The 40,885-nt window shown below is 38.7% G+C and carries 33 protein-coding genes, 3 pseudogenes and 1 CRISPR repeat array; of the genes and pseudogenes, 8 read left to right on the top strand and 28 right to left on the bottom strand.

Going from position 1 to position 40,885, the window contains the following annotated elements; all coding sequences use genetic code 11:
- The coding region (locus tag HMPREF3249_RS05930) for a purine-nucleoside phosphorylase (RefSeq protein WP_070867522.1) at positions 1 to 767 on the bottom strand (767 nt) is incomplete at its 3' end.
- Positions 768 to 949: 182 nt separating this feature from the next.
- On the bottom strand, positions 950 to 1,639 hold the full coding sequence (gene rpiA, locus HMPREF3249_RS05925) for a ribose-5-phosphate isomerase RpiA (RefSeq protein WP_059220878.1): 690 nt from the start codon (positions 1,637 to 1,639) through the stop codon (positions 950 to 952).
- A 355-nt stretch (positions 1,640 to 1,994) separates the two neighbouring features.
- On the opposite strand from rpiA, the gene mnmE reads away from it, so the two are divergent.
- On the top strand, positions 1,995 to 3,368 hold the full coding sequence (gene mnmE, locus HMPREF3249_RS05920; protein WP_049534332.1) for a tRNA uridine-5-carboxymethylaminomethyl(34) synthesis GTPase MnmE: 1,374 nt from the start codon (positions 1,995 to 1,997) through the stop codon (positions 3,366 to 3,368).
- Positions 3,369 to 3,569: 201 nt separating this feature from the next.
- On the opposite strand, the gene HMPREF3249_RS05915 is transcribed toward mnmE, so the two are convergent.
- From HMPREF3249_RS05915 to ftsW, 7 genes are all read right to left on the bottom strand, one after another.
- On the bottom strand, positions 3,570 to 7,016 hold the full coding sequence (locus HMPREF3249_RS05915; RefSeq protein ID WP_059220880.1) for a GBS Bsp-like repeat-containing protein: 3,447 nt from the start codon (positions 7,014 to 7,016) through the stop codon (positions 3,570 to 3,572).
- A 65-nt stretch (positions 7,017 to 7,081) separates the two neighbouring features.
- On the bottom strand, positions 7,082 to 7,840 hold the full coding sequence (tpiA, locus tag HMPREF3249_RS05910; protein ID WP_059220882.1) for a triose-phosphate isomerase: 759 nt from the start codon (positions 7,838 to 7,840) through the stop codon (positions 7,082 to 7,084).
- Positions 7,841 to 7,996: 156 nt separating this feature from the next.
- Complete coding sequence (gene tuf, locus HMPREF3249_RS05905) at positions 7,997 to 9,193, bottom strand: elongation factor Tu (RefSeq protein ID WP_003023932.1); 1,197 nt, start codon at positions 9,191 to 9,193, stop codon at positions 7,997 to 7,999.
- 123 nt (positions 9,194 to 9,316) lie between these two features.
- On the bottom strand, positions 9,317 to 10,381 hold the full coding sequence (locus HMPREF3249_RS05900; protein ID WP_059220921.1) for an anti sigma factor C-terminal domain-containing protein: 1,065 nt from the start codon (positions 10,379 to 10,381) through the stop codon (positions 9,317 to 9,319).
- Positions 10,368 to 10,838: an RNA polymerase sigma factor gene (locus HMPREF3249_RS05895; protein WP_059220923.1), complete on the bottom strand. Its 471-nt coding sequence runs from the start codon at positions 10,836 to 10,838 to the stop codon at positions 10,368 to 10,370. Before HMPREF3249_RS05895 ends, HMPREF3249_RS05900 begins: the two co-directional genes overlap by 14 nt.
- A 125-nt stretch (positions 10,839 to 10,963) precedes the next feature.
- Positions 10,964 to 13,663, bottom strand: coding sequence for a phosphoenolpyruvate carboxylase (gene ppc, locus HMPREF3249_RS05890; protein WP_059220925.1), 2,700 nt, complete (start codon positions 13,661 to 13,663; stop codon positions 10,964 to 10,966).
- Between the two features lie 38 nt (positions 13,664 to 13,701).
- Entirely contained in the window at positions 13,702 to 14,934 is a 1,233-nt protein-coding gene (ftsW, locus tag HMPREF3249_RS05885) for a cell division peptidoglycan polymerase FtsW (RefSeq protein WP_070867521.1), read from the bottom strand.
- 279 nt (positions 14,935 to 15,213) lie between these two features.
- On the opposite strand from ftsW, the gene HMPREF3249_RS05880 reads away from it, so the two are divergent.
- The 5 genes from HMPREF3249_RS05880 to lysS all read left to right on the top strand — a co-directional run bounded on the left by HMPREF3249_RS05880 (position 15,214) and on the right by lysS (position 19,726).
- The gene (locus HMPREF3249_RS05880; protein ID WP_003023924.1) at positions 15,214 to 16,050 is read left to right on the top strand and encodes a glycoside hydrolase family 25 protein; all 837 of its coding nucleotides are present in this window, start codon (positions 15,214 to 15,216) and stop codon (positions 16,048 to 16,050) included.
- Positions 16,051 to 16,176: 126 nt separating this feature from the next.
- Positions 16,177 to 17,019, top strand: a complete 843-nt coding sequence (locus tag HMPREF3249_RS05875) for a DUF368 domain-containing protein (protein ID WP_070867520.1) — start codon at positions 16,177 to 16,179, stop codon at positions 17,017 to 17,019.
- Positions 17,019 to 17,501, top strand: coding sequence for an aminoacyl-tRNA deacylase (locus HMPREF3249_RS05870; RefSeq protein ID WP_059220932.1), 483 nt, complete (start codon positions 17,019 to 17,021; stop codon positions 17,499 to 17,501). The genes HMPREF3249_RS05875 and HMPREF3249_RS05870 overlap by 1 nt, the downstream gene beginning before the upstream one ends.
- A 12-nt stretch (positions 17,502 to 17,513) precedes the next feature.
- A complete protein-coding gene (locus HMPREF3249_RS05865; RefSeq protein WP_059220934.1) occupies positions 17,514 to 18,155 on the top strand; it encodes a histidine phosphatase family protein in 642 nt (213 codons plus the stop codon).
- Positions 18,156 to 18,238: 83 nt separating this feature from the next.
- Positions 18,239 to 19,726, top strand: a complete 1,488-nt coding sequence (lysS, locus tag HMPREF3249_RS05860) for a lysine--tRNA ligase (protein ID WP_049533098.1) — start codon at positions 18,239 to 18,241, stop codon at positions 19,724 to 19,726.
- A gap of 124 nt (positions 19,727 to 19,850) precedes the next feature.
- Here the strand turns inward: lysS and HMPREF3249_RS05855 are convergent.
- The 13 genes and pseudogenes from HMPREF3249_RS05855 to HMPREF3249_RS05800 all read right to left on the bottom strand — a co-directional run.
- A pseudogene (locus HMPREF3249_RS05855) lies at positions 19,851 to 20,065 on the bottom strand (TfoX/Sxy family protein); the annotation flags it as partial.
- 21 nt (positions 20,066 to 20,086) lie between these two features.
- Positions 20,087 to 20,515 (bottom strand): VOC family protein, encoded by a 429-nt coding sequence (locus HMPREF3249_RS05850; RefSeq protein ID WP_049533099.1) that lies wholly within the window; start codon positions 20,513 to 20,515, stop codon positions 20,087 to 20,089.
- A gap of 56 nt (positions 20,516 to 20,571) precedes the next feature.
- A complete protein-coding gene (locus tag HMPREF3249_RS05845) occupies positions 20,572 to 20,886 on the bottom strand; it encodes a TfoX/Sxy family protein (protein WP_003028998.1) in 315 nt (104 codons plus the stop codon).
- Positions 20,887 to 20,917: 31 nt separating this feature from the next.
- Positions 20,918 to 21,197, bottom strand: a pseudogene (locus HMPREF3249_RS09245) (CD1845 family protein).
- Positions 21,198 to 21,332: 135 nt separating this feature from the next.
- Positions 21,333 to 21,899, bottom strand: a complete 567-nt coding sequence (locus HMPREF3249_RS05840; protein WP_049493335.1) for a GrpB family protein — start codon at positions 21,897 to 21,899, stop codon at positions 21,333 to 21,335.
- Positions 21,900 to 22,053: 154 nt separating this feature from the next.
- Complete coding sequence (locus HMPREF3249_RS05835) at positions 22,054 to 23,142, bottom strand: glycerol dehydrogenase (protein ID WP_070867519.1); 1,089 nt, start codon at positions 23,140 to 23,142, stop codon at positions 22,054 to 22,056.
- Positions 23,143 to 23,172: 30 nt separating this feature from the next.
- Positions 23,173 to 23,841 carry a fructose-6-phosphate aldolase gene (locus HMPREF3249_RS05830; RefSeq protein ID WP_070867518.1) on the bottom strand — a complete coding sequence of 223 codons (669 nt, stop codon included), beginning with the start codon at positions 23,839 to 23,841 and terminating at the stop codon, positions 23,173 to 23,175.
- 14 nt (positions 23,842 to 23,855) lie between these two features.
- Positions 23,856 to 26,297: a glycyl radical protein gene (locus HMPREF3249_RS05825; RefSeq protein WP_070867517.1), complete on the bottom strand. Its 2,442-nt coding sequence runs from the start codon at positions 26,295 to 26,297 to the stop codon at positions 23,856 to 23,858.
- Positions 26,298 to 26,464: 167 nt separating this feature from the next.
- The gene (locus HMPREF3249_RS05820; RefSeq protein ID WP_022526286.1) at positions 26,465 to 27,766 is read right to left on the bottom strand and encodes a PTS sugar transporter subunit IIC; all 1,302 of its coding nucleotides are present in this window, start codon (positions 27,764 to 27,766) and stop codon (positions 26,465 to 26,467) included.
- Positions 27,767 to 27,768: 2 nt separating this feature from the next.
- Positions 27,769 to 28,089 (bottom strand): PTS sugar transporter subunit IIB, encoded by a 321-nt coding sequence (locus HMPREF3249_RS05815; RefSeq protein ID WP_003023895.1) that lies wholly within the window; start codon positions 28,087 to 28,089, stop codon positions 27,769 to 27,771.
- A 20-nt stretch (positions 28,090 to 28,109) separates the two neighbouring features.
- Positions 28,110 to 28,433, bottom strand: coding sequence for a PTS lactose/cellobiose transporter subunit IIA (locus HMPREF3249_RS05810; protein ID WP_003023891.1), 324 nt, complete (start codon positions 28,431 to 28,433; stop codon positions 28,110 to 28,112).
- 245 nt (positions 28,434 to 28,678) lie between these two features.
- The gene (locus HMPREF3249_RS05805; RefSeq protein ID WP_003041417.1) at positions 28,679 to 29,641 is read right to left on the bottom strand and encodes a sugar-binding transcriptional regulator; all 963 of its coding nucleotides are present in this window, start codon (positions 29,639 to 29,641) and stop codon (positions 28,679 to 28,681) included.
- An 18-nt stretch (positions 29,642 to 29,659) separates the two neighbouring features.
- Entirely contained in the window at positions 29,660 to 30,403 is a 744-nt protein-coding gene (locus HMPREF3249_RS05800; protein WP_003028982.1) for a DeoR/GlpR family DNA-binding transcription regulator, read from the bottom strand.
- A 132-nt stretch (positions 30,404 to 30,535) separates the two neighbouring features.
- Between HMPREF3249_RS05800 and HMPREF3249_RS05795 the strand changes: the two genes are divergently transcribed.
- On the top strand, positions 30,536 to 31,312 hold the full coding sequence (locus tag HMPREF3249_RS05795) for a glycyl-radical enzyme activating protein (protein ID WP_003023885.1): 777 nt from the start codon (positions 30,536 to 30,538) through the stop codon (positions 31,310 to 31,312).
- 32 nt (positions 31,313 to 31,344) lie between these two features.
- On the opposite strand, the pseudogene HMPREF3249_RS05790 reads toward HMPREF3249_RS05795, so the two are convergent.
- From HMPREF3249_RS05790 to HMPREF3249_RS05775, 4 genes and pseudogenes are all read right to left on the bottom strand, one after another.
- Positions 31,345 to 31,721, bottom strand: a pseudogene (locus tag HMPREF3249_RS05790) (Rrf2 family transcriptional regulator).
- 58 nt (positions 31,722 to 31,779) lie between these two features.
- Positions 31,780 to 32,622, bottom strand: coding sequence for a metallophosphoesterase family protein (locus HMPREF3249_RS05785; protein ID WP_049533106.1), 843 nt, complete (start codon positions 32,620 to 32,622; stop codon positions 31,780 to 31,782).
- A 91-nt stretch (positions 32,623 to 32,713) separates the two neighbouring features.
- The gene (locus tag HMPREF3249_RS05780) at positions 32,714 to 36,079 is read right to left on the bottom strand and encodes an ABC transporter permease (RefSeq protein WP_059220940.1); all 3,366 of its coding nucleotides are present in this window, start codon (positions 36,077 to 36,079) and stop codon (positions 32,714 to 32,716) included.
- A gap of 14 nt (positions 36,080 to 36,093) precedes the next feature.
- Positions 36,094 to 36,795: an ABC transporter ATP-binding protein gene (locus HMPREF3249_RS05775; protein ID WP_049507924.1), complete on the bottom strand. Its 702-nt coding sequence runs from the start codon at positions 36,793 to 36,795 to the stop codon at positions 36,094 to 36,096.
- Between the two features lie 133 nt (positions 36,796 to 36,928).
- Between HMPREF3249_RS05775 and HMPREF3249_RS05770 the strand changes: the two genes are divergently transcribed.
- Entirely contained in the window at positions 36,929 to 37,480 is a 552-nt protein-coding gene (locus tag HMPREF3249_RS05770; protein WP_083327760.1) for a TetR/AcrR family transcriptional regulator, read from the top strand.
- Positions 37,481 to 37,644: 164 nt separating this feature from the next.
- Here HMPREF3249_RS05770 and thrS read toward each other — a convergent pair whose 3' ends face one another.
- Positions 37,645 to 39,597 (bottom strand): threonine--tRNA ligase, encoded by a 1,953-nt coding sequence (gene thrS, locus HMPREF3249_RS05765; RefSeq protein ID WP_070867515.1) that lies wholly within the window; start codon positions 39,595 to 39,597, stop codon positions 37,645 to 37,647.
- A complete protein-coding gene (locus HMPREF3249_RS05760) occupies positions 39,590 to 40,231 on the bottom strand; it encodes a cytidylate kinase family protein (protein ID WP_049533135.1) in 642 nt (213 codons plus the stop codon). Before HMPREF3249_RS05760 ends, thrS begins: the two co-directional genes overlap by 8 nt.
- Before the next feature lie 291 nt (positions 40,232 to 40,522).
- A CRISPR array of direct repeats spans positions 40,523 to 40,885; the repeat unit is 32 nt; unit sequence GTTTTGGAACCATTCGAAACAGCACAGCTCTA.

Genomic DNA, 40,885 nt, shown 5'->3' with positions numbered 1-40,885 from the left:
TCCTTGATACGTTCTGTCACTTCTACGACTTCTTCGTGGTTTAGCTCGCTTTGAAAACCAGCTGCAAAGTTTGTAATAGCTGAAATTCCCAATACCTTCAAGCCTGAGTGAGCTGCCACAATTGCTTCCGGAACAGTTGACATACCAACAGCACTTGCGCCTAATGTTTGGAAAGCACGGATTTCTGCTGGTGTTTCATACGTTGGTCCCGTCACACCCAGATAAACTCCTTCTTTCAATTCAATGCCTAATTTTTCTGCTACGGTGTGGGCTTTTTCACGGTAAGCTTTTGTATAAGCATCAGACATATCTGGGAAGCGTGGACCAAATTCATCCAAATTCGCTCCAATCAAAGGATTTTGCCCCGTCAGATTGATATGGTCTGAAATAGCCATTAACGTCCCTGGACCATATCCAATCCCTCCAGCGGCATTGGTAACAATGACACCTTCACAGCCTAGCGCTTTCATTACACGGACTGGGAAAGTCACTACTTCCATTGGATTTCCTTCGTAAAAATGAAAACGTCCTTGCAAAGCCAGTACTTTCCGACCTGCTAAGTCGCCATAAACCAATTTTCCAGCATGCCCAACCACCGTTGAGCGACCCCAATTTGGAATGCCTGCATAGTCAATGCTGACAGCATTTTCAATCTCACCAGCTAATTCTCCCAAACCAGAACCGAGAATCAAACCAAATTCTGGTGCAGTAATTCCTTTATCTTTTAAAAACTGTGCTGTTTCGTTAATTTTATCCATTAAATTCATATCTTTATCCTTTTATATCTTTTTTAATTTTCACTCGAAAAATGCTGAATGACACAATTACATCCCACTCTCAAGAGCATATTCTAATCTTTCTTGTTCTTTTTGAACAGCATTTAGTGCAATACTAATTCGGACCGAATCCATGACAATGACATAAATATAATAACATGTGACATAAAATTCTATTCTCCTTTTGATTTGGTTGATTTTAAAATTTGCACGCCGTTTCTTCCAGCAACAATGACCATATCCACCATTTGATTAAAGAGTCCATGTTCTACCACACCGACTACATGATCTAGCTTTTGCCCAAATTCGACTGGATTTTCAATCACGCCTAAGTCAAGATCGATAATGAAATTCTGCATATCCGTGACATAGCGCTTCCCATTTTTTTCACGAAATGACGGTTTATAGCCTGCATGTTCAAAACGACGGAAAAGCTGTTCTGCTCCGTATTGTACGACTTCTACCGGTAATTTGAAAGCACCTAGTTTACCAACCATTTTACTTTCATCAACTACCCAAATGTAGGTTTTGGTTGGAGTTGCGACAACTTTTTCCATAAGCAGAGCGCCGCCACCGCCTTTGATACCGTTGAAGTCAGTATCCACCTCATCAGCTCCGTCAACGGTCACGTCTACTTCATCTACTTCATCAATTGATTTCAAAGGAATATCTAAACGCCGAGCTTGTTCACTCGTCGTGCTTGAAGTTGTAACTGCTGTTATTTTCAGTCCTTCTTCCTTGATACGCCGTCCAACTTCTTCCACAAAATAATAGGCAGTCGAACCCGTTCCTAAACCAACTACCATACCGTCTTTCACATATTCTGCAGCTTTGATTCCTGCCATTTTTTTGAGGTTTTCCATTTTTGCTCCTTTATTCAATCTGCTTCTAGTATACCATGATTTGCCAACTTTAGCACCCCAAAAATGAAACCACTTTCTTTTTAAATGATCCCTTTTTTACAAACATTCTAAAATCCGAATATTCTATTTTTCTTGATTATAAGACACCAAAAATTCCAAATTTTCTCCGTTATAATTTGATATATCAAACGAATAAGCGAATGATGATTGAACCTTTCTTAAAATTTATTTTATTGTATTAAAGAGAGATGATGAACTTATTTGAACAAAAATAGCATGTAAAAACCTTGCGACTAACCTTGTTTTGCGTTACAATGAATATAGATTGCATAAACACATTATAAGGATTAAATTGATGATAACCAAAGAATTTGATACGATTGCTGCCATTTCCACTCCTCTTGGTGAAGGAGCTATCGGCATTGTTAGACTGAGCGGGACGAACAGCTTTGCCATTGCTCAAAAAATCTTCAAAGGAAAAGATCTGAGTACCGTTGCCAGTCACACACTAAATTATGGGCACATTATTGACCCAGAAAAAAACGAAATCTTAGATGAAGTTATGATTGGAGCTATGCGTTCTCCTAAAACCTTCACGCGCGAAGACGTGATTGAGATTAACACCCACGGTGGAATCGCTGTGACCAACGAAATTCTCCAATTAGCTATTCGCGAAGGTGCCAGAATGGCAGAACCTGGTGAATTTACCAAGCGCGCCTTTCTCAATGGACGTGTGGATTTGACGCAAGCAGAGGCTATCATGGACATTATTCGGGCAAAAACGGACAAAGCCATGAATATCGCCGTCAAGCAACTGGACGGTTCTCTGTCCGACCTCATCAACAACACACGTCAGGAAATTCTTAACACACTAGCTCAAGTCGAGGTCAATATTGACTATCCAGAATATGATGACGTTGAGGAAATGACTACCAAACTGTTGCGTGAAAAAACTGCTGAATTTGAAAAACTGCTGACTCAACTTTTAAAAACAGCTCGCCGCGGTAAGATTCTACGCGAAGGAATTTCGACTGCTATTATTGGTCGCCCTAATGTCGGAAAATCTAGTCTCCTTAACAACTTGCTCCGTGAAGATAAGGCTATTGTAACGGACATTGCTGGAACCACTCGCGATGTCATTGAAGAATATGTCAACATCAACGGAGTGCCACTCAAGTTGATTGATACTGCGGGTATTCGTGATACAGATGATATTGTCGAACAAATCGGAGTAGAGCGTTCCAAAAAAGCGCTCCAAGACGCTGACCTTGTACTTCTTGTGTTAAATGCTAGTGAGCCATTGACAGAACAAGATCGCAAACTGTTAGAAATCAGTCAAGACACCAATCGTATCTTGCTGCTCAATAAAACTGACTTAGAGGAGAAGATCGAAGTTGACCAGCTTCCCGATGACTTTATCAAGATTTCTGTTCTTCAAAATCAAAATATTGATAAAATCGAAGAACGAATCAACCAACTTTTCTTTGAAAATGCAGGCATTGTAGAACAAGACGCTACTTATCTCTCTAACGCTCGCCATATTTCTCTGATTGAAAAAGCTGTCGAAAGTCTCCAAGCTGTCAATGAGGGACTGGATTTAGGAATGCCTGTTGACTTAGTGCAAGTAGATCTGACTCGGACCTGGGAAATCCTTGGTGAAATAACAGGTGACGCCGCTCCTGATGAACTCATTAGCCAACTTTTCAGCCAATTTTGTTTGGGAAAATAATAGTAAACAAATTCGAACAAAAACAAGTAAGCTCTATGATTTCTATAGGAATAACCTTAGAAATCATAGAGCTTCTTACTTTTCATCAAAAAGAGAATAAGACAGAACTAAACATTTAAAATTTTTAGTTCGTAGTTTCAGCCTTTCATTACTAAACCGATAAAATGGCAGAAACTTCGTTCTCACAGAGCAGACACAACATTACGATCTAATTGTCATGAACGGAGAACCTTCTGTATTATCAGTTGGATCCAAACTCCGTACTCTAAATAAATAATCTACTGAATAATAGCCATTATTATTAGCATTATACGGATCCATTACGTAAGTCATTCCGTTGTTATAGCCCCTCATGACTAGCTCATGCGTAACAGGATAATTTGCAAATATACTGGTTCCTACTGCACCAAGCACATGGTGTCCCATAGCAAGTGCTTCTCGCACAGCTGCAGTTGACCCTAAAGTCTCTGTTTTTAGGCCCCAATGCCGTGCTGCTAATACAATTCCGTGGCTCGTTGTTCCGTAACTTCTCTTATTAAATTCGTTCGTAGAATGATAGAGATAATCTGCCACAGTCGTTGGTAAAACAGTCTGTCCTGTAATACCAGAAATTGCCATAGCGACTGTCGTTGGAACGCAGCCTGTTGCAGCAAACGTATAGCCACCATAAGTTCGTCTTGCCCAACGACTATCACGTTGAGAATAATATGGTGTCGGATAAGACGTTTTAGAAACTTGTACTGTGGTGCCCGCCACTCCAACGAGTTTACCATTGTTTTGAATGTAATACAAATGAATATTGTATTCTCCGGTTGAGTTCTTATGGTCACTCACTTTCACAGTTATCTTATAGGTACCGTCTGATCGTTTCGCAGCAGTGTACCAAATGATGTCATCTTGACCATTCACACTAGACCAAGTTGGCAATTTCACTTCACGAACACCATAAGGACTGGAAACATTAGACACTACCACGTCAAATGTTCCTGTTTTAGGATTATTATTTTGAATCGTGATTTTTCCAGTTGGTTTAAGGTTTTCCGCAGAAATTGTCACATTGGTTGATGTACCGCCTACTCCAATTAATGTTCCATTGTTTTGAACATAGTACAAATGAATATAGTACAAACCGGTTGAATTCTTATGATCACTTGCTTTAATGAATGCCTTATAAGTTCCATTGGTCTGTCTAGTGGCAGTGTACCAGATAATATCGTCCTGACCATTGACATTAGACCAGGTCGGTAATTTCACTTCACGAACACCATCTGGATTAGAAACGTTGGAAACAATTACTTCAAAAGTCCCTTTATTGGCATCTTTATTTTGAATTGTTAATGTACCTTTTGGACGTGCAATTGAAACTTCTGTCGTTGTGCCACCAATCCCAACGATTTTACCATTTCCTTGGATGTAGTAAAGATGAATATGGTACAAACCTGTGCTTCTTTTATGGTCACTCGCTTTGACAGTTGTTTTGTAAGTTCCATTGGCCTGTCTAGTGGCAGTGTACCAGATAATATCGTCCTGACCATTGACATTAGACCAGGTCGGTAATTTCACTTCACGAACGCCGTAAGGGCTAGAAACACCTGAAACAATCACATCAAAGGTTCCTGTGTTAGGATTATTATTCGCAATTGTAATATTGCCTTTTGCTCTTGCTAAAGATACAATTACTTGCGTTCCTGCTACTCCAACGATTTTGCCATTGTCTTGGATATAATACAGATGAACATTATATAGACCTGTTGAATATTTGTGATCACTTACCTTGACAGTTGTCTTATACGTTCCATCAGCTTGTTTTTTAGCGGTATACCAGATAATATCATCTTGACCATCTACATTAGACCAGGTCGGTAATTTCACTTCACGAACACCATCTGGACTGGAAACGCCTGAGACAATCACATCAAAAGTTCCTGCGTCTGGATTGTTATTTGTGATAGTCAAAGTACCTTTAGGATGCGCAATCGAAACTGTTGTCGTTGTCCCTGTTACTCCTACCAACTGATTATTTTCTTGGATATAATATACATGAATATTATACTCTCCAGTTGATTTTTTATGATCAGTCGCTTTAACTGTTACTTTGTAAGTTCCATTGGCTTGTTTCTTAGCAGTATACCAGATAATATCATCTTGACCACCGATGCTGGACCAAGTTGGAACTTTCACTTCACGAACGCCATAAGGACTGGAAACATTGGAAATAAGGACATCAAAAGTTCCTGTGTCTGGATTATTATTAGCAATGGTCACTTTTCCTTGAGGTCGTCCAAATGAAAGCTCGGTAGTTGTTCCACCTACGCCAACCAACTTCCCATTATTTTGGATGTAATAAAGGTGAATGTGATAGAGTCCTGTAGAAAATTTGTGATCTACTGCCCTTACTGTTACTTTATAAGTTCCATCAGCCTGTTTAGCAGCTGTATACCAAATAATGTCATCTTGACCATTGACATTAGACCAGGTCGGTACTTTCACTTCACGAACGCCGTAAGGAGCAGAAACGTCCGACACAATCACATCAAAGGTTCCCGTGTTAGGATTCTTGTTTTGAACCGTGATTTTTCCCTTTATTGGCTGATTTACAGCACGATTGCTTGGAGTTGCCTTATTCGTAAATCGTCCAGTATAATCCACGCTTTGGTCAAAAACATGACGACCAAGTAGTAGTTCAGCTTGCGAAGTAAACTGCCAAGCACCTGCTTCACTATTATATTTCAGTGTTTTCGCATCATCTGCACTTAATTTTGAAGTTGGATATTGTGCTACCCAGAAATTCTCCAAGCCAAATTGCTCTGTTTGGATTGGTCCTTTCGTTCTGAGATTATTTCGATCAAGCCAACTTGCACTTGTATAGTACATCAAATTTGAAAAACCCATACGCCGCATTTCATCTGCCCAAGCTTGAGTAGTTGCATTGATATTCGGACGCATATCAGAATCTTCAATATCATTTACCATAACAGTTGAGGAAGGAAGGTTCAATCGCCTTGCTTCCTCTGCAAAATAGCGCGCTTCTGCTCTTGCTTCTGCTTCATTAGTATAATGAGAAAAAGCATAAGCCGACACTTGCATACCTGCCGCTTGTGCATTCTGTGTTTGAGAAGCCGCATAAGGATTTTTATAACTCGTTCCTTCTGTTAATTTGACAACAACCCCATTTACCCCTTTTTCAGCTAAATGTTGATAATCCTCTTTGCTGATATGTCCATTATGACTGCTGACATCCACAAAAGTTGATTTTTTCACTTGTGCATCAGGATTACTTCTAGCTGTTGCTTGATTATTCTGTGCAGCAAAAAAAGTTGACTTGTTGTCTTTTTTAGTCTCAGTTGTAGTTGTCGAATTTTCTTTTACAACATTTTGTTCTTCTGAAACTTTAGCTTCAGTTGAAGCGGTTGATGAAGCAGTTGCTTCATTTTTAGATGAAGAAGATGAAGTTGTTTGATTTATTGGAGCAGTTTGAGTTACTTCTTTTGTTTGGAGTTCAACTGAAGAATGAGCTTCTTGTTTATTGACTTCTACTGTCGGCTGTGGCGTAGAAGTTTTTACAGGTTCATCAGCAAAAACCTGATGTGAACTAGCTGCAATTAAAATAGCTGTGCTTGCTAAATAAAATAAACTTTTCTTTTTCATTTTATTTCTCCATTTTAAAATAAGCCTGCCATAAAATATGGCAAGCTAACTATTTCTTTTAAGAATTATTTTACAAAGTCCAACAATGCAAGGAAGCTTTCTGCTTCAAGTGATGCTCCACCAACAAGGGCACCGTCAACATCCGGACATGCCATGTATTCAGCTACATTGTTCGGTTTTACTGAGCCGCCGTATTGTACACGTACTTTGTCAGCCACTTCTTGACCAAAGTCAGCTGCTACAACATCACGAACTGCTTTACACATTTTTTGAGCATCGTCTTGAGTAGCTGATTTACCAGTACCGATAGCCCAGATTGGTTCGTAAGCAATGACAAGAGAAGACACTTGTTCTGCTGTCAATCCTGTAAGGGCTGCAGATACTTGAGCACCTACAAATTCCACTGCTTTACCAGCTTCGTAAGTTTCAAGAGATTCACCACAGCAGATGATTGGAAGAAGACCGTTGCGGAAGATAGCATGAGCTTTCTTGTTGATATCTTCGTCTGTTTCATGGAAATAGTCACGACGTTCAGAGTGACCAATTACAACATAATCAAGACCCATTTCAGAAAGAACTTTGGGACTATTTTCACCAGTAAATGCACCAGCATCTTCAAAATAAGTATTTTGTGCAGCAACTTTAAGATTTGAACCTTTTGCTGCAGCAAGAACTGTCGTCAAATCAAGTGCAGGAGCTGCGATACCTGCTTCAACAAGATCAGATGAAGGAAGTTTACTTGCAACTGCTTCTACAAAAGCTTTAGCTTCTTCTGGATTTTTGTTCATTTTCCAGTTACCAGCAATAAATGGTTTACGTGACATTTCACATACCTCTTCTTTTTTTATTTACATCTATTATTTTACCATAATTTAATAGAGAAATAAAGACTGAGTCGAATGAAATCATAAAAAAGAAAGCCCCGCAACAGCGGAGCTCATTTGTCTGACTTTAATTGTTCATCTGGGAACTTAATTGAATTAAGCTTCGATTTCTGTAACCATACCTGAACCTACAGTACGTCCACCTTCACGGATAGAGAATGTAGTTCCTTGTTCTACGGCAATTGGGTGGATCAATTCAACGTCGATTGTTACGTTATCACCAGGCATTACCATTTCAGTACCTGCAGGAAGTTCGATTGAACCTGTAACGTCTGTAGTACGGAAGTAGAATTGAGGACGGTAGTTGTTGAAGAATGGAGTATGACGTCCACCTTCTTCTTTAGTAAGGATGTAAACTTCACCTTTGAATTTAGTGTGTGGATGAATTGAACCTGGTTTAGCAAGAACTTGTCCACGTTCGATTTCGTCACGTTGGATACCACGAAGAAGAACCCCTACGTTATCTCCAGCAAGACCTTCGTCCAATTGTTTACGGAACATTTCAACACCAGTAACAACTGCTTTTTGGATTTCGTCACGGATACCAACGATTTCAACTTCGTCGTTGACTTTAACAGTACCACGGTCGATACGTCCTGAAGCAACAGTACCACGTCCAGTAATTGAGAATACATCTTCGACTGGAAGAAGCAATGGTTTGTCAGTGTCACGTTCTGGTTCTGGAATGTATTCATCAACAGTATCCATCAATTCCATGATGATGTCTTCATATTTTTCATCACCTTCAAGAGCTTTAAGAGCTGAACCTTGGATAACTGGGATTTCATCACCTGGGAAATCGTATTCTGAAAGAAGGTCACGGATTTCCATTTCAACCAATTCAAGCAATTCTTCATCGTCAACCAAGTCAACTTTGTTCATGAAGACGATAAGGTATTTAACACCTACTTGGCGTGAAAGAAGGATGTGTTCACGAGTTTGAGGCATTGGTCCGTCAGTTGAAGCTACTACAAGGATAGCTCCGTCCATTTGAGCAGCACCAGTGATCATGTTTTTAACGTAGTCCGCGTGCCCTGGAGCGTCGATGTGAGCATAGTGACGTTTAGCAGTTTCGTATTCAACGTGTGCAGTGTTGATAGTGATTCCGCGTTCGCGTTCTTCTGGAGCAGCATCAATAGATGAATAATCTTTTGGTTGGTTAACTGAACTTGGAAGACGACGTGCAAGTACAGTCGTGATAGCTGCAGTTAGGGTAGTTTTACCATGGTCAACGTGTCCGATTGTACCGATGTTAACGTGTGGTTTACTACGATCGTATTTTTCTTTTGCCATTTGAGTAAAAGCCTCCAATAAAATATATTTTATAGATAGACAGTAGGCAATACAGTCTAACTTTCCTTACTATTTTATCAAATTTTCTTCAAATTGCAAGCATTTTACGCCTTTTTTATCAATTTATTCTTTGTCCAACTTGTAGTATGGTTGATTTGGTATAGAAGCTCCAATGCTTGATGCATAAATCCACTCCTTACCTTCCAGCTGTGCAAAATTTTCAGATTTTCCTGTTAGGATAACGCCTGAGAACTCTAATTTTTCTAAGTCTTCTTTTTTAGACAAGTCTAGCTTACCAAATTTTTTCAAGTAGGTTTTAATATCATCTGACGGAGTTACATTATTGTAGGTACTTTTTCCAAATCCACTTTTAATATATTTCTTCAGATTAACCAAGAATCCATCTACATCTTTCATTTGGGCAAGTCTGTTACTCAGTCTCTCTCCTTCTTTGAGATTTTTAATAGCTTCTTCTGCTTCCTTTTTGTGAACATATTCTTTTTTCGTTAGATAATCTGGACTTGTGCCGTATAGATTACTTGGTTGCCACCAACTTGGATCGCTTGTTGAATTTGTACCAATCCAATACCAATTGGTCTTTAGATTCTTAGGTATCATAGCCCGAATTTCTTTTAAACTATATGGTTTATCAAAGGTCAGAGCCACTTCTACCAGTTGATTTTTCATTTCTTTGATATAAGGAAGTTCTTGGGTTGGTTCATGGACAGATTCTCCTTTCTCCTCTTTCACATCTTTATTGTAGAATTGTGGCACTTTTTGGTTATTTTCTATTTGAATAGTTGCCCCAGATTCTGTATATCTGCCAGAATTTGCATGAAAAAGGATTCCTCGATTGATATTAAAAATTCCAAAATCTGCCTTATATTCACCATAGTCGAGTGGAATTCCATAAATATCTTTAGCTTGTCTACCTTTAATACCACCATGGAGCATGTCCCCACCATTAGCAGACCAGGTATACGTTTCAATATTAGGAAAGGCAACGCTTTCAACTAGTTGTACCTCATTGACTACCTTCCAAGCTTGGTTGCTGATGAGTTTTCCCGTAATCATACGAGCACCAATATATATTCCAAAAAATACTACCACTACTGTTGTTGACCAGAGGATAATCCGCTTGGTATTTCGCTTTTTGTTTTTCTTTGCAACGATTTCAAAAGTTTCCATGATGATATCCTTTCTTTTCCAAAACCTGTCGAAGTTTCTTTCGACTGCGCATGAGCTGAACCTTGACCTTGCTTTTAGAATAATGAAGCACTTCTGCTATTTCGCCTGTTGAGAACCCTTGAAAATAATAAAGATCCAACATGATTTTATCCCGTATTGGCAACTTTTCCACCTCCTCCATGAGAAAGTCGTAGTCTGATCCTTCAACAATCAATTGATTTCCCTTTGTAAAAAAATCTCGTCTCAGAATTTCCATATAATGCTTATCACGCCGGTATTTATCAATATAGCGGCGAATGGACACACGATACATCCAAGCTCGCATTTTTTGAGCAGGGATGACAAAATCAGACTCTAGCATTTTGATAAAAACATCCTGAACAACATCTTCTGCTTGCTCTTTTGGAACGCCTGAGCCTTGCAGATAATAGACGATTTCTTTTGCAAAGGTAATCAAGACTTTTTCATAATCATCTAGTTTGATATCCTCATCCCCCTTCCTTCACTAGTATAACGAATTGGAAGCGTTTTGGGTTACAAAGATATAAAAAAATCGGAAATAATCCGATTTTTCATTCTTCATCAGCCTGAGTTTCTCAGTCCTGTCGCAATTCCGTTGATTGTGATGTGAATCAATCGTTCTTCATCCGAGGATAATTCTCCACGGCGTTGACGCTTGATGAGTTCTAGCTGAATATAATTCAAAATGTTAAAGTAACGCATGCGGTAGTCCAAACTGTCTCGCAAGTATGGATTTTCCTCTAACAGGTCATCATAATCTTCAATAGCAAGAATAACATTCTTGGTTAATTGCCACTCATCCAAAATTGTATAATAAATTTCTTGTACTTCTTTATCTTCACACAATTGAGCATATTCAAAGGCGATATTCATATTCGACTTTGATAACACCATGTCTACATTGGACAAAAGCGATTGGAAGAAAGGCCAATTTTTATACATCTTTCTCAAGAAAGCAAGATTTTCTTCTGGATTTTCATCAATAAATTCTTTAAAGCTGGATCCAACACCATACCAACCAGGGAACATCACCCGACTTTGCGACCATGAAAAGACCCACGGAATGGCACGCAAGCCACCGATTTCAGTAATTGTTTTACGCGCAGCCGGTCGCGAACCAATATTAAAGCTGGAAATAGCTTTGATCGGACTTGATTCAAAGAAATAATCATAAAAATGCTCATTTCCAAAAACCAAATCACGATAAATTTGGTAGCTTCGTTCCACTACCTGATCCATAATGCGCTCGTAGCGGTTAGATGTGCTGGTATCGCTCTTTTTCTTGGTAATCATACGATTAATCGTTGCCGACACCAGCATTTCTAAATTGTAATAAGCAGCGTCTTTATTTCCGTATTTATTGCCAATGACTTCTCCTTGCTCTGTCAAGCGAATCCGGTCATTGATACTGCGGAGAGGCTGAGAGGTAATAGCTTCATAAGTAGGGCCGCCACCACGACCAACCGTTCCACCACGACCGTGGAAAAAGGTGATTTTTACACCAAATTCATCTCCAATAGCTGTCAGTTGCTGTTGCGCTTTATAGAGAGTCCAGCAGGATGATAAGTAACCACCGTCTTTATTGCTGTCTGAATAGCCCAGCATGATTTCTTGATAGTTGTTATTAGAGGCAATCCATTTCTGAGCGATTGGAAGAGATAAGTATTTCTTCATCGTGTCATAGGAATTATCCAAGTCTTCAATGGTTTCAAAGAGCGGCACAATCTGTACACGCGCAAATTCTTTGTCAATGAGACCAACTTCCTTGTGCATAACAGCCAACTCTAAAAGGTCAGACACGCTCGTAGCATGAGAAATAATGGTTTGCTTAATAACCGCATCTCCTAGCTTGTCTTTCAACTCACGCGCCGTTTGAAAAATCTCTAATTCTTTTTGCAAAAGGGCAGATTTTTTAGCATGTGTAGCAGAAAGAATCCGCGGATCATAGAGAAGTTCATTTAGCAGAACGTGACATTTTTCGTCTTCAGAAAGCTCGCTATAATGCTCCACAATTCCTGCGCTCGCTAATAACTCCGCAACGCAGGCTTCATGAACACTAGAATCTTGTCGCATATCAATGGAAGCAAGGTAAAAACCGAATACTTCCACTGCTTGAAGCAACTCAGTAAACTCACCAGAAATCATTGCTTCGCCTTTATTTTCAAGAAGAGACTGCTTGATAGCTAGTAAATCATGTTTAAATTCTTCAATTTTGTGGTAATGTGGCTCTGTTTTGATTTGGCTAATAAAGTAAGTCTTTGTATTTTTCAGTTTTGTTCGAATATGGTAGAAGGCTCGACGATATAATTCTTTTTCGCGGTAAATAGAATTATCTTCTGACAGATAAGCCATTTCCTGCACCGCTTCACTAACTTTTACGATACCTGTTGACAAAGAAAATTCACGGTACAAATTAGCAACTTTCGTATCGTAATAGTTCATAATCACTTCACATTGGGTCAAAGCGGATTTTTTCAATGTTTCAGCTGTAACATAAGGATTTCCATCTCGGTCGCCACCAATCCACATTCCCATTGTAATAGGGGTTGGATTTTTTAAGTCAATTCCATGTTTTTTGGCTAGGCGCTTGTATTCTTCTGTTAAATTAGTCACCGCCTGCAAGAAAGAGCTATTGTAGTATTCCATCACATTGGTGATTTCATTGGTCACTTTTAATTTCTTCTCACGAATCATATCTGTCCGCATGATAATTTCGATATACCGACGAAGATTATTGTGCCATTTTTGCTCATTGAGCAAGCCCATTCGCACATCGCGGTATTTACGCAACAAAACGTGAATATGATTGGTCAAATCCAGCATAGTCGTTCGTTGCACTTGAGTTGGATGAGCTGTTAAAACAGGGACCACATTCAAATGCTCCAAAATTTCAGCAGCGTTTTCCTTTTCAGCAACCAAATCAATCGTTGTGGATAATTTCCCAAGATAATCTTGACCCACATTATTTTGATAGTTAATCTCAAAAGCCAAATCCACATCTTCTGAAATATTGATTAAAAGAGGCAGGATTGAAAAATAACGAGAAATATAGGACATTTCCTTGTTCGATAGACTTTGAACAATCTCATTTAACCCTTCATAATTTCCAGCTGCTGCTAATTCTTTTAAAGCAATGATTTTTTCAAAGGTTTCAGGACTCAGCATATTTTTTGTAACTTCTTCTAATAAGTCCGTCAGAATCGTAACTTCTTCTTTGATAACTTCTTTATTGTTGTAATTTTCTAATTTTTGAAGTGACATAATCTACACCTTTCAATAAGCTTTTGCTCAATCTAACGTTAGCGAATAATTCTTAAACCGTGATTGGTTTCTTCGATTTCTCTATACAAACTTTCTCGTTTTTCATTGGCATCAATGTTTAACACAAAAGCAATCGCTACGGATAATACCAACAAACTATTTCCACCTTGTGATAAGAAGGGGAAGGTGACACCCGTCGAAGGAATCAAACCGGAAATTCCTCCAATATTGACAAACGTCTGTGTCAGTAGCATTCCACCGACACCAAGAGCCATCATAGAATTAAATGGATCTTTCGCTCGAATTCCCACAAGAATAATCCGCAAAATAAGGAAAAATAAGAGGGCTAAAATCAAGCTGGCACCGATAAATCCAAATTCTTCAATAACAATGGAAAAGACGAAGTCTGTCTGTGCTTCTGGCAAATAACCACGTTTTTCGATAGAATTTCCTAATCCTAAGCCAAACCAACCGCCATTGCTCATGGCATAATAGGAATTAGCTAGCTGGTGACCTGCGCCTGATAAATCTTTAAAGGGGTTAAAAAAGGCACTAAATCGTTTTGCTACATAGCCAAACACAGGAACCTGAGCAACTTTTTCCACACCAATCAACCAGATGCCTGCTAAAACTGCTGTGGAAAGAGTGACCAATATCCCAAGAAGAGTTGAAAACCAGCGATAACCAATCCCACTAACCGTTACCATGATTAAGGTCGTCAGCAAAAGAATGGTCGCATTCCCCAAGTCAGGCAGCGCTGCCACAATCCCAATGAGCACCACGACCAGAATTCGCCAATCGTTCAGTGCGCGTGGAATCAGTTGATTTCGTGTTAAAGCCTGATAGTCATACGTTGCGATTTCATCTTGCTGATGAGAAAACCGCTGTGCTAAAAACCAAATCAGAATAATTTTTAAATACTCAGCCGGCTGGAGACTAATCGGACCAAATCGTAACCAACCATGTGCACCATTGATTCGGGCACCAAGGAAGCGAGATAAAATTAAAAGCAAGATTTCCACAAAAATAACAATGACAATCAGTCGATTGTCTTTTAAGAAATCTAACTTTATTTTGTAAATTAAAGCAATGGCAAGTAAGCTGATTACCCAGAAAATTCCTTGATTTAAAACAGATCTGAGCGAATTTGCTCCTACCTGTACTAAAGTGGCACTTGACGTTGAATAAACAACTATCAATCCCAAAATAGATAAAACCAAATAAGGAATCAAAATGGAATAATTCAGCAGGTGGCGTTTATCAATTTTCATAGTTCACCTAATATTATTAAATTTTCACCGAACATTATACCACTTTTCAGGGTAAAAAAAAAGTATTTGACGAACGGTATTTTTTAAATCCTTGCAGTATCTAGGCTAAACTTTAACTAAAAAAAGAACAATAACTGAGTTTATGAATAGGATTTATAAGCATTCTTCACCATTATGTCCAATAAACCGCTTTCTTTAATATTTCAATTTGATGACAAATACTTATTTTCTACTAGTTTATTTTGCTTTTTATCTGACTTTACGTTAAAATGAAATTATATGAGAAAGAGGATTAAACCGCTTGTTGTCTTTGTTTTCTTTGTTAGCTTCATTGCGATTATTTTAGGAGCGAAGCATTATTCAGAAAACAAGGAAACTAAACAGCAAAAGGACGCTATTACACAAACATCAGCTGCTTCTCAGTCAACTGATACTTCAGATTCCGATGAAGCAGACAAAGCCTATAAACCAATCATTGACTTGTCCGGCTGGCAATTGCCAAGTGATATTAACTATGACGTACTAGCAAAAAATGTTTCTGGCGCCATTATACGCGTGCATAGCGGAGCACAAGCAAAAAAAGAAAATGCAGCTACACACTTAAACGGAATTGATAAATCCTATCAACGCCACATAGAAGAATTTCAAAAACGAAATATTCCTGTCGCTGTCTATGCTTATGTGGCAGGTAGCAACAAGAAAGAAATGCAAAAAGCTGCCGAAAGTTTTTATAAAGCTGCTTCAAAATACAAACCGACCTACTACTGGCTAGATGTTGAAGAAAAAACTATGGAGAACATGAATGCTGGTGTTGAAGCTTTTCGCGCTAAGTTATCATCATTGGGTGCTAAGAACATCGGGATTTATGTCGGAACCTATTTCCTTGAAGAACACAGTATCTCAACTAAGAAATTCACAGCTATTTGGATTCCAACTTACGGCTATAATGACGGTTATTACAACACTGCCCCTAAGACAGACTTAAAATACGATTTACATCAATACACATCACAAGGCTCAATTGGTGGTTTTGCACATGATGTCGATCTTAATCAGCTATCTCCTTTAAAAAATCAGACAAAAACATTTAAAAAATTATTTGGTAATGGAAAATAATAACTCTGTAATAGTTTGAATCGAAAACTTTGCAGAGTTTTTCTTTTCTTCTCGTCTAGTTATCACTACTTTCTTGTTTCTAAATATGTTATAATGACTAACAAAGAAAAGTTTAGGGAGTAATGAATGATTTCTTGGTTAATCAGAATTTTTAAGGGAATTGTCATCGCGCTAGGATTTATTCTCCCTGGGGTATCTGGTGGAGTTTTAGCCACTATTTTGGGGATTTACGAGCGGATGATTTATTTTTTAGCGCATATAAAAGAGAATTTTCGTGAAAATGTACTCTATTTTTTACCTGTTGGTATTGGAATAGTTTTAGGGATTGCACTATTTTCCCTGCCAGTTGAATATCTCTTAGAGCATTATAAAATCATTGTTTTATGGGGATTTGCAGGAGCGATTATCGGTACGACTCCAAGTTTGCTAAACGAATCTACCAGAGAATCTGATCGCGACCGAACTGATGTTATTTGGTTCGTAGCCACTTTTTTCATCTCTGGGATTTGCATTTATTTCCTCAATAGTTTAGTCGGAACATTGCCAGCAAATTTCTTGACTTTTATTTTAGCTGGTGCCCTTATCGCACTGGGAATTCTCGTTCCAGGATTAAGTCCTTCAAATTTGCTCTTAATTTTGGGACTGTATTCTCCTATGCTAATCGGTTTTAAATCTTTAGATATTTTGGGAACCTTTTTACCAATCGGAATTGGCGGTCTCCTCGCATTTGTGATTTTTTCCAAATCTATGCACTATGCTTTGGAAAATTATCATTCTCGAGTATATCATTTTATCATCGGTATTGTCTTGTCGAGTACCATTCTCATCTTGGTACCAAATCCTGGGAACAGTGAAAGTATTCATTATGCTAATACTTCTATCATCACTTTAGTTACTGCTGCCTTCTTCTTTGGTTTGGGAACTTGGCTGGGCGCTTGGATGAGCCAATTGGAGGAAAAGTATAAATAATGGCTAAAAAAACAAAAATTAAGAAAACTCTTGTAGAGCAAATTTTAACAAAAGCAAAAATTCCTCACAAAGGCCTCCAAATTAATGCTTTAGAAGGACAATTACCTGAAGAAATAGAGCGCTCACAAATTTATAAAACTTTAGCTCTAACAGGTGATAAAACAGGAACAGTCATTGGAATTGTGCCCATAACAAAACACCTTGCAGAAAAAAAACTAGCTAAAATATCTGGCAACAAAAAAGTCAGCATGATTCCGCAAAAGGAGTTGGAAAAAACAACGGGTTATATCCATGGCGCAAATAATCCTGTCGGCATTCGGCAAAAACACCACTTTCCTATTTACATTGACAATTCAGCTTTAACACGCGAGACTATTATTGTCTCAGCTGGAGAATTAGGACACAGTATTGAAATAAACGCAAAGGAATTAGCAAATTTTGTCGAGGCAACCTTTGCAGACATAAAAGAGGATTCAAAATAGAAAGGGAACTGTATGAAACTCTACTTCGTTCGACACGGAAAAACTCAATGGAATTTAGAAGGGCGCTTTCAAGGAGCTAATGGTGATTCACCGCTGCTTGAGACTTCTATTGAAGAATTGCACTTGCTTGGAAAACACATGGCTTACATTAAATTTGACAAGATTTTTTCAAGTGATTTACCACGCGCAATGGCAACTGCACAGATCATCTGTAGTGAAAATCAATATTCATCAGTTGTTGAACCACATACAGAGCTACGCGAATGGCAGCTTGGCTCCCTAGAAGGACAGAAAATCTCTACAATTACCGCCATCTATCCTCATCAGATGCAAGCTTTTCGTCATAATTTGGCAAAATTCAACAACTCTATTTTTGGTGCAGAATCGGTCTATAATACTACACGACGTACAATAGACTTCATTAAATCACAAAAAGGACAATCTTATGAAAATCTTCTTTTTGTTGGTCATGGAGCGAATTTAACCGCTTCTTTACGTTTGTTATTAGGCTATGACTTTGCTCAACTGCGTCAGCAGGGAGGCCTTGCCAATGGAAGTGTCACTATTCTTGAAACACAAGATTTTGAACATTTTACACTTCTTGATTGGAACAATGTTGATCACTTAAAAACAATTGAAACCGTGAGCGTATAAAATCACGGTTTTTTCTTTATTTATAGGTGAATTTCTGCCTTATTTATGATAGAATGAGGAAGGTAAACTTTAGGAGGAAGAATATGACTACTGAACATATTGAAGAATTAAATGACCAGCAGCTGATTCGTCGTGAAAAAATGGCTGCTTTAGCAGAACAAGGCATTGACCCATTTGGTAAACGTTTTGAACGTACCGCAGATTCTGCCCAATTAAAAGAAAAATATAATGATAAAACAAAAGAAGAACTGCACGAATTAGCTGAAACTGCTACAATTGCTGGCCGCCTTATGACCAAGCGTGGTAAAGGAAAAGTCGGTTTTGCTCATATCCAAGACCGCGAAGGGCAAATTCAAATCTACGTCAGAAAAGATACTGTTGGTGAAGAAAATTATCAAATTTTCAAAAAAGCAGATATTGGTGACTTCCTTGGTATTGAAGGTGAGGTTATGCGTACAGATATGGGAGAGCTTTCGATTAAAGCAACTCACATTACACACCTCTCTAAAGCACTTCGTCCATTGCCTGAAAAATTCCATGGACTAACAGACGTTGAAACGATTTATCGTAAACGTTATTTGGATTTGATTTCCAATCGTGAAAGCTTTGAACGCTTCGTGACTCGTAGCCGCATCGTTTCTGAAATCCGTCGCTATCTTGACAATCAAGGATTCCTTGAAGTTGAAACGCCTGTGCTACATAATGAAGCTGGTGGTGCTGCTGCTCGTCCGTTTATCACCCATCACAATGCGCAAAATATTGATATGGTGCTTCGTATCGCGACTGAATTGCACTTAAAACGTCTAATTGTTGGTGGTATGGAGCGTGTCTATGAAATGGGACGCATTTTCCGTAATGAAGGTATGGACGCTACTCATAATCCTGAGTTCACTACAATCGAGGCTTATCAGGCTTACGCAGACTTTGAAGATATCATGGACTTGACAGAAGGGATTATCCAAAGTGCAGCTAAAGCTGTTACAGATGCCGAAAGTGTCCCTTATCAAGGTACTGAAATCTTTATCGGTCGCAAGTTTGCACGTAAACACATGCTAGAAGCCATTAAAGAACAAACTGGCATTGATTTCTGGAAAGAAATGACTCTCGAAGAGGCCACTGCACTAGCTAAGGAACACCATGTAACGGTTGAAAAGCATTTTACAGTCGGTCACATTATCAATGCTTTCTTTGAAGATTTTGTTGAGGATACCTTGATTCAACCTACATTTATCTATGGGCATCCAGTTGAAGTTTCACCTCTTGCTAAGAAAAATGCTGATGACCCACGCTTTACAGACCGCTTTGAACTCTTTATCGTTGGACGTGAATTTGCCAACGCCTTTACCGAGTTGAACGACCCAATCGACCAATTAGCGCGTTTTGAAGCGCAAGCTAAAGCCAAGGAACTCGGAGATGATGAAGCAACTGGTATCGACTACGATTACGTAGAAGCTCTTGAATACGGCATGCCACCAACTGGAGGTCTCGGAATTGGAATTGACCGCTTGATTATGCTGTTGACAGATGTCACTTCTATTCGTGACGTATTGTTGTTCCCTACGATGAAATAAACAATTTCTTATCAAATGAATACTGAGATAACAAAAATGACCTTGCTCCCTCGTTCAAGAGGGACAAGGTCATTTTTTAACTCTATCATAATTGAATTTTTTCGTTCAAAATTCTACTATAATCAAGAATTATTTCTTTTGCTCCATCATACGGCAAGTCATACACTACATTTGGCATATCTGCACAGGTTTAACAAGTAATCTATCATCATGTATTCCGCCAATAATTTTTCCATTATAATAGATAATAAATTCTCCCATCATAGCTCTATAACTAATATTATCTAATTCAGATACTTGTTCTAAAATAAAGTCTAAGTATTCTTTGCTTGAAGCCATTTTTTATATCTTCTTTAATTACTAAAATTTCAATAGTCCATTTTTGTCAAACTTAAAATTTGGTCCCCATGCAACTTCCCAGTAATATCCATCTAAATCAGAAAAATAGGCGTGATATCCACCCCAAAAAGTGTCTTGCGGTTCTTTTACAATTCTTCCACCAGCATTTTGTACTAATTCAATTACACTATCAACATCTTCTTTTTGTTCAACATTGTACGCTAATGTAATTCCAGAAAATCCATTTCTCTTTGGTGGGTTATTTTCATCAATATCTTTTGCCAATTGTTCTAAAGGAAATAGTTCAAATTTTGTTCCTGGAGTATTGAAAAAACATACCTGTGGATTATTTTCTTTACAGTCAGTCTTATATCCTAAACCATCTCTGTAAAACTTTATTGACTTTTCCATATCGCTAACACCTAAACAAATACAAGTAATCTTATTCATTACTACCTCCATAATTTCTAATTAACTTTCATCTAATAAATTAAGATTTGTCTTTCTCATCTGGCTTTCGCAGGTTTCTTTTCCGGAAGTTCAGCATACATACCATCCAGAAGTTCCAGAATTAGAGCCTTATCATCAAAACTATCAAATACATGCATCAAGGTTTTTGAACCTTCATACGGATAACGCAGTTCGGAATCTGCAAGCAGTCTGTCCGATGTCGGCGTTCTCTTTAAAAACAGTTCATTATTACAAATGTCACCTATCAGCTTACCATTAAAATATACAAGGTATCCGCCCATCATAGATTTTATGACAATATCACCGGATTTAGAAAAACTATCGCGAACATATTCATTAATTTCATTCACCTTGATTATCCCCCTCCAAATTCCAATCTATCTATATCGCCCTAATCTTATCATTTATCAATTTGATAAACGCTATCACTGTTTCTCCTATCATCGGAAGCCTGTAAGGACTAAATAGGAAGCCGATAATCAATCCTGATATGCCTATTCCGACTTCTCCTTGATTGAAAGAAGCTAATGCTCCAAATATGCAACATCATAACGATATACAACAACACCGTTCCTATGCCAAGCAAGAATGTCAGAAAAGTTGTCAAAATTGATAAGATAAGACTAATCGGGAATAAGATAATTTTCAATATAAATCGCATACACTACCTCTTTTTCAAATCCAATATTTGCGTTTGATTTTTTCGCCATTTTATACTCGTTTCATATTTTAGTTACATCCATTTTACCACATTTCAAGCAAGTAAAAAAGCACGATCACAGCGCTCGTACCTATTTTAATATCTTCCTATAAATTTTTCTTTTGCAATTTTAGTATATCGTTTAATAAACTTACACTTTGCATCAGTGTAGCCGTCTCTATCATGTTCAAATTTCTTCCATAAGTTCAGCTTTAAATGTTCATATTCTTTCGCTACATTATGATTCTCACGTAAGTAATCTCTGAAGTACAGTTCATCGTTATCTCCGACAACTCTAATGTGAAGATGAAAGACTTTTTCTGCAAAACCTTGCTCCGTGTATCCTTTATTTAATGAGATTCGTCGTGTACTTTGACTCATGCATAGCCAATTATTTTCAACAAGAATATTTTTCACTATTTCTAGTTCTTCTGCTAATCGAACCTCAAGTAATATATCTACTATATTCTTTGCCCATATATTTTGAACCGCAGTACTACCAATATGAAATATTCTTACTATATATTTAGCTGGTATCAGGGACAAAATAGCAGTTGCTTCCTCATCATACCAATCCGCCCATTCTTTATTATGTTTTACAAGAAATATGGGAAACAACTGCCATAATTCTTCTAAACTCATGTTTTCTAATTTTTTACTCAATCTGTCCTCCACTAGTTTGCATTTATTTCTCACATTTATTATCATTATAACATTTTCAATGTGCATCAGGCGTTTATTATTTCTGATTAAAACTTTTAGCTATCACTACACGAAAAAACAAGTCCAATCTAATCGGACTTGTTTCTTTTTATTTTTATAAGGAGTTTACATAACGATCGACTGCTAGGATAGCACCTGCAATATCAGATGCTGAAATCTTAAACGGCATCTGATGAATGGTTTCACCTTCAATAGTAGCTTGCTTACCAACCTTGAGCAAATCATCATAGCTGGCATTTTCTAAATGCATTTCTACCAAAGTCGTAGGCATACCAATTTTCTGATAGAAACGAATATATTTTTCCAACTCCTCTTTTGGACGGTTTTCAAGAAAGAGCTGTGTTAGCGTTCCATAAGCTACTTTTTCTCCATGAGTCAGATGATGAATATCACCAGTCAGAGCTGTAAATCCATTGTGAATGGCATGAGCAGCAGCCAATCCACCACTTTCAAAACCAACACCGCTGAGAAGCGTATTAGCCTCAATGATATGCTCAAGAGCTGGTGTTACCACCTGCGCCTCACAAGCAGCCAGTGCTTGTAAACCATCTGCAAAAAGAGTTTCTTCACATTTTTGAGCAATAGCTGCGCCTGCTAAAGTCTGTCTTTGTCCCAGCATGGTCTCTCCATTTGCCTGCATAACCGCACGCGCTTCAACCCAAGTCGCTAAACCATCTGCAATTCCAGAAGCCAACAAGCGCTTTGGAGCTTGAGCAATGACCTTTGAATCTACTAGAACAAGATCTGGGTTCTTGGTGTAAAAAATATATTTTTCAAATGCTCCTTCCTCAGTATAAATTACTGAAAGAGCTGATGTTGGTGCATCTGTCGAAGCAATAGTCGGTGCAATCACGACGGGATTTCCCAATAAATCTGCAATTGCCTTAGCACTGTCAATTGTTTTTCCACCACCAAGACCAATCACTAGATCTGCTCCATCTTTTTCAGCTAAAGCAGCTACCCGATTGATTTCATTATCCGAAGCTTCACCATTAAAACTGACATGCAATATATGAAGTCCATAGCGAGTAAGACAGGATTGGAACTTCTTTCCTACAATTTGATAAACAGTGTTGTCACAAAGCAAAACTGGATGGTTTCCTAAGTTCAAAATCTGTTTTGCATTTTCAAATAAGGCATCTTCACCTTGAATATAGCGAGAAGGGCTTGCAAAAGTTCTCATAAAATACCTCTTCCTACGCAAAAATGGAGATTAGATGTACTTTTGACCATGAATGAATGACCAATCTGCTGCAAAATCATCTACTGCCTTTGAAATAGACGGCATAGCAAAAGCTGATTCAAAGACATCTGCACCTGCTGTAATAGCATGGGTACCATCAGCAAAAGCCTTGTTGACTTGTCCTACATTTTTAAAGGAAGCTGCTAAAATTTTGCTAGATGAACCTTCTACTGCAATCGCATCCGCCAATTGGCCAATAACTGCATCTGAATCAATGTTCAAATTTTCCATACGGTTATAATAAGGGGCTAAATAATCTGCGCCTGCTTGAATGGCTAATAAACCTTGGAAAATGGTATAAATAGCAGTTGCCGTAATCTTGTAACCTTCTGCTTTTAAAACCTTTATAGCGGCTAAACCTTCAGGGGTTACAGGTACTTTGACAAACACATTTCCACTACAATGCTTGCGAATTTCAGCGGCATCTTTTAAAATTCCCTGATAATCTTTGGCAACAACCTGAATATGAATGGAAGGAGCTTCCCCAATAATTTCTCTAACTTCTTGGATACGTTTAAAGAAATCAATCTCCCCCTCTTTTTTAGCGATGGTCGGGTTAGAAGTCACTCCTGCCAAGGGGAGAACTTGCGACCATTTTTTTATTTCTTCTACATTTAATGTATCAAGCATGAATTCCATAAACTGGACCTCTTTTATAATGTGTGTTCTGTACGTCCGATAATATCATCTTGTGTTGCTTTGGAGAGTACATTGAAGAATGCCGAATATCCTGCAACACGCACAATCAAATCACGGTGTTTTTCAGGATGCTTTTGCGCATCAATCAAGGTTTCTCTAGAAACAACATTGTATTGAATATGATAACCGTGCAAACGGTTAAAGAACGTACGAAGTAAAGCAATCAATTTAATTTTATCTTCTTCCTTAGACAGGGTCTGAGGATTCACTTTTTGATTGAGCAGAACGCCCCCAACAATTTCATCTGTCGGCAATTTAGAAACAGATTTCAATACAGAAGTCGGACCATTCTTGTCCATATTGTGAGATGGAGAACAGCCTTCAGCGAGCGGTGTTCCTGCATTGCGGCCATCTGGTGTCGCCAAAGTACCGCGACCTTGACCAACATTGGCTGAAATAGAAGATGTTCCTGAATAGCGGATACCGCCAATTGGACCGCGTCCATAACGGGTATTTGGATATTTAGCAATTTCATCCACATAAATATCATAAGCATCAGTCACCAGCTTATCAGCGTAATCATCATCATTACCATATTTCGGTGCATCAGAAATCAACATCTCTTGAATCTCCTTGCCACGCTCACCTGCATAGTCCGTTTCAAGCGCATGCCAGAGTTCAGCTGGAGTCAGTTTTCCTTCTTCAAAGACTAGCTTCTTGATGGCTGCTAGTGAGTCTGATAGATTGGCAATACCGACTTGGAGACCAGAAATATAGTCATAGACAGCTCCCCCCTCTTTCAAATGCTTACCGCGTCCGATACAATCATCTGTCAAAGCTGAGCAGAGGATATCCGGCACTTCTCTTTCAAGAGACAGGTCGATAGAATTTTCCACGATGACACTCATACGAGTCAAGTGACGCAAAGTCTTGTCCCAAGCCGTTTGCAACTCAGCAAAGCTCTTCATGTCTTTAAAATGACCAAAGCTTGGTGCAAAACGCTTGCCAGATGCGGGATCAATTCCATCGTTCATAGTGATGAGAAGCACCTTAGGAAAATTCATATAGCTCATTCCCGTGCAACGATAACCCCATTTACCTGGCACAGCTGTCTCCACACAGCCGATAGCACTGTAGTCGTATGCATCTTCTTCCAAAACGCCTTTGGCAATAAAGGACGGAATAATAATCTCGTCATTATTGAAAGCAGGCATTCCAAAACCTAGTTTCATAACTTCTATGCATTCGTTCATAAAACGAGCATCTAGACCAGCATGGTAGCGAACTGTTAAGTTCGGCTGTGGCAAATGCGTCTGTGCAACAGATCTCAAAACCAGATATGAAAGGGGATTTACAGCATCTTTTTTATCACGTGTTTGTCCACCAATTGTCACATTTTGATACAAAGGACTACCAGCAGATGAGAAAGTATGAGCCTGACTGCGTACTTTATTGATCGTAATCGTCTTAATCCAAAGATTGGTTAAGCGTTCGACAATGCTTTCTTCCGTCTCGCGACCAGCTTCCAAGTCCGACTTAACATAAGGATACATGTATTGGTCAAAGCGCCCATAAGAGAGGGAGTGACCATTAGACTCAATCTGTAAAATACACTGGATAAACCAGACAGACTGAATAGCTTCAGCAAACGTTTCCGCTGGTTCGTAAGGCACTTTGGAGCAAATTCGAGCAATTTCCAATAATTCCTGACGGCGCTCTGGGCTTGCAGACTCTGCCATATCTTGAGCTAATTTGACAAAACGATCCGCATAAGCTTTCACAGCATCCACTACAATGAAAATGGAATCATAGAAATGATATTTATCAATACTAGCCGGATCTGTCAAATCCAAGGCCTCCTTAGCTGCCCGAGCTTTTTCCTCAAAACCTTTCAAACCATATTGAAGCAATTTTTGATAGTTGACTGCCAAGTGAGCATCACCAGAGTTCATCTTTCCTTCCATGCCAAAGAAGCCAGTTTCCATATAAACCTGAACTTCTTCTGGAAGTAAAGCCCCAGCTCTAGCACGGAGGTTATTGTTTTCCCAGAAGGGAGCGATGCTCCGGATTTGTTCTTTCGTTTCCTCTGTAATATAGAAAACATCGCCATCACGCTTTTCAAAAAGATCTAATTCATTGAGTACAAATTCTAAAGTATACTCTGGGAAAATAGGTGCATCTTTATTAGATGAAGCCTGATTTCCAACAATCATGGTCTCATCTTCAATATAAAGCGTCATATTTTCCAAAATTTCCTTAAGCATATAAGCACGCTTCAGAACATTTGGCTTTTCTTTATGCTCTTGATAAGCTCTTGTTGCAAGAACAGCACGTTCAGCATCAATATAAGGTTTCTTGTCCAGCACATCTTCCCGATACTTGTTCATTCGGTCCGTTAAACTACCAAAATAACTTGTTTGTATCGTCGTTTTTTCTATTTCTTTTACATTAGGCATCACAGCACAACCTTTCTTATGAAATTATTTTTATTTCTTTCGTAACTATTGTAGCATGCAAGATGCAAAAATTCAATCATCTATAATCAATTATCGAATTAAAGATTTTTTGCACATTTGTGCTCAATCAACGTTAAAATAATTTCTTTACAGTGATACAATGTAGTTTATCCTTCCGCTTTCAGTTCATTACTGTAAGCAAGATTGTCTTGGAATTTAAAGAATGGGAAATAGATGAGAGTGGACATAGCTAAAATGACAACTTGGATGAGAGCACCCTGCCATCCTGCTACTAAGAAACCAGAAATAATAGCTGGTGTACTCCATGGCAAGGTCACCCCTGAAAATGGCTGCATAAAGCCAATTGCTATAGAACCATAAACAATTACAGCCGCTAAAACAGGTACAAGAATAAAAGGCAAGAACATGACGGGATTCATAACAATTGGAAACCCAAACACAACTGGTTCATTGACATTAAAGATTGCTGGAAAAGCAGCAACCTTTCCTAGTGCTTTGTATTGTTTAGACTTAGCTGCAAAGAGCATGGCTACCACCAAACCAAAAGTAATACCAGAACCAGACAAAATAAGGAAACTATCCAAGAATTGCTGAGTGACAATGTGAGCACCTTTTCCAACAGATAACTTTCCAGCAGCAAGCAAGGCTTTATTAGCATCCAGATTTGAAAGTAAGAGAGCGGTCACTACACCATTGACAACAGATTGTCCGTGTACACCAAACCACCATAGGAAAGAGATGAAAAAGGCAATACCGATTGCACCGTAAAGGGAACCAGTCAATCCTTGCAGCGGTACTTGAATCACACCGTAAATCATTTCGATAAAAGTACCACCCTTTGTCAGCATTTTAGCAAGAATATAGACTACCATGGAAAGGAAGAATATCACAAAAGCTGGAATCATAGCCTCAAATTGCTTGGCGATTGCTTGAGGAACTTGCTCTGGCATCTTAATAACAATATGTTTTTGAATAAACATGGTATAGATACTACCGACAACCAAACCAATAATAATGGCTCCAATAATCCCCTGACCGCCAAACCAAATCTTGGCAATCGCGTCTGTAATTTCTTCACCTTTTTCTGGAATATAAGAAGATTTTAAAAGAATGAAGAAAGAAGACACAGATAACACACCTGCCGGCAGAGGCTCTACACCACTATTTTTAGCATAAGAATATCCTATAGAAAAACAGGAAATCAAACCCATAATCGCAAAAGTTCCTGAGTAAACCTGCATAAATGGCTCGGTCCAATTTTTCCCGAAAATGCCTGCAATCGCCTGATTGAGGCCTTCAAATGGTAACTGTCCTACAATCAGAAAGATACTTCCAACAACTGTCAAGGGCAGAATTGCCAACATACCATCCTTTAAGGCAATAATACCGCGCATATTGACAAATTTCATAATCGGCGTAATAATTTTTTGAGTATCTACTTTAGCCATAACTAAGCTCCTTGTTTTTGTTCCAAAAGCCCCAAAGCGAGATTCAATACTTTTTTACCATCTAGCATGCCATAATCCGCCATTGGAATAACCGCAATTGGAATATGGTTCTCTTCGCAAATGGCAGCTGACTTATCCAAAGTATAAGCTACTTGTGGTCCTAACAAAGCAACATCCAAGTTTGGTGCATAATCTGCTAACTTGGCCTGAGAATAAGCATCAATCTCAACCTCTAAACCAGCTTCTTTCGCAGCTATTTTCATATTATTGACCAACATTCCTGTTGAAAAACCTGCTGCACAAAACAACCCAATTTTGATCATATCTTCATCCTCCTGATGATTTATTTTTTCACTTGTAATTCTTTTCTCAAGTCAATGATTTCCTTGATAAGATTAATTTCTGTAATACTGGTCATCAAATGATCCTGAGAGTGGACAAACAAAGCTGTAATTTCTGTCTTTGTTCCCCCCGCTTCCTGTGCCAAAAACTCCGTTTGAAGATTATGAGCTTCTAATAATGCCTGATCTGCCAATTCTAGATACTCATTACACTTTTCAAACTCACCATTTTTTGCTAATGATAAAGCTTGGTAAATATGCTGTTTGGCATCCCCAGCATGCAAGATTAACCCCATAATGATTTGATCAGCTACAATCACTTCCATATTTAACGTTACTCCTATTTTTATTTACAAAATATATCTTTCTTTTATTTGAAAGCGTTTTATTTTTGTTTGTAACTCAAATTTATCATCTTTCTCTTATTCCGTCAATATATCACTGAACAAATTCTCTTTTTTTATATTTATCGCACATTTGTGCTTATCAAGTGAAATAAAAAAGGTCAGAATCATTATTCTTGACCTTTTGAAGATGAAATAACGAGGAAAAGGAGAACTGTTATAAACTACTAATTAACTGCACTATTATCCAATTCCAACACTTTTAAAATAGTTGCTTCATCTGTAACTAAATGGTTGACATACCCAGCACGTAAAACCGCCAAAATAGCGGCAGCTTTTTGACGACCATAGGCAAAAGCCAGACTGTGAGGAACTGTTTTTAAATAATCTAAAGAAATAGCAACCGTTCGATTTTGCAACTGTTCATCAACCAACTCACCATTTTCATCAAAAAAGCGACAACAAATTTCTCCGACAGCTCCTTCATTTTCCACTGTACGAAAATCTTCAGCCGTCAGCATATCCAACCACTGCCGATTCTTTTCATCCACTTGTCCGCCAATACCAACAACAACCACATCTAGTTCTTGCCAACTTCTTTTTAAGTCCTCAAAATATTTAGAAGACAAAATTCCTTTTGCTAAGATCTCGTCTTCCTGTATAATCGTCGCATTCATAAAGCGACAATCCCCATGGTATTTATTAGCCATACTGTAAATGAGGGTATTAACATGATAACGAGCATGAATATGGCTAGGTCCGCCAGCCAATGGAAAAAAATGCACATTATTCAAGTGCCGACTGCCCGAGTGTTCTACCAAGAGACTAAGACTCTTTCCCCATGAAAATCCAACTTTAGCATTGTCATCAATCATCCCCCGAAGCATTCCTGCCGCTGATTGAGCTAACCGCTGCTCCAAATCAGAAGGTGAATCATCCACTTGATTTGCTACGATTTCAAGTCCTTTTAACCCATACTTCTCTTTCACTACATTTTCTAAATGAAACAAACGAGTATCAAAGGCTTCAATCTCGATTTTGACAATGCCTTCCTTTTTAGCTTCAGCCAGCATACGACTCACAGTTGTCCGATAAATCCCTGTCTCTGCTGCAATTTCTGCCTGACTTTTCTCCTCTACATAATAAAGATAAGCAATCTTAGCTAATAGCCTTTTTCTTTCACTTTTCATCTTATCTCCCTCTACTTATCAGACTAGAGTCAATTTTATATTGGCTGCTTTTAGGCGTTGAACTGCGGCTGTCGGAATAGCTTGATCCGTTACCACCTGCGAAACCTGTTTCAAACCAAAACGCTTGACAGTCCCTCTTTTATCAAATTTACTCGAATCTGTTAACACAATCATTTTATCAGATGCTTCCGACATATATTGCACCACTTCGCTACGCATTAAATCCTTACCTGTAAAACCAAGCTCTTCATCATAGCCATCAGTCCCTACAAAAGCATGTTCTACATGGAAAAATTGAATCATTTCCTTAAGCAAAGGACCGACCGTAACTTGCGAATCGTTCTGAAATTCACCGCCTAGCAAGATAATCTTGCAAGAATCTACTTTTCTCACATAGTCTGCGATAAAATAAGAATTTGTAATAATTTTCACATTCTTCTTAGTACGACAGATTTCTTCAGCTAACAGAGCACAAGTTGAACCAGATTCAATGATAATCGTTTCATTGTCTGCAACAATTTTTGCCGCTTCTTGTGCTATCTTTCGCTTGGTATCATAATGAAAAGAAAGCCGGACATTCAAGTCATCACCACTATTTAAGACCGCATAACCGTGCTCCCGATGAAGTAAGCCTTTCATTTCCAGCTTATCCAAATCTTTCCGAATCGTTACTTTAGAAACTTTTAATTTATCAGATAAAGTATTAACATCAATTTTTTCAAACTCCGAAACGAGCTTAACGATTTCATCTAAACGTTCCATTTTATTCACCTCATTCTTTATTTTAACAGAATTTAAGGAATAAATAAAATAAAAAATAGTTTCATTCGTAATTGTTTTTCTTTCGTTTGTTTGGTATAATAAAAAAAAATAAGCAAGAAAAGAGTGTACATCATGAGTGCAGAAAAAGGAATCATCTTTAATATTCAACATTTTAGTATTCACGACGGACCAGGAATTCGGACAACTGTTTTTCTAAAAGGCTGTCCCTTACGCTGTCCTTGGTGTGCCAATCCAGAATCTCAGAAATTTAAACCTGAGCCCATGTTAGACGCTTCTAGCAAAAAGACTATCACCATGGGAGAGGAAAAAAGCGTTGAAGAGATTATCAAAGAAGTTCTCAAAGATAGAGAATTTTATGAAGAATCAGGTGGAGGCCTGACCTTGTCTGGCGGAGAAATTTTTGCTCAGTTTGAATTTGCCAAAGCAATCCTTAAAGCTGCCAAAGAAAAAGGTATCCATACAGCGATTGAAACGACAGCCTTTGTAGATCATAACAAATTCGTTGATTTGCTCCAGTATGTAGATTTTATCTATACTGACTTAAAACATTACAACACCATCAATCACCGCAAAGTCACAGGGGTCAAAAATGAACTAATTATCAAAAATATTCATTATGCTTTTTCGCAACAAAAAACCATTGTCCTGCGTATTCCTGTTATCCCTAGCTTTAATGACTCTCTAGAAGATGCCGAACAATTTGCTATTTTATTTAAAAAATTATCTATTGACCAAGTACAACTCTTACCTTTTCATCAATTCGGTGAAAATAAATATAAATTACTAAAACGTTCTTATGAAATGGAAAATGTGCAAGCTCTACATCCGGAAGACCTCTATGATTATCAGCAAGTTTTTCTTGATTATGAAATCAACTGTTATTTTTAGCTCCTCTTTTTCTCCAAAAAACAATCCATTTCTCACGAAACGGATTGTTTTTGTATCTCTTCTTGGGCGGATGCAACGACATCTGCAAGACTGGTTTTACTCAATTCTTTTTCCATTGCTGCTTGAATTTCTGCTAATTTATCATCTAAAACTAAATGAATATTTCTGCCAATGGGACAAGATGGATTAGGATGCTCATGAAAGCTAAAGAGTTGTCCAGATTTGCCTAGGCATTCTACTGCTTGATAGACATCCAAGAGGGTAATGTCTTTTAAATCTCTCATAATGATAGCTCCTCCCCTCCAACGCTAGCTGCTAGAACATCACTCGTTACTTTGTGCTCTTGACATTCTAGTGCTATAACAGTCAACATGTGCGTAGCAATGGTAAAACGACTCGAAATTTGCATGTTAAACTCCTTTCATTTGCTGCTTCTATTACTCATATACTTTATTTACGTTGTGACTTCATATATTACGTCTAAAAAACTCCTTAAGCTGCGCAACATAGTCTTCTCGCTCACTAATTGCTCGAAGTAAATCATGGTTATGGGTGTGATGAATCCCATTGACTAGACTTTCGTAATACACTTCATAATAAGGTAACTTCAATGTTCTCGCCAGTTCCAATTCTTTGTTTACGTCATAAGCAACTCGCCTAAAGTCAACCTCTGCTAAGCCTTGTTCATCAATTTTTAAAATAGCATACTGAGCTCGCAGATCCTTTCGCAAACAAGCATCTAGAAAGAAAGGCTGACCGATAGAGCCTGGATTGATAATCATCTGTCCACCCGTCGCATAACGAAGAAATTGCTGATGAATATGACCATAAATGGCAATTGCACAATGATTTCCTTCAAACAGGCGATCAAAGTTCTCTTGTTGACCAATGTGAATCAACTCTCGGCCCCAATTTTTATCTGGCAAATGATGAGTCACAGCGATTTCTAAATCGCCAACTTTTGTCAAAAGCTGCAAAGGCAATTCATGCAGTCGGTTCAGTTCTTCAGGCGTGACTTTTTCCAAAAGATACTGGCACAAACAAATCATATAGAGATGACTAGGGCGACTAATGTCTAATTTCCCATGAAGGGCATTCCAAATGCTATCCTCCCAATTTCCCCGCACTTGGAGACTGATTGGCAAAGTAGCCATTAAGTCAAGAATCTTCCTTCGCCCCGTTCCCGGCGCCAACAAATCTCCCAAAAACCAGTAATCGGTCACCTGTTCCTTTTTAGCGTCCGCCAAAACAGCTTCTAATGCCGTTACATTTCCATGAATATCTGATAATAAAGCAATTTTTCGTTTCATTGTACCGTTTCGTCTGTCCTTTATAAAAATATTATAACAAACCAAGAAAAAACTTCCACTCCCAAGTTTGAGTGAAAGTTTTACTGCCTCATCAATCTACCGACTTCAACGCTTCCAACATGTCAATACGCCTCAATATTGCATTGACCATAAAGCCTAAGACAATCAAAATCATGATGATAGAAAAGACTGGTACAAGATAGACAAATACCGATACTGCCGGATTGAGCAGAAAGGCGTCTGGGGCAATCGTCTCTAAAAGGGAGCGATGTAAGATATTCCCCAAAAACAAGCCTACGATAATACCAATAACAGACAAAAGAATGGTTTCTCGATAAATATAAAATGTGACTTCCTTATTATGGAACCCCAATACTTTAATCGTTGATAATTCTCGAATCCGCTCCGCAATATTGATGTTCATCAAGTTATAAAGAATCACAATGGCTAGTAAAATAGAGGCAAAGGTTAAAATCTGCATTACAAAGCCAAGAGATTTGACAATGACATCAATTTGCTCCAAAATGCCTGTATTTTGTACTACTGCTCGCACACCTGTTAATTTCATGAAGGCTGCTGCGGTATCCTGTATATTTTTACTAGAGGAATCTTTCAATTTTATCAGATAAGCATTTTCTTGGAATTTGCGAGCAAATACCGTTTGATAATAGTCCTGATTCATAAATATAAAATGCCCTGCATACATTTCAGCGATACCAGAAACTTTGATTTTATAGCGTCTCCCCTCATCAGAAGTCACCTCAAAGACATCTCCAACAGAAACATGCATAATGGTTGCTAATTTCTGAGAAATGACTGCTCCATGCGAAGACAAGTTCAAGCTCGCTTTGCTTTGACTATCATATAACTCTATGAAATGATAAAAATCCTTGCCTGTTGTCACAAATAACGCGAGAGATTGTTCATCTTTTGCTCCTTTAATTTTTTTGGTAAATGTTTCTTGATAAATACCGTGCTTTTTAGCTATTTTTTTATCTGCTAATAAATGATTGATTGCTGCTTGCTCGTCTGATTTGAGATGATGTTTTTGCGAAATAACAGCATCATATTTGATAATTTCTCCATACTGTCGATTTCCTATACCTTCCATGGAAGAAGACATCCCCAGACCGGCAAATAAGAGAGCGACGGAGCCTGCCACACCAAAAATGGTCATCAACATTCTTTGCTTGTAACGAAAGATATTTCGAGCTGTCACTTTTTGCGTAAAGCTGAGTCGACGCCAAATGAAGTCAATCCGCTCTAGCAAGATTTTTGAACCTTTGGTAGGTGCCTTAGGCAACAATAATTGAGATGGTTTTTCTTTCAACTCTTTGTGGGCAATATAAAGAGCTGGTGCGACGCCACACAAGACCGAGCATAAAAGAGCAATGAGACTAATTTCCCAATAAAAGTCTAATCGCAAAGCTGGATAAGTTGATGTCTTAAAAATAGTTTTCCCTAAAATATAAGGCAAGAAATAAGTCCCCGCTAAAATTCCAATTACTGAACCGATTAAACTTGAAACCAAGCCATAGACGGCAAATTTCTTAACGACATCTTGGTTCCGATAACCCAAAGCTTTTAAAACACCTGCATTTGTGCGTTCTTCGCTGACAAAACGCGTCATGGTCGTTACCGTTACAAGGGCAGCTACCAGATACAGTACAATCGGGAAAGCATTCCCTACAGCTGAGATGCCATAAGCACGATTCCCCGTTGTTGTGTACTCGTCAGCTCCTGGAAATGTCCGACGTGTATACACACGGTAGGTTGGTACAGACAAGCCAGCTACTTCATCTTTTGCCTTTTGAATGTCTGCTTGCCCATTTTTTATTTTTGTTTCAGCATCTTTCTTTTGCTTTTCGTATTCAGTTTTTTTATCGTTCAATGTTGCCTGAACTTGGTTCAATTGCGTCTGACCATCTGCGATTTGTTGTTTTGCTTGCGCCAATTGGGCTTGACCTGCTTGGTATTCGACTTGTTTATTTCTTAAGGTTGCCTGACCACTTTGATATTGAGCCAAGCCTGCGTCATATTCAGCTTGTTTCGCATTCAATGCCTCAGCCGCAGATTGGTATTGGGCAAGTCCTGCTTGATAAAGCGCTTCTTGGTTTTGATACTGCGTCAGTCCAGTTTGAAATTCAGCCTGCTTTTTCTCCAGTTCTGCACGCGCAAAATTTAATTTCGTTTCTTCTTGTGCTAGTTTAGTTTGTGCTGCCACAATTTCTGGCACTGTTGCTGGATCAATTCCTTGCGCTTGCAACGCAGCTATCTTTACCTGCAAATCAGCTTTTGCAGCTACAAGTTGCGTTTGACCTTTTTCCAATTCTGCCTGCGTTGCAGCCAATGTAGCTTGAGCATTTGTTCTATTTTCTTTTGCAGCAGACAATTGACTAGCTGCCTGATCTAATTGGGTTTTCGTTTGGTTCAATTGTGCCCAACCCGAAGACAGTTGAGCGGCGGCTGTATCTAATTTTTCTTTCGAGCTTGCTAAAGTTTGTTCAGCCTGTGCAATTTGAGCAGCTCCTTGCGCAAGTAAGCTTTCTTTTTCAGTTATCTGACCTTGAGCAAGCTCTAAATCTGCTCTTTTTTGATCAATTTGCTCCTGCGCAACCGTTAGTTGTTGCCTGGCATCTGTCAATGCTTGTTGAGAAGTTCGAATGTTTGCTTCTCCGTCCGCAATTTTTGTCTGCGCTTGATTTTTTATCTCTGATAAACGATTTTTCCCATTATCAGCCAGTAGCTTTTCTAACTCATTTTCATGTTGCTTTATCTTTTTTCGATAGGAATCTCCAAAAGAATTGAGCGTTTTTAAATTATCATACCTCAAACGAGCAACTGTATAGACTGAACTTTGAAATGTTTTGGGTGTCACCACTGCATAAGCAGACAAAGTACCACTCCCTGAGTTAGAATTACCAAGAGAAATGGTTGACGCCAATTCACTTGAATTGACGAACCCTGTCACCGTAAAGGTATGTTGCTTCAAAGCATAATCATTGGTTCCTTCCTCGTTTAAAGTAATGCTATCACCAATCTTATATTTTCCTTGATAAAAACTAGCCAAAGCCACTTGATTTTCCTTGCTTGGAAAATGACCTGAGACAAGCTTGAACTTAGAAATTTTATTTGTCTGAGAAAAAACTCGAACAGAAGTTGAGCTATCCCCAATCACCGTATCTGTAAAATAACCATATTCTACATGTGCATTTGAGATGGTATTCAGTTCTTTTTGGTCAGCTTTGCTGATACCATAGTCTGACATCACTGCCAAATCCATCATTTTCATCTGTGAAAGATAACGATTGGCTGAGTTTTCAATATCTGGACTGGCTGCTTTCAGTCCCACTAGCGTAAAAGAACCTAACATCATCAAAAACATAATGGACAGAAAGCGTCCTTTGGATTGATGAAAAGAGAGCCCGATGTCCTTATTTAGAATGGATTTTTTCATATCACCACTCCTTGCTAATACTCTAGACTTGCAATGTCTTGAGGATGTTCATTCAAAGTGACGGACTGAATCCGTGCATCGTGCATGCGAATCACGCGGTCTGCGATTGGAGCCAATGCACCATTATGAGTTACGATAATAACTGTCGCACCTTGCTTGCGTGACATATCTTGAAGAATTTGCAGCACTTGCTTACCAGTTTTATAATCTAGCGCGCCTGTTGGTTCATCGCAAAGCAAAATTTTGGGATTTTTCGCCACAGCACGCGCAATGGAAACCCGTTGCTGCTCACCACCGGACAATTGAGCAGGAAAATTATGCAGCCGATTTCCCAAACCAACTGCTGCTAATGCCTCTGCTGCATCCTGCGCATCTTGAACAATTTCAGAAGCTAATTCAACATTTTCTAACGCCGTCAGATTAGGAACTAAATTATAAAATTGAAAGACGAAACCAACATCATTTCTCCGATAGTCTGTCAGTTGATGAGCATTGTAATGCGCTATATTTTGCCCGTCAATCAACACATCTCCCTCATCATTGCTGTCCATTCCGCCAAGAATATTCAGAATCGTCGATTTTCCAGCGCCAGAAGCTCCAAGAATGATGACTAATTCTCCTTTTTCGATGTCAAAAGAAATGTCATTGTTAGCAATGATTTCTGTGTCTCCCATTTGATACCGTTTGTAACTATGCTTCATTTCAATATAAGCCATCGCCTTTTCCTCTTTCAGTTTCCATGTCCAATTAAATAAACAAGCTGTTGATTTGTTCCTATCTTTATTATAAAATAGACTCAACATAAAGGCAATCATCAATCATCAACAGAGTGTTCATTTAAGGAGTATTATGATGCAAAATCGGCAAACAGCAACCAAACAACACATCAGAGAAGCTCTCATTCAACTCTTGTTAGAAGAAAAATTTGAAACAATTTCCGTTAGTAAACTCTGCCAACGGGCAGGTATCAATCGTGGAACTTTTTATCTTCACTATCTTGATAAATACGATTTAATTGAAACGCTAAAAGAAGAAATCATCGCTCAATTGCGCAAAAATTTTGAAGAAACGACAAACACGCGTGACCTACTCATTACCAATCTAAGCTATCTCCAACAAAATTATGACCTGATTTATGCCGTTTCTCAAAGTCATTACCTCAATTTCCGTGAAACAATCCGTGAATTCATGCTTAGCATTTTAACTAACGAGCAACACAGACTTCAAACCGAATACTTTTTAAAAGAAAATTTCACCATTTCTAAAAAATATGCGCTGGAAGTCTTTTTATCTAGCGTAGAGGGCATTATCTCACTCTGGATTTCAAGTGGAGTTAAAGAAACACCTGAAGAAATGACGAATACGATTTTACAAACCTTTGATTACGATGCTTGGCAATGATAAACTAAAAAACTCTATTTCTAATCGGGAAAATCCCTTTTAGAAATAGAGTTTTTGATTTATATCTTTTCTAGCTTAAGCTCAGAAATTGAAAGATTGTAAAGTGAGATGACAGAATACATGTTATAATTCTCTAGTGCACATTTTTATATGCAATCATATCATCATTGTTCTCTATCATCTAGGCATGATTTTCTAGCAATATCTGCCAAAATATGATTTACAAATTCTGCAACTGTTTCTGTATGTGTTTGTTTACTTCCGTAACGACGAACATTCACCGTACCGTCTGCTTGTTCCTTGTCCCCTACAATCAATTGGTAAGGAACTTTATGGGTTTGACTTTGACGAATCTTGTATTGCATTTTTTCATTGCGTTCATCAACATCCACGCGGACACCACGATTGCGCAGTTCTTTCGCTACTTTCCAAGCGTAATCAGCATGCGCTTCATTAGAAATTGGAATGACCGTCACTTGATGAGGTGCCAGCCAAGTTGGGAACGCACCTTTGTAAGTTTCAATCAAGTAAGCAATAAAGCGTTCCATCGTAGACACAATACCACGGTGAATCATGACTGGACGATGCTCTTCACCGTCTGCTCCAACATAATGAAGGTCGAAACGTTCTGGTAGCAAGAAGTCTAATTGAATAGTGGAAAGAGTTTCTTCATTTCCAAGAGCCGTTTTTACTTGGACATCCAACTTAGGACCGTAGAAAGCAGCTTCGCCTTCTGCCTCAAAGTAATCCAAACCTAAGTCATCCATTGCTCCTTTTAACATGCGTTGAGCATTTTCCCACATTTCATCATTATCAAAATATTTATGCTTGTCATTCGGGTCACGATAAGACAGACGGAAACGATAATCTGTAATGTTGAAGTCTTTGTAAACGTCAATCATCAAATCCAGCACATGTTTAAATTCTTCTTGAATTTGTTCTGGCATGACAAATAAGTGAGAATCATTCAGCGTCATTTCACGGACACGTTGGAGTCCTGAGAGCGCACCTGATTTTTCAAAACGGTGCATCATACCAAGTTCTGCAATGCGAATTGGCAGCTCACGATAAGAATGCACATGGTTTTTATAGACCTCAATATGATGCGGGCAATTCATCGGACGAAGAACAAATTGTTCACCGTCTCCCATATCCATTGGCGGGAACATATCTTCTTGGTAATGTTCCCAGTGACCAGAAGTTTTGTATAAATCCACACTAGCAAGCGGTGGCGTATACACGTGTTGGTAGCCGTCATTGACTTCGCGATCTGTAATATAGCGCTCTACGATACGACGAATAGTCGCACCATCTGGAAGCCAGAATGGAAGTCCTTGTCCAACTTCAGGAGAAATCATGAAAAGATCCAACTCTTTACCGAGCTTACGGTGGTCACGTTCCTTCGCTTCTTCACGCATTTGGAGATAGTTTTTTAGGTCTTTCTTATCAAACCAAGCTGTTCCATAAATACGTTGCATCATAGCATTGTCGCTATTTCCACGCCAGTAAGCACCCGCTACATTTAACAAATGGAAAATTTGAATACGCCCAGTTGACGGTACATGAGGTCCACGACAGAGATCCACATATTCTCCTTGACGGTAGATTGTAAGCCCTCCTTCGTCTTCTGAATGCTCCTCAATCAATTCCAACTTGTAAGGATCATTCTTGAAAATTTCTCGTGCCTGATCTTTTGTCACTTCTTCGCGAATTGACGGGAAATTCTCCTTGACAATCTTCTTCATTTCTTCTTCGATACGAGGCAAATCTTCGTTGGAAATCTGACCAGCAACATTGTCCGTATCATAGTAAAATCCGTCCTGAATAGCTGGACCAACTCCCAAGTGAATGTCTGGGAAGAGACGACGAGCAGCTTGAGCGAACAAGTGAGCAGCAGAGTGACGCAAGATATCCAAAGCGTTTTCATGGTCAGGTGTTACAATCTCAATCGATCCATCTTCTGTAATGGCACGAGTGATATCAATGAGTTTACCGTTGAATTTACCAGCCAAAGCTTTTTTAGCTAAGGAATTGCTGATAGATTGAGCAATTTCAAAAGTCGTGCTGCCTGATTCATATTCACGAACAGCACCATCTGGGAAAGTAATCTTAATCATAGTTTTCTCCTTTAATATCTATTTTATTTATATTGGGCAATTTTAAGAGCCGAGCAATCTCTTCAGCGGTCTCCTTTTCCGATCGACTGCCGTCTGTCATAAGGCTAGGATAGCCTAATTTTTTTGCTTCCTTCCGCACCATTTGGGCAAAAAGAATGTCCCGCTGCATCCAGTTTTCAAAAGCTTGCTCGGGATTGGATGTGTCCTCTAAAACATAGGGAACCCATTCTCTCTGCTGATAATGCTTTGTCTGAAAATCAGCTGTCGGAGTCAAGCATAGATAGGAAACCGCTGGTCCGTCTAGGCTTTTTACCAAGTGAGGCAACAGCCCTGCTCCCTCCACCAAAAGTGGCTTCTCTTGGTGTTCTAGCAAGTAAGACGCTACATAAGGAAAAATCTCCTCATAAAAACGCCATTCTTCATCTGCCATCTCCTTTGGATGTCTCAACCAGATTTGATCCGGACTTCTGTCCTGTCTCAGAAGGGAAATCGGCTTTGCGTTCGCTCTTGCTTGATCCATCATCTGGTCTGTCAAATCATCTAACTTGATATGAAGCAGATCGTACTTCCGAGCAAGAAGGAAAGCAATTGTTGACTTCCCGCTGTAAGGCGATCCACCAATCATATAGAGCATAACTCTTCCTCCTTCCGACAAAATAAAAAGCGACAATCCTAAAAGGACGTCGCAACGTGGTTCCACCTTCATTCATGTACAACAAAAAAGTTTGTTGACACCTCTGATTGGCTCTAACGTAGCCACCGTTTCATGTTTGCATAAAAACAAATCGAGTAGTCCCAGCTACATCCTCTGCGTGATTCCCAGCTCCACACGCTCTCTGAAAGATTTCCTGTAGGTGATATGTCTCTAAAAAGTATTATAACACGATTGGAAAAATTTGCAAGCCCTATGATTAAAATGTATTGTGTTTTGGAACCATTCGAAACAGCACAGCTCTAAAACTTATTGACACTAGCTGATGTAGTGACCACGGTTTTGGAACCATTCGAAACAGCACAGCTCTAAAACATAGCCACATTATTATAAGGACCTGTTCTAGTTTTGGAACCATTCGAAACAGCACAGCTCTAAAACAACGTTGTCATATCCGCTCGTTCCCTCGTAGTTTTGGAACCATTCGAAACAGCACAGCTCTAAAACTTAACATCCAAAGAGCCAGCTTTCCCCAATTGTTTTGGAACCATTCGAAACAGCACAGCTCTAAAACTTTCCAAACCCTGCCTGTTTTGCTTGCGTTGTTTTGGAACCATTCGAAACAGCACAGCTCTA

It is taken from the genome of Streptococcus sp. HMSC36C04, assembly GCF_001839535.1.
GTDB lineage: Bacteria > Bacillota > Bacilli > Lactobacillales > Streptococcaceae > Streptococcus > Streptococcus hominis.
The sequence above is the reverse complement of the archived record's forward strand: the minus strand, read 5'-3'. Positions and strand labels throughout refer to the sequence as shown.

Excerpts from the sequence above, each read along its gene's own strand:
- ppc (WP_059220925.1), bottom strand. The coding sequence starts at position 13,663 with ATGTCACTTCAAAAATTAGAAAATTACAACAATAAAGAAGTTATCAAA.
- HMPREF3249_RS05775 (WP_049507924.1), bottom strand. The coding sequence starts at position 36,795 with ATGGCTTATATTGAAATGAAGCATAGTTACAAACGGTATCAAATGGGA.
- HMPREF3249_RS05835 (WP_070867519.1), bottom strand. The coding sequence starts at position 23,142 with ATGAGAACTTTTGCAAGCCCTTCTCGCTATATTCAAGGTGAAGATGCC.
- lysS (WP_049533098.1), top strand. The coding sequence starts at position 18,239 with ATGACTACTGAACATATTGAAGAATTAAATGACCAGCAGCTGATTCGT.
- HMPREF3249_RS05770 (WP_083327760.1), top strand. The coding sequence starts at position 36,929 with ATGATGCAAAATCGGCAAACAGCAACCAAACAACACATCAGAGAAGCT.
- HMPREF3249_RS05830 (WP_070867518.1), bottom strand. The coding sequence starts at position 23,841 with ATGGAATTCATGCTTGATACATTAAATGTAGAAGAAATAAAAAAATGG.
- HMPREF3249_RS05780 (WP_059220940.1), bottom strand. The coding sequence starts at position 36,079 with ATGAAAAAATCCATTCTAAATAAGGACATCGGGCTCTCTTTTCATCAA.
- HMPREF3249_RS05810 (WP_003023891.1), bottom strand. The coding sequence starts at position 28,433 with ATGGAAGTGATTGTAGCTGATCAAATCATTATGGGGTTAATCTTGCAT.
- rpiA (WP_059220878.1), bottom strand. The coding sequence starts at position 1,639 with ATGGAAAACCTCAAAAAAATGGCAGGAATCAAAGCTGCAGAATATGTG.
- HMPREF3249_RS05820 (WP_022526286.1), bottom strand. The coding sequence starts at position 27,766 with ATGGCTAAAGTAGATACTCAAAAAATTATTACGCCGATTATGAAATTT.
- tpiA (WP_059220882.1), bottom strand. The coding sequence starts at position 7,840 with ATGTCACGTAAACCATTTATTGCTGGTAACTGGAAAATGAACAAAAAT.
- mnmE (WP_049534332.1), top strand. The coding sequence starts at position 1,995 with ATGATAACCAAAGAATTTGATACGATTGCTGCCATTTCCACTCCTCTT.
- HMPREF3249_RS05900 (WP_059220921.1), bottom strand. The coding sequence starts at position 10,381 with ATGGAAACTTTTGAAATCGTTGCAAAGAAAAACAAAAAGCGAAATACC.
- HMPREF3249_RS05850 (WP_049533099.1), bottom strand. The coding sequence starts at position 20,515 with ATGAATAAGATTACTTGTATTTGTTTAGGTGTTAGCGATATGGAAAAG.
- HMPREF3249_RS05825 (WP_070867517.1), bottom strand. The coding sequence starts at position 26,297 with ATGCCTAATGTAAAAGAAATAGAAAAAACGACGATACAAACAAGTTAT.
- HMPREF3249_RS05875 (WP_070867520.1), top strand. The coding sequence starts at position 16,177 with ATGATTTCTTGGTTAATCAGAATTTTTAAGGGAATTGTCATCGCGCTA.
- HMPREF3249_RS05785 (WP_049533106.1), bottom strand. The coding sequence starts at position 32,622 with ATGAAACGAAAAATTGCTTTATTATCAGATATTCATGGAAATGTAACG.
- HMPREF3249_RS05915 (WP_059220880.1), bottom strand. The coding sequence starts at position 7,016 with ATGAAAAAGAAAAGTTTATTTTATTTAGCAAGCACAGCTATTTTAATT.
- ftsW (WP_070867521.1), bottom strand. The coding sequence starts at position 14,934 with ATGAAAATTGATAAACGCCACCTGCTGAATTATTCCATTTTGATTCCT.
- tuf (WP_003023932.1), bottom strand. The coding sequence starts at position 9,193 with ATGGCAAAAGAAAAATACGATCGTAGTAAACCACACGTTAACATCGGT.
- HMPREF3249_RS05760 (WP_049533135.1), bottom strand. The coding sequence starts at position 40,231 with ATGCTCTATATGATTGGTGGATCGCCTTACAGCGGGAAGTCAACAATT.
- HMPREF3249_RS05870 (WP_059220932.1), top strand. The coding sequence starts at position 17,019 with ATGGCTAAAAAAACAAAAATTAAGAAAACTCTTGTAGAGCAAATTTTA.
- HMPREF3249_RS05815 (WP_003023895.1), bottom strand. The coding sequence starts at position 28,089 with ATGATCAAAATTGGGTTGTTTTGTGCAGCAGGTTTTTCAACAGGAATG.
- thrS (WP_070867515.1), bottom strand. The coding sequence starts at position 39,597 with ATGATTAAGATTACTTTCCCAGATGGTGCTGTTCGTGAATATGAATCA.
- HMPREF3249_RS05800 (WP_003028982.1), bottom strand. The coding sequence starts at position 30,403 with ATGGAACGTTTAGATGAAATCGTTAAGCTCGTTTCGGAGTTTGAAAAA.
- HMPREF3249_RS05795 (WP_003023885.1), top strand. The coding sequence starts at position 30,536 with ATGAGTGCAGAAAAAGGAATCATCTTTAATATTCAACATTTTAGTATT.
- HMPREF3249_RS05880 (WP_003023924.1), top strand. The coding sequence starts at position 15,214 with ATGAGAAAGAGGATTAAACCGCTTGTTGTCTTTGTTTTCTTTGTTAGC.
- HMPREF3249_RS05805 (WP_003041417.1), bottom strand. The coding sequence starts at position 29,641 with ATGAAAAGTGAAAGAAAAAGGCTATTAGCTAAGATTGCTTATCTTTAT.
- HMPREF3249_RS05865 (WP_059220934.1), top strand. The coding sequence starts at position 17,514 with ATGAAACTCTACTTCGTTCGACACGGAAAAACTCAATGGAATTTAGAA.